The 56,958-nt window shown below is 65.1% G+C and carries 49 protein-coding genes, 3 tRNA genes and 1 pseudogene; 27 read left to right on the plus strand and 26 right to left on the minus strand.

Annotation, left to right across the window (positions count from 1 at the left end; all coding sequences use genetic code 11):
- The 4 genes and pseudogenes from AC5RUH_RS07330 to AC5RUH_RS07345 all read left to right on the plus strand — a co-directional run.
- Positions 1 to 888, plus strand: a pseudogene (locus AC5RUH_RS07330) (hypothetical protein); the annotation flags it as partial.
- A 142-nt stretch (positions 889 to 1,030) separates the two neighbouring features.
- Positions 1,031 to 2,014: a thioredoxin-disulfide reductase gene (trxB, locus tag AC5RUH_RS07335; RefSeq protein ID WP_494001192.1), complete on the plus strand. Its 984-nt coding sequence runs from the start codon at positions 1,031 to 1,033 to the stop codon at positions 2,012 to 2,014.
- A 23-nt stretch (positions 2,015 to 2,037) separates the two neighbouring features.
- The gene (gene trxA, locus AC5RUH_RS07340) at positions 2,038 to 2,364 is read left to right on the plus strand and encodes a thioredoxin (RefSeq protein ID WP_493978232.1); all 327 of its coding nucleotides are present in this window, start codon (positions 2,038 to 2,040) and stop codon (positions 2,362 to 2,364) included.
- A 4-nt stretch (positions 2,365 to 2,368) separates the two neighbouring features.
- Positions 2,369 to 3,556: an N-acetylmuramoyl-L-alanine amidase gene (locus AC5RUH_RS07345; protein WP_494128262.1), complete on the plus strand. Its 1,188-nt coding sequence runs from the start codon at positions 2,369 to 2,371 to the stop codon at positions 3,554 to 3,556.
- A gap of 2,964 nt (positions 3,557 to 6,520) precedes the next feature.
- Here AC5RUH_RS07345 and AC5RUH_RS07350 read toward each other — a convergent pair.
- The 8 genes from AC5RUH_RS07350 to rpmH form a co-directional block, all read right to left on the minus strand.
- Positions 6,521 to 7,798 carry a ParB/RepB/Spo0J family partition protein gene (locus AC5RUH_RS07350; RefSeq protein WP_494013443.1) on the minus strand — a complete coding sequence of 426 codons (1,278 nt, stop codon included), beginning with the start codon at positions 7,796 to 7,798 and terminating at the stop codon, positions 6,521 to 6,523.
- An 84-nt stretch (positions 7,799 to 7,882) separates the two neighbouring features.
- Entirely contained in the window at positions 7,883 to 8,884 is a 1,002-nt protein-coding gene (locus AC5RUH_RS07355) for a ParA family protein (RefSeq protein WP_494013769.1), read from the minus strand.
- Positions 8,885 to 9,068: 184 nt separating this feature from the next.
- Positions 9,069 to 9,710 carry a 16S rRNA (guanine(527)-N(7))-methyltransferase RsmG gene (gene rsmG, locus AC5RUH_RS07360; RefSeq protein ID WP_494013442.1) on the minus strand — a complete coding sequence of 214 codons (642 nt, stop codon included), beginning with the start codon at positions 9,708 to 9,710 and terminating at the stop codon, positions 9,069 to 9,071.
- A gap of 34 nt (positions 9,711 to 9,744) precedes the next feature.
- On the minus strand, positions 9,745 to 10,311 hold the full coding sequence (locus AC5RUH_RS07365) for a Jag family protein (RefSeq protein WP_494013441.1): 567 nt from the start codon (positions 10,309 to 10,311) through the stop codon (positions 9,745 to 9,747).
- Positions 10,308 to 11,273 carry a membrane protein insertase YidC gene (gene yidC, locus AC5RUH_RS07370; RefSeq protein ID WP_494001197.1) on the minus strand — a complete coding sequence of 322 codons (966 nt, stop codon included), beginning with the start codon at positions 11,271 to 11,273 and terminating at the stop codon, positions 10,308 to 10,310. Before yidC ends, AC5RUH_RS07365 begins: the two co-directional genes overlap by 4 nt.
- Complete coding sequence (yidD, locus tag AC5RUH_RS07375) at positions 11,273 to 11,671, minus strand: membrane protein insertion efficiency factor YidD (protein ID WP_494013440.1); 399 nt, start codon at positions 11,669 to 11,671, stop codon at positions 11,273 to 11,275. The genes yidC and yidD overlap by 1 nt, the downstream gene beginning before the upstream one ends.
- Positions 11,668 to 12,072 carry a ribonuclease P protein component gene (gene rnpA, locus AC5RUH_RS07380; protein ID WP_494001199.1) on the minus strand — a complete coding sequence of 135 codons (405 nt, stop codon included), beginning with the start codon at positions 12,070 to 12,072 and terminating at the stop codon, positions 11,668 to 11,670. The genes yidD and rnpA overlap by 4 nt, the downstream gene beginning before the upstream one ends.
- Before the next feature lie 71 nt (positions 12,073 to 12,143).
- Complete coding sequence (rpmH, locus tag AC5RUH_RS07385) at positions 12,144 to 12,281, minus strand: 50S ribosomal protein L34 (protein ID WP_127513203.1); 138 nt, start codon at positions 12,279 to 12,281, stop codon at positions 12,144 to 12,146.
- A gap of 401 nt (positions 12,282 to 12,682) precedes the next feature.
- Between rpmH and dnaA the strand changes: the two genes are divergently transcribed.
- From dnaA to AC5RUH_RS07445, 12 genes are all read left to right on the plus strand, one after another.
- Positions 12,683 to 14,125, plus strand: coding sequence for a chromosomal replication initiator protein DnaA (gene dnaA / locus AC5RUH_RS07390; RefSeq protein WP_494001200.1), 1,443 nt, complete (start codon positions 12,683 to 12,685; stop codon positions 14,123 to 14,125).
- A gap of 537 nt (positions 14,126 to 14,662) precedes the next feature.
- Positions 14,663 to 15,787, plus strand: a complete 1,125-nt coding sequence (gene dnaN / locus AC5RUH_RS07395) for a DNA polymerase III subunit beta (RefSeq protein WP_494001329.1) — start codon at positions 14,663 to 14,665, stop codon at positions 15,785 to 15,787.
- Between the two features lie 30 nt (positions 15,788 to 15,817).
- Positions 15,818 to 16,744 carry a phosphogluconate dehydrogenase (NAD(+)-dependent, decarboxylating) gene (gene gnd, locus AC5RUH_RS07400; protein ID WP_494013439.1) on the plus strand — a complete coding sequence of 309 codons (927 nt, stop codon included), beginning with the start codon at positions 15,818 to 15,820 and terminating at the stop codon, positions 16,742 to 16,744.
- 10 nt (positions 16,745 to 16,754) lie between these two features.
- Entirely contained in the window at positions 16,755 to 17,951 is a 1,197-nt protein-coding gene (recF, locus tag AC5RUH_RS07405) for a DNA replication/repair protein RecF (protein WP_494076891.1), read from the plus strand.
- Entirely contained in the window at positions 17,932 to 18,570 is a 639-nt protein-coding gene (locus AC5RUH_RS07410) for a DciA family protein (RefSeq protein WP_494076890.1), read from the plus strand. The genes recF and AC5RUH_RS07410 overlap by 20 nt, the downstream gene beginning before the upstream one ends.
- Before the next feature lie 315 nt (positions 18,571 to 18,885).
- Positions 18,886 to 20,910 (plus strand): DNA topoisomerase (ATP-hydrolyzing) subunit B, encoded by a 2,025-nt coding sequence (gene gyrB, locus AC5RUH_RS07415; protein ID WP_494013768.1) that lies wholly within the window; start codon positions 18,886 to 18,888, stop codon positions 20,908 to 20,910.
- A 74-nt stretch (positions 20,911 to 20,984) separates the two neighbouring features.
- Positions 20,985 to 23,660, plus strand: a complete 2,676-nt coding sequence (gene gyrA / locus AC5RUH_RS07420) for a DNA gyrase subunit A (protein ID WP_494074741.1) — start codon at positions 20,985 to 20,987, stop codon at positions 23,658 to 23,660.
- Complete coding sequence (locus tag AC5RUH_RS07425; protein WP_493978245.1) at positions 23,657 to 24,220, plus strand: DUF3566 domain-containing protein; 564 nt, start codon at positions 23,657 to 23,659, stop codon at positions 24,218 to 24,220. The genes gyrA and AC5RUH_RS07425 overlap by 4 nt, the downstream gene beginning before the upstream one ends.
- A gap of 60 nt (positions 24,221 to 24,280) precedes the next feature.
- Positions 24,281 to 24,354, plus strand: a tRNA-Ile gene (locus tag AC5RUH_RS07430).
- A 35-nt stretch (positions 24,355 to 24,389) separates the two neighbouring features.
- On the plus strand, positions 24,390 to 24,506 hold the full coding sequence (locus tag AC5RUH_RS07435; protein WP_493978246.1) for a DLW-39 family protein: 117 nt from the start codon (positions 24,390 to 24,392) through the stop codon (positions 24,504 to 24,506).
- A gap of 37 nt (positions 24,507 to 24,543) precedes the next feature.
- Positions 24,544 to 24,616: transfer RNA gene (locus AC5RUH_RS07440), tRNA-Ala, on the plus strand.
- 133 nt (positions 24,617 to 24,749) lie between these two features.
- Positions 24,750 to 25,655 carry a DMT family transporter gene (locus AC5RUH_RS07445; protein ID WP_494074742.1) on the plus strand — a complete coding sequence of 302 codons (906 nt, stop codon included), beginning with the start codon at positions 24,750 to 24,752 and terminating at the stop codon, positions 25,653 to 25,655.
- Positions 25,656 to 25,658: 3 nt separating this feature from the next.
- Here the strand turns inward: AC5RUH_RS07445 and AC5RUH_RS07450 are convergent, their stop codons facing one another.
- A complete protein-coding gene (locus tag AC5RUH_RS07450; protein ID WP_494001207.1) occupies positions 25,659 to 26,498 on the minus strand; it encodes a glycosyltransferase family 2 protein in 840 nt (279 codons plus the stop codon).
- Between the two features lie 124 nt (positions 26,499 to 26,622).
- The gene (locus AC5RUH_RS07455; RefSeq protein WP_494013429.1) at positions 26,623 to 27,636 is read right to left on the minus strand and encodes a hypothetical protein; all 1,014 of its coding nucleotides are present in this window, start codon (positions 27,634 to 27,636) and stop codon (positions 26,623 to 26,625) included.
- Between the two features lie 119 nt (positions 27,637 to 27,755).
- On the opposite strand from AC5RUH_RS07455, the gene AC5RUH_RS07460 reads away from it, so the two are divergent.
- The 3 genes from AC5RUH_RS07460 to AC5RUH_RS07470 all read left to right on the plus strand — a co-directional run bounded on the left by AC5RUH_RS07460 (position 27,756) and on the right by AC5RUH_RS07470 (position 31,137).
- The gene (locus AC5RUH_RS07460; protein WP_494001209.1) at positions 27,756 to 28,298 is read left to right on the plus strand and encodes a peptidylprolyl isomerase; all 543 of its coding nucleotides are present in this window, start codon (positions 27,756 to 27,758) and stop codon (positions 28,296 to 28,298) included.
- 240 nt (positions 28,299 to 28,538) lie between these two features.
- A complete protein-coding gene (locus tag AC5RUH_RS07465) occupies positions 28,539 to 29,216 on the plus strand; it encodes a rhomboid family intramembrane serine protease (RefSeq protein WP_494128263.1) in 678 nt (225 codons plus the stop codon).
- Positions 29,217 to 29,961: 745 nt separating this feature from the next.
- On the plus strand, positions 29,962 to 31,137 hold the full coding sequence (locus AC5RUH_RS07470; protein ID WP_494013426.1) for an NAD(P)-dependent malic enzyme: 1,176 nt from the start codon (positions 29,962 to 29,964) through the stop codon (positions 31,135 to 31,137).
- An 84-nt stretch (positions 31,138 to 31,221) separates the two neighbouring features.
- On the opposite strand, the gene AC5RUH_RS07475 is transcribed toward AC5RUH_RS07470, so the two are convergent.
- Positions 31,222 to 32,214 (minus strand): magnesium and cobalt transport protein CorA, encoded by a 993-nt coding sequence (locus AC5RUH_RS07475; protein WP_494001212.1) that lies wholly within the window; start codon positions 32,212 to 32,214, stop codon positions 31,222 to 31,224.
- Positions 32,215 to 32,220: 6 nt separating this feature from the next.
- Positions 32,221 to 32,472 carry a cell division protein CrgA gene (locus AC5RUH_RS07480; RefSeq protein ID WP_494001213.1) on the minus strand — a complete coding sequence of 84 codons (252 nt, stop codon included), beginning with the start codon at positions 32,470 to 32,472 and terminating at the stop codon, positions 32,221 to 32,223.
- A gap of 271 nt (positions 32,473 to 32,743) precedes the next feature.
- On the opposite strand from AC5RUH_RS07480, the gene AC5RUH_RS07485 reads away from it, so the two are divergent.
- Positions 32,744 to 33,388 carry an anthranilate synthase component II gene (locus tag AC5RUH_RS07485; RefSeq protein ID WP_494074744.1) on the plus strand — a complete coding sequence of 215 codons (645 nt, stop codon included), beginning with the start codon at positions 32,744 to 32,746 and terminating at the stop codon, positions 33,386 to 33,388.
- Between the two features lie 58 nt (positions 33,389 to 33,446).
- Here AC5RUH_RS07485 and pknB read toward each other — a convergent pair whose 3' ends face one another.
- The 7 genes from pknB to AC5RUH_RS07520 are packed head-to-tail and all read right to left on the minus strand — an operon-like array spanning position 33,447 to position 42,791.
- A complete protein-coding gene (gene pknB, locus AC5RUH_RS07490; protein ID WP_494024917.1) occupies positions 33,447 to 35,369 on the minus strand; it encodes a Stk1 family PASTA domain-containing Ser/Thr kinase in 1,923 nt (640 codons plus the stop codon).
- 37 nt (positions 35,370 to 35,406) lie between these two features.
- A complete protein-coding gene (locus AC5RUH_RS07495) occupies positions 35,407 to 37,182 on the minus strand; it encodes a protein kinase domain-containing protein (protein WP_494128264.1) in 1,776 nt (591 codons plus the stop codon).
- Positions 37,179 to 38,627: a peptidoglycan D,D-transpeptidase FtsI family protein gene (locus AC5RUH_RS07500; protein ID WP_494001217.1), complete on the minus strand. Its 1,449-nt coding sequence runs from the start codon at positions 38,625 to 38,627 to the stop codon at positions 37,179 to 37,181. Before AC5RUH_RS07500 ends, AC5RUH_RS07495 begins: the two co-directional genes overlap by 4 nt.
- The gene (locus AC5RUH_RS07505) at positions 38,624 to 40,042 is read right to left on the minus strand and encodes an FtsW/RodA/SpoVE family cell cycle protein (protein WP_494001218.1); all 1,419 of its coding nucleotides are present in this window, start codon (positions 40,040 to 40,042) and stop codon (positions 38,624 to 38,626) included. Before AC5RUH_RS07505 ends, AC5RUH_RS07500 begins: the two co-directional genes overlap by 4 nt.
- A 3-nt stretch (positions 40,043 to 40,045) precedes the next feature.
- Positions 40,046 to 41,575 (minus strand): PP2C family protein-serine/threonine phosphatase, encoded by a 1,530-nt coding sequence (locus AC5RUH_RS07510; protein WP_494074747.1) that lies wholly within the window; start codon positions 41,573 to 41,575, stop codon positions 40,046 to 40,048.
- A gap of 2 nt (positions 41,576 to 41,577) precedes the next feature.
- On the minus strand, positions 41,578 to 42,054 hold the full coding sequence (locus tag AC5RUH_RS07515) for an FHA domain-containing protein FhaB/FipA (RefSeq protein ID WP_493978260.1): 477 nt from the start codon (positions 42,052 to 42,054) through the stop codon (positions 41,578 to 41,580).
- Positions 42,054 to 42,791, minus strand: coding sequence for an FHA domain-containing protein (locus AC5RUH_RS07520; RefSeq protein ID WP_494013421.1), 738 nt, complete (start codon positions 42,789 to 42,791; stop codon positions 42,054 to 42,056). Before AC5RUH_RS07520 ends, AC5RUH_RS07515 begins: the two co-directional genes overlap by 1 nt.
- Positions 42,792 to 43,155: 364 nt before the next feature.
- On the opposite strand from AC5RUH_RS07520, the gene AC5RUH_RS07525 reads away from it, so the two are divergent.
- Positions 43,156 to 43,238: transfer RNA gene (locus tag AC5RUH_RS07525), tRNA-Leu, on the plus strand.
- A gap of 190 nt (positions 43,239 to 43,428) precedes the next feature.
- Here the strand turns inward: AC5RUH_RS07525 and AC5RUH_RS07530 are convergent.
- A complete protein-coding gene (locus tag AC5RUH_RS07530; RefSeq protein WP_494001331.1) occupies positions 43,429 to 43,779 on the minus strand; it encodes a DUF5997 family protein in 351 nt (116 codons plus the stop codon).
- 60 nt (positions 43,780 to 43,839) lie between these two features.
- Between AC5RUH_RS07530 and AC5RUH_RS07535 the strand changes: the two genes are divergently transcribed.
- From AC5RUH_RS07535 to AC5RUH_RS07545, 3 genes are read left to right on the plus strand one after another with little or no spacing between them, the layout of a single operon-like run.
- The gene (locus AC5RUH_RS07535) at positions 43,840 to 44,649 is read left to right on the plus strand and encodes a LysR family substrate-binding domain-containing protein (protein WP_494001221.1); all 810 of its coding nucleotides are present in this window, start codon (positions 43,840 to 43,842) and stop codon (positions 44,647 to 44,649) included.
- 50 nt (positions 44,650 to 44,699) lie between these two features.
- Positions 44,700 to 45,479 (plus strand): inositol monophosphatase family protein, encoded by a 780-nt coding sequence (locus AC5RUH_RS07540; RefSeq protein WP_494074748.1) that lies wholly within the window; start codon positions 44,700 to 44,702, stop codon positions 45,477 to 45,479.
- A gap of 41 nt (positions 45,480 to 45,520) precedes the next feature.
- Complete coding sequence (locus AC5RUH_RS07545; protein WP_494074749.1) at positions 45,521 to 46,318, plus strand: enoyl-CoA hydratase/isomerase family protein; 798 nt, start codon at positions 45,521 to 45,523, stop codon at positions 46,316 to 46,318.
- A 23-nt stretch (positions 46,319 to 46,341) separates the two neighbouring features.
- Here AC5RUH_RS07545 and AC5RUH_RS07550 read toward each other — a convergent pair whose 3' ends face one another.
- Together AC5RUH_RS07550 and AC5RUH_RS07555 are read right to left on the minus strand one after the other, a co-directional pair.
- Positions 46,342 to 46,764, minus strand: a complete 423-nt coding sequence (locus tag AC5RUH_RS07550; RefSeq protein ID WP_494024913.1) for a hypothetical protein — start codon at positions 46,762 to 46,764, stop codon at positions 46,342 to 46,344.
- 66 nt (positions 46,765 to 46,830) lie between these two features.
- Positions 46,831 to 48,519, minus strand: coding sequence for a nuclease-related domain-containing DEAD/DEAH box helicase (locus AC5RUH_RS07555; protein ID WP_494024912.1), 1,689 nt, complete (start codon positions 48,517 to 48,519; stop codon positions 46,831 to 46,833).
- A 224-nt stretch (positions 48,520 to 48,743) separates the two neighbouring features.
- On the opposite strand from AC5RUH_RS07555, the gene AC5RUH_RS07560 reads away from it, so the two are divergent.
- Entirely contained in the window at positions 48,744 to 49,340 is a 597-nt protein-coding gene (locus tag AC5RUH_RS07560) for an SRPBCC family protein (RefSeq protein ID WP_494001226.1), read from the plus strand.
- A 27-nt stretch (positions 49,341 to 49,367) separates the two neighbouring features.
- On the opposite strand, the gene pstS is transcribed toward AC5RUH_RS07560, so the two are convergent.
- Both pstS and AC5RUH_RS07570 read right to left on the minus strand, forming a co-directional pair.
- A complete protein-coding gene (gene pstS / locus AC5RUH_RS07565) occupies positions 49,368 to 50,483 on the minus strand; it encodes a phosphate ABC transporter substrate-binding protein PstS (protein ID WP_494024911.1) in 1,116 nt (371 codons plus the stop codon).
- Between the two features lie 42 nt (positions 50,484 to 50,525).
- Entirely contained in the window at positions 50,526 to 52,031 is a 1,506-nt protein-coding gene (locus AC5RUH_RS07570; RefSeq protein WP_494024910.1) for an FAD-dependent oxidoreductase, read from the minus strand.
- Positions 52,032 to 52,155: 124 nt separating this feature from the next.
- Here AC5RUH_RS07570 and AC5RUH_RS07575 point away from each other — a divergent pair, with 124 nt between their 5' ends.
- Positions 52,156 to 52,722 (plus strand): cysteine hydrolase family protein, encoded by a 567-nt coding sequence (locus AC5RUH_RS07575; RefSeq protein ID WP_494023956.1) that lies wholly within the window; start codon positions 52,156 to 52,158, stop codon positions 52,720 to 52,722.
- A gap of 13 nt (positions 52,723 to 52,735) precedes the next feature.
- Here AC5RUH_RS07575 and AC5RUH_RS07580 read toward each other — a convergent pair whose 3' ends face one another.
- Complete coding sequence (locus tag AC5RUH_RS07580) at positions 52,736 to 53,326, minus strand: TetR/AcrR family transcriptional regulator (RefSeq protein ID WP_494001230.1); 591 nt, start codon at positions 53,324 to 53,326, stop codon at positions 52,736 to 52,738.
- Positions 53,327 to 53,680: 354 nt separating this feature from the next.
- Between AC5RUH_RS07580 and AC5RUH_RS07585 the strand changes: the two genes are divergently transcribed.
- Complete coding sequence (locus tag AC5RUH_RS07585) at positions 53,681 to 55,297, plus strand: MFS transporter (RefSeq protein WP_494024909.1); 1,617 nt, start codon at positions 53,681 to 53,683, stop codon at positions 55,295 to 55,297.
- Positions 55,298 to 55,388: 91 nt separating this feature from the next.
- On the opposite strand, the gene AC5RUH_RS07590 is transcribed toward AC5RUH_RS07585, so the two are convergent.
- Positions 55,389 to 56,864, minus strand: coding sequence for an MDR family MFS transporter (locus AC5RUH_RS07590; protein WP_494024908.1), 1,476 nt, complete (start codon positions 56,862 to 56,864; stop codon positions 55,389 to 55,391).
- Positions 56,865 to 56,958 lie beyond the last annotated feature (94 nt).

Below are 56,958 nucleotides of genomic sequence, written 5' to 3' on the forward strand. Positions count from 1 at the left end.
GCGAGCCCCGCCACGGCGCCGGTGTCGCAGGCTCCGGCGGCCGGCCGGCCGGCTGCGGCTCCGGCTCCGGCAGACAAGCCCAAAGTCAGCTTGTGGCCCGGGGACGATGACACGACCGGTGTGCGGTCGGCCGGCATGTTCCCGTCCGCCGCACGCAGCAGCAGCGAACCCGCGGTCGATGACTACGAGTACGACGAATACGACGACGAGGAACGCAACAGCCCGAGGTCTTCCAGGTTGCTGGTGGGCGGGCTGCTCGCCGTCTTGCTGGTGATCGCGATCGTGGTGGCGGTGAGCCAGCTGAATCTGTTCCGCGGCGGCCCCGTCGCCGGCGGCTCACAGGGCGGAAACGAAACCGCGGCCGCGTCCGGCCCCGCAGAGACCGGTGCGGCAGAAGAAACGTCGGCTCCGGCCGATGAAGTCGTCGTGCCGGTCATCGCCGGTCTCACCCGCCAGGTTCCGGACTTGCCGGAACTCGACGTGGAGAACGACGGCAAACTGCCCGAAGCCATCGACGGCAACCCCGCCACTTACTGGGCAAGTTACCAGTACGCGTCGGACCAGTTCGGCGGCTACGCCGGAAACATGGCGCTGGTTGTCGAGCTGGAAGAGTCCTCAAGCATCAGCTCGGTAGTGTTGACCCAACTGAGCGGCACCGGAGGGAACTTCTCCGTGCTCCTGAACGATGAACCGACGCTGGACGGCGCCGACCAGGTCGCGCAGGGAAGCTTCACGGCACAGAAGACCACTATTCCGGTGCCTGAACAGGACGGCGCGGCGCCCAAAGCGCAGTACGTCCTGATCAACTTCACGCAGTTGCCGAGGCTGTCCAACCCCATGGGCGGCATGCCCTTCGGCATCCGCATGGCCGAGATCGAAGTCTCCTAGCCCGTCCAGGAGCGGCTGCTCAATAACCTCCCCGGAATAAGCCGGGGGCACCGGCCGTTGAGACAAGTGCCGGGCTAACCGCTCCTTTGGGGTGGCCGGCCCTTAGGGTTACATCAACATCAGAGGAAGAGGTTCGCAGGCAGTGAGCACAGATACCACACCGTCCGTCCGCGACGTCATCATCGTTGGGTCCGGTCCGGCCGGCTACACGGCAGCTGTTTACACCGCGCGTGCCAATCTCAAGCCACTGCTCATCGCCAGCTCCGTAGAGGCAGGCGGCGAGCTGATGAACACCACCGACGTGGAAAACTACCCCGGGTTCCCTGACGGCATCCTGGGTCCCGAGCTGATGGAGAACTTCCAGAAGCAGGCCGAGCGCTTCGGCACCGAGATCCTGTTTGAAGACGTCACGAGCCTTGAACTGGAAGGTCCGGTCAAGAAGGTCACCATCGGCTCCGGCGAAACCTTCCTGGCCCGGTCCGTGATTATCTCCACCGGTTCCGCTTACCGGGAACTGGGGCTGCCCGACGAAAAGCGCCTGGCCGGCCACGGCGTCAGCTGGTGCGCAACCTGTGACGGTTTCTTCTTCAAGGGCCAGAACATCGCCGTCATCGGCGGCGGCGACTCCGCGATGGAAGAGGCCCTCTTCCTGACCAAGTTCGCGGAGTCTGTCACGGTGGTCCACCGGCGGGACACCCTGCGTGCCTCTAAGATCATGCAGGACCGTGCCCTGGCCCACGAGAAGATCAAGTTCGTGTGGAACTCGGAAGTCGTCGGGCTTGAAGGCGACACCAAGGTCAGCGCGCTGAAGCTCAAGAACACGGTCGACGGTTCCGAGTCGGTGCTGCCGGTAACCGGCGTGTTTGTCGCCATCGGCAACGATCCCCGGGTCTCCCTGGTCAAGGACCAGCTGGAACTGACGCCCGAGGGCACGATCGCCGTCGAGGGCCGGTCGTCCCGCACCTCCCTGCCGGGCGTCTTCGCTGCCGGCGACGTTATTGACCCCACCTACCGCCAGGCCATCACCGCCTCGGGCAGCGGCTGTGCGGCTGCCATCGATGTGGAACACTATCTCGCTGAGCGCGCAGACACCTTGGCCGACGTCGCCGAACCCGCAACAGTCTGAACCGGTTGTAAAAGGAGAAAAGCATGAGCAACGCAAAAGATGTCACTGACGCTACTTTCGACGCGGATGTCCTGCAGTCCGCCAAGCCCGTGATCGTCGATTTCTGGGCGGAGTGGTGCGGTCCCTGCCGCATGCTGTCGCCGATTCTCGATGACATCGCTGCTGAGCATTCCGACAAGGTAGAGGTCGTCAAGCTCAACGTGGACGACAACCCGGCCACCGCAGCCCAGTACGGTATCACCTCCATCCCAGCCGTCTATGTCTTCAAGGACGGCGCGGTGGCCGCGACATCCATCGGCGCCAAGCCGAAGCAGGTCATTGAGCAGGAATTCGCAGAATTCCTTAACTAGCCAGATGGAAAACGACGCTGCAGACCAGAGCCTGCGCCGTTCAGACAATAGTCGACGCGTAGTAGCCCTTCGTGAAGGGCTACTACGCGCTGGCATTTCCATGGCCTATTTAGCGCCGGATCAAGTAAACAACCCCACCGTCTTTGATGACCATGTAGATGCGGCCGTACGCACCTTCCAGCAGGCCCGGGGGTTGATGGTTGACGGCGTGGTCGGTCAGGAGACCGAACGAGCCCTGGCGGAGGCACAGTTCAAGCTCGGGGACCGTCCGCTGATATTCACGCTGTACGCGTCGCCTCTTCGTGGCGACGACGTCACCGAGCTCCAGCGCCAATTGTCGTTCCTCGGCTTCTACTACGGTCACATCGATGGCGAGTATGGGGAGCGGACCTACCACGCGGTCCGCGAGCTGCAGCTGAATCTGGGGCTCGAACCTTCCGGCGTCGCGGATCAACAGTTGACTGCCTCGATGGAGCGCATTAATAGGACGATCAGTCCGAGCCAGGCGTTCTCGCTCCGGGATTACGAACGGCTCAACCAAGCCTCTGCGGCACTGCGTGGCCGGACTATCACCCTCGCTCCCGGCGCCGGCGCAGCGCACTGGGCAGACAGCCCCGACGTTGCCTCCGGCAGTCGTCTGACCGAAAAACTCGTCGCCGGCGACGTCGCCAGCCGCGTAAAGAAGATCCTGACCGAGCTCGGTGCCAGCGTGGAAATCGTTGACAAGCCAACGGATGGCGGTGGTTTAGACCGGACTTTGCTTATCAAAAGGTCTTCTCCGAGCTTGAGCGTTGCCCTCCACTGTGACTGGTTGCCGCAAGAGGCAGCCAACGGCGTCAGCGCCTTTTTTTGGGGCCGTCCTGAATCAGGTGAAGTGCGTTCTCCCATTGGGCACCGCGCCGGCGAACTTATCCTGAAGGAGATCGTGGCCCGCACAGGGTCTACCAACCTGGGTATCCACGGTCGCAGCTGGGATATCCTGCGCCTGCCCAGCACCCCCTCGGTGCAGCTGGACCTCGGTTATTTGAGCAGCCCGTTCGACTCCCGCCGGCTCGCTGATCCTATTTACCGGCAGGTCTTGGCTGATTCTATTGTCATCGCCATCCAGCGGCTTTATCTGCTGGAAGAGGACGACGAGCCGACAGGCACCTTGGCTCTCGACGACGTTCTCCGCTTCAATCCAGGTACCTGACTCCCGCGCGGCTCAGTCTCTTGTTTCACCTGGAACAGCGGCGGCAGGTTTTCATTGTCGGGCGTTTCACGTGAAACGAAACGTACCGCTTACCGCTTCCTCGTCCCGGCTCCCCGCTGCACCCGGGGGGATCCAGAGGCATTTGCCTCCGACGGACCGGGAAGCACGAAAATGTGGGTACTTCCACAGCTACTGGATATCCGTCTGGCACTATCGTTCTTGTTGCACTCAGAAGTGGATAGTCGCCGTGGGCGATTCGCTGTCGTCCTTGCTCCTCCGTAGGTGCCTGGCTGCGAATACGCGGGTACTGGAAGCCTGTGACCGAAGTTCGCCTCTCCCCCGCTATCGGCCTGTCGACTGTAAGAACCGGTTGCCGTTTCCCCCAAGCCCGGACTGTCCTCCTCGGATTCCGCCTGTCCTGCGTCAAACAAAGCATCCTGAATGCCGCGCAGGACGGACCCGCGGCCCACGTGGTTCCACGTGAAACCTCCAGCAAGGGCCAATTCGGTGTCTAAAGCGGTCAGTGACGTCCCTGTCAACGCACGCCGCTCCCCGTCGTGCCTTTGCGGAAGCTGGGATCGCGACTGCACGCCTTTCCAAGGCTGGTGCTCTTAAGTGCTTCGACATGCGACAGGGATCGGCGTCCGAGGCCTCTCCAGTGCCGCCTCACATCTTCCTCCTCTCGCATGGAGGGCGAGAACGCTCGACCTCGCCCGTGGTGAAAGGACTCGCGCAACTATTATCATCCGAATTAGCGCGATAACGGCTCTGCATGTGAGGCAGCGTCCAGGCCATACGGTTCCATTGGGAGGATCCCGGGGCTAGCCCCTTCGTGCCGCCCCGCCGGGATAAGGCCCCATCACTCAAGGAAGACAAGCTGGAGTGCGATCGCTTCATCCACTGCGTGCGGTGTGCACGCTCAATCTCCTGTCCGTCCAACTATGCAGCACATCCACGCGACCGTAGTTCCGTCGCTGAGACGACCAGCGTCCACGCTCTAGCGCTCGGGACAGCCGAGCCCTGCGCCAGGTTCGAGTGCGCTGACCGTCTTTTGGCGAGCGTTCTTGGGTTTCATGCGGAACTCCGCCCCGCCGTCGGGCCTGGATCATTGATGCTTAGGGCCTCCCACATGGCCGAACCCAGCGCGGTTAGTTCCACGTGAAACATAGTTCGTTCCACGTGAAACATATGGGGTCGCTTTGCGGGCCAAACGATGCTGCGCACAAGAATCGATTGTCTGCTGGCCAGTCCGACCAGCGCTATTGCGCTGGCCGACGCCCTGCGCGCGCCTCGACATTTGGGATAGGGAAGCAACAGAACGGGTCATCGCTCCCGACCCTTTCGATAAGAGCAGTGGGAGAGCCATGTCTGCCCCTCCCACCTGGTTGCCCGTAGCTACGGTCACGGACTAGAGCCGATACCCTCCGGAATTTGCTTCCCGTCCAACGGCTGCTTGGCAAAGGAAAGATGCTGCTAGCGCGGCGGCTGCTGTCGTCGTGCACGTGAAATGCAGTGCTCGGAAGGGGCTCGTGGCCAAGTTTTGCTCCAGAGAGCAACTGGCGACGACCGACGCCTCGCTAGTCCACTTTCCGGTTCTGCTCTGCCGCTCCCGTGTTTCACGTGAAACACGCTTTTTCTCCTTTGGGTTTGGTGTTACGGTGCCAGCCCTCCCCTACAGTTAGACCTAAGTTCCCGCGACTACGCGGAGTATACATGCCCCCGAAAGGACTGGGCTGCGGTCCGGGCGACAGTTGGACAAACGGCGCGTATGGGATTTTTCCACTGCCCCCGCCACGTCGTACGCCGAGGATAAGATCCCAACTACTGCCCAGGTTTCACGTGAAACATTTCGCGCGCATAACCCAGCATCCACCGCCCTTGCTGCTGCTCTACTTCCATCAGCACATTCGGAAAGAGCATTTGCCCAATTGCCACCATTGAACACTCCTGCGAAACGGGGCTAAAGCGTCATCTCCAACACAGGAGGCCGCTGCTCACCGCCGGCAAAGTACGACATGAGGGTTCAGTGGGGGTGAGGCTCATATCAAGAACTTATGCCTCAAGCGCGGCGCACCAATCTCGGATGCTAGTTGTCCAGATGACACAATTGCCAGGTGCCTGAAGGGCGGGGCTGGGCGGGCCAGTCATGATCCAGCGCCTGCAGCGGAGTTTCACGTGAAACTAACCTCTCCCTTGCTCGGCTGAGCCTGCTCACCTTCTTGTTGCTCGGAGAAGTCGGATGTCGGCGTCGCCCTCCGGGGGAAGAGACAGAGCCTGGCCGGTGGGGCTTAGCCCCAAGAATGGCGACGTTGACGTGCGAGCCAGGACTACACCTGCTCGTCCCGAACACGCTTTCCGAGGACGAACCCGTGCGGCCTACCGATTCTGCAATCTCACCTATCGTCCCGTGCCGTAGCAGCCAGGATTTGATGTGCGTATCTCATACTCCTGGCGTTTGGGATGTCGCTTCCAGCCATCCCCAAACCTACTATGCGGCAGGTGCAAATGCGCGGGGCAGTGGCTACTACGCACCTGGCGCTTCCTTCACCTTTTGCAGGTCGAGAATGCCACGTGCCGTTGCTCCCGGGCGCCGGAGTTGCACGTGAAACACCTAGTAACAGACCCGGCTTGCTAGCGCCACGTCGACGAGCTAGCAGAACGCGCCAAACAGACGTCGAAGTCGGAAACAGACTTCACGCAAGAGCGCTGGTCCCGATCCCTAATGGGAAGAGTGGAACCGACACTCCCCTACCCCTTCCCACACTCCGCACTGGGTGCAGATGCAAAAAGTTCATGCGAGACCGGAACTCGACTGTGGGTTCTACAAGCTAGGACAATAGGCTTGCTTAAGCGATGTGCACCAAGCATGTCAGCGGACCCGAACCAACCCGGAGTTGCACCTCAGGGCAAAGCAATGGGCTCCGTCCTTGTGGAACGGAGCCCATTGTTCACGTGGAACGAAGGCTATGGCGTCGCCGGGTTCAGCACGTCCATGATGCGGTTCAAGTCATCAACACTGGCGAACTCGATGCTTACGCGGCCCTTCTTGGCACCCAAGGTGATCTTAACGCTGGTGTCCAGGCGGTCCGACAGGGAACTAGCCAGATAGTCTAACCGCTCGTGCCGAGCTCCCTCACGGGGCTTGCTTTCGCGTTTGGGCCGTCGCACGCCGTCGCTCAGGGAAACGATTTCCTCGGTCGCCCGAACGGAAAGGCCCTCGGCGACAATCTTTTGCGCCAGCTTCTCCATTTCTCCAGGATCGTTGAGTCCCAGGAGGGCGCGCGCATGGCCAGCGCTCAACACGCCGGCCGCGACCCGCCGCTGAACCAGCGGAGGGAGCTTCATCAACCGTAAAGTGTTGGAGACCTGCGGCCTTGACCGACCGATCCGATCCGCAAGCTCATCATGCGTGCAACCGAAATCATCAAGCAACTGCTGATAGGCCGCAGCCTCTTCCAGCGGATTCAGCTGGCTGCGGTGCAGGTTCTCCAGCAGGGCGTCCCGTAACAGGTCATCGTCGGAGGTTGACCTGATGATCGCCGGAATCGTTTCCAGGCCGGCAGCCTTGGTGGCCCGCCAGCGGCGTTCGCCCATGACCAACTCGTACTGTGCGCCGCCATCATCGGAAGGTCGCACAACGATCGGCTGGAGGACGCCGATCTCACGGATCGAATGCACCAGCTCCGCCATGTCTTCCTCATCGAAGACGGTGCGAGGCTGTTTGCGGTTTGGCTGGATCGCAGTAACGAGGACTTCGGCAAAAGTGGCACCGGGAACCTCGACTAGGTCGGCCCCCGACGTTTCACGTGGAACTGAAACTTCGGTAGGAGCCGAGGGAGCTCCGGCGCTACCCCTGCCAACCGGTTCGGCCGAGTCCTTGGCGGAAGCGTGCGATTCGCCGGCAGCGCCATTGCCATTCGCTCGGGAAGAATCGTCCTTCACAGACTTCTTTGCCGCCGGCTTCTTGCTGCCAGTAGTCGCAAGCTTTCGCGGGGCCCGCAACACTTCGGCTACCTGCGCGGCGCTCGATCCGGTTACGGTCTCGGAGTCAGTCGTCGTGAGGACGGCGGCGTCCCCTTCTTCCCTCCGACTGGAAGCGGGAAAGAAAACGTCTACGGGTCGCTGAGTCCGACGTTTGGCGGAGGCTTCCTGCCCCTCGGTGGACTCGGTCTCCGCTGGGGCCGGAGCACTGGGTATCAATGCGCCCAGGCCTCTTCCCAAGCCGCGACGTTTTTCACTCATCTGGACCCTCTTCCGTCATGCGCCGAGCTAGCATGCACATGCTCGCTTAAGGCGTAATTCTACCGTTGCAGTACGCCTTCACAGTTACTTGCCGCGCTCGGCGATTTCGGCTGCGGCCTCCTGATAGGAAAGGGCCCCGCTGGACGACGGATCATAGGTGATCACTGTCTGCTGGTAACTCGGAGCCTCCGAGATGCGGACCGAGCGCGGTACGACCGCACTTAAAACCTCGTTCGGGAAATGTTCCCGGACTTCTGCTGCAACCTGAGCTGCGAGGTTTGTTCGTCCGTCGTACATCGTCAGCAGGATCGTAGAAACAACCAATCCAGCGTTGAGGTGCTTCTGAATCATCTCGATGTTCTTGAGGAGCTGGCTCAGCCCCTCCAAGGCGTAGTACTCGCACTGGATGGGAATCAGTACCTCTTGGGCGGCGACGAAAGCGTTAACTGTTAGTAGGCCCAGGCTGGGCGGGCAGTCGATAAAGACGTAATCCAGCCGGGGCAGTCCTGCCGTCTCACGTTCCTGCGCGTAAACCTCGATGGCTCGGCGCAGGCGCTGTTCACGGGCCACCAACGACACCAATTCGATCTCGGCCCCGGCCAGGTGAATCGTGGCGGGTGCGACGACGAGGTGGGCTATATCGGGGCATTGTGCGATCACGTCCCCGAGCGGCATATCGTTGATCAGCACGTCGTAGATACTGTCGACGTCAGCGTGGTGCTCGACCCCGAGCGCTGTTGACGCGTTCCCCTGCGGGTCGATATCGATGACCAGGACGTTCAGGCCGGCCGTAGCAAGGGCAGCAGCGATATTGACCGTTGTCGTGGTCTTGCCGACCCCACCCTTTTGGTTGCTGACCGTCAACACCCTGGTCTGGGCGGGCCTGGGAAGCTCCTTGGCCTTCAGCCTCTCACGCCGGCGGTTTTCGCTCGCCAATTCCTGCGCGAGCGGTGTGCTTTCGTCAATCGAATCCATAACGTTTGAAACCGTAGCCTCTATCTTCATGTTGGAGTTGGCTATCTCAGCCTCGTTCCCAGGGGAAGTTTCACGTGAAACAGGACCGCTAGGGGGGACGAGCGCAACCATGTTCGGTTGTTCAGCCACTCCGCGGTGCGACGACTCTTCGGCTTTGGTCCCGGTGAAACCCGACACCGTGTTGTTGATCGCCACTTGGATTCCGCCCGCTTTCACTGTCCGCCACCGACCTCTCCTAGCCTATCGTTGCGCGGCCGGATTCACGGGGCGCTGCATGGGTGTGTGGGGGAACAGGTCAAGCATCAACACGGATGCGGACTACCGTCGTCGGCTCTTCCAAGAGATCGTCCCCGACGGTCAAGACCTCTGTTTCTCGGCCACCGAGCTTCCTGATGACCTTTTCGGCCTTCTGAACCTCGTCAGCTGCGCTGCGGCCCTTGATTGCCAGCATTTCGCCCGTGCCATGCAGCAGTGGAATTGAGAGGCGGGCGAGCTTGTCGAGTGCCGACACCGCTCGAGACGTCACGACGTCAGCTGTGACGTCGTCCCCCGCCAGCTCTGCCCGCGTCCGCAGCACCGCGACGTTGTCCAGCGCGAGATCCTCTATGACTTCGTTGAGCCAGGCAACCCTTCGTTCCAACGGCTCGATCAGGGTCAAACGCAAGTCCGGTCGCGCCAACGCGAACGTCAGTCCTGGCAGGCCGGCCCCGCTTCCGACATCCGCGACCGCGGCGTCGCGCCGTATCAGGTGTGCGACGACGGCGCAGTTGAGGACGTGCCGGTTCCACAATCTCGGGACTTCCCGGGGGCCCAGCAAACCCCGTTCGATGCCTGAGGTGGCCAAATGCGCAACGTATCGCTCCGCCAGGCCCAGGCGTTCACCGAAAACCGTGTGGGCAGCCCTGGACTCTGCCACAGTCATTTCAACTACCGACATACCTCTGCCTATCAGACCATTCCGCCGGACAAGATCAGGACTCCACCGACACCACGATGTGGCGGTTGGATCCTTCGCCCTCGGATTCGCTGATCAGGCCGAGCTCGGCAACCGCGTCATGGACGATCTTGCGCTCGTACGCGCTCATCGGCTCGAGCGCTACATCGCGGCCCGACTCCTTGGCTTCGGCGACGGCGTCTTCAGCGATCTTCTGTAGTTCTTCGCTGCGTCCTTCGCGGTAGCCAGTGATGTCCAAAACAAGGCGGGAACGGTTGCCGGTCGTCGTGAGAACCGACAACCGGGCCAGCTCCTGCAAGGCTTCGAGGACTTCGCCATCCGGTCCCACGAGCGCCTTGAGCGCGTCGTTGTCTTCCTCTTCGGAGACGATCGAGATGTAGGTGCGGCCGTTGCGGACCTCGATGTCGATGTCCCCATCGATATCGGCGATGTCGAGCAGCTCTTCCAGGTAGTCCGCAGCTACGTCTCCTTCTTCTTCCAGACGTTTGGCAGAATTCGAAACAGCTTCCTCCTGCTGTTCGTCCGCTGCAGCCTCTTCGTCGGGAAGTTCTTCAGTCACTTCGGATACGCTTTCGCTGCTCATTTTTTCTTCCTGTTCTTCCGCTGTGGCTGCTGGCGCTGGCCTTTCACCTCTGCCGGGGAATCGGCCGCCGGCGCCTCGGTCTTCCGCTCGCCCAGCAGCGGTACCATCGGCAGGCCCTTCTTTGCACGGCGTTCTGCCAGTTCGCGGGCAGCCTGCGAACCCGGAGTGGGCATGCGCCGGATCACGAAGAACTGCTGTGCCATGGTCCACACGTTGGTAGTTGTCCAGTAAATCAGCACACCGATGGGGAAGTTGATGCCGCCGATGCCGAACACGAGAGGCAGGATGTAGAGCATCATCTGCTGCTGCTTCATGAACGGTGACTGCATTGCTTCGGCGGACATGTTCTTCGCCATGATCTGCTTCTGCGTGATGAACTGCGAGGCAGTCATCGCCAAAATCATGATGATCGACAGGATGACCACGGCGACCTGCTGCTCGCCCCCGCCCCCGTGCAGGAGGGATGCGGAAAGCGGCGCACCGAAAATGGACGAGTCGTCGAACTGACGGATGAGTTCGGGCGACAAAGCGCCAATCCCCTCGCCGTTCTCGCTGGCGCGCGAAGCGTTGTTCAGCACGCTGAACAGCGCGAAGAAGAACGGCATCTGCACCAGCATCGGCAGGCAGGCCGAGAACGGGTTGGTGCCGTGCTTTTTGTACAGCGCCATCTGCTCCTGCGTCATGGCCTGACGCGACAGCTGGTCGGTCTTTCCCTTGTACTTCTGCTGCAGCTTCCGGAGGTCGGGCTGCAGTGCCTGCATCCCCCGCTGGGCCTTGATCTGCTTGACGAAGACCGGAATGAGGGCCGCGCGGATCACCAGCACCAGCCCGATGATTGAGAACGTCCACGTCCAGCCGTTGGCCGGGTCCATCCCAAGCCAGGAGAAGCCGGCGTGGAAGGCCCACAGGATCCCGGAGACGACCCACGTGAACGGGGTCAGGATGGTGTTTAAGAAGTCCATTACTGATTTGCTCCTCGGGCCGCGCCGCGGCCTTCATCGTCGGCCGGAATGAATGGGTGGTTAAGCTCCACGATCCGGGGGATTCTGGAAGGGTTCTCCTGCAGCCACAGGTTGAAGGATACAGACGCCGGAACATGATCCACGCCGCCGGGGTTCCATGGGTGGCATCGGAGCAGGCGGCGGGCGGCCAGCCAGCTGCCCTTGGCAGCGCCGTGGACCGTCACTGCTTCCAATGCGTACGCGGAACAGGACGGGAAGAAACGGCAAACCTGGCCGTACAGGGGCGAAACGAGTTTGCGGTACACGCGCAGCACGCCGATCAGCGCATACTGCAGGGGACTCGTGGTCCTCCTGGGCACGGCGGCATGGGCGGGAACCGGTACGGCACGGGCACTCATTCGGCTCTCCCCTTCTCTCCGTGCGCAGCTTCCGTCGTTGCGGTGCGCGTTAAGGTCAACTTGCCGAGGGCGGCCTTGAGAGCCTTCCGGTAATCCAGTTCCAAAGCGTTGAAGTCTGCGTCGGCAGCTGCCGGAAGGGCCCGCACAACCACGGTGATCCCTCGGGAATACCCATTCTCCCTTAAGCCGGCTGCTGCCAGTTCCCGCAGTCTCCTTTTAACGCGGTTGCGCATGACGGCGTTCCCGACGGCCTTCGAGACGATAAAGCCGAAAGATGCCGGTCGGGCCGGGTCTGCTGCCGCCGCATATAACACTAAGTTCCGGCGCCCTGAGCGGGCGCCGGAACGTACAGTTGTTGAGAAGTCCGCCGAGGTGCGCATCCGGTGCTGGCTGGGAAGCATGTGCTACCCAGCCCGCCGAAACACGCCGCTGCGGGAACTGAACCTCACAGCCGGGTCGACAAACTGGCTATTTAGGCCGACAGTTCGGTGCGGCCCTTGCTGCGGCGTGCGGCCAGAATGGCGCGGCCGGCGCGAGTGCGCATGCGAAGGCGGAAGCCGTGCTTCTTGGCACGACGGCGGTTATTCGGCTGAAAAGTCCGCTTGCTCACGGTGGTTACTCCAAGACGATCGACAGATGCGGTTGGACCCATTGCAACAAGGGGGAAGAACAGGTCGGCGCTCTATATGGGGTCTATTCCATTGCCAGGGCGTTGGACGCACAAGGACAACAAAGTAGACATGAAGGACTAGTCAACGTTAGGCGATGCCGGCGAGTACCGTCAAACCGGCCTTCTCCGCACCCGGGCGTTTCCGTGGATAACCCCTGTGGACAACTCCACGCCAAAGCCGCTTTGAGCGGCCGGAGCGCCTCTCGAAAGCGACGTCCACAGGGGCCTGCATCCCAACTGTCGTCCAGCAGATTCATGCTCTACTCTTGGCAGGAGCCCCTTATCCACCGTCTGTGAATAAGTCTGTGGATTTCGGGCTGGCTGTCGGCAAATGCCGAAGCATGCTGAGCATTTCTGAGGGGTACTACGTGGACACGGACCAGATAAATGACGTCGGAAGTTCCTGGCGCAAAGTGGTCCGGACGCTGGAACAGGACGATCGTGTCTCCCCCCGGCAGCGCGGCTTCATCGTGTTGGCGCAGGCCAAGGGCCTCATCGGCACAACCCTGCTGGTGGCCGTGCCCAACGAACTGACACGCGAAGTCTTCCAGTCGCAACAGCTCAAAGACCCTCTGCACGACGCCCTGTTCGAAGTCTTCAAGGACGACATCCTCTGCGCTTTCAGCGTCGACACGGATATGGCTCCGCAGGCGGAACCGGAACCTGAACAGGAGCCCCGCCCGGCCCCGGCGGTCGTGCGCAGCGAGTCACTTCCCCAGCCGGCGGCGCAAGCCGCTTCCCCTGAACTGGGCAGGCTCAACCCGAAATACATTTTTGACACCTTCGTCATCGGTTCATCCAACCGCTTTGCCCACGCGGCGGCCGTCGCGGTGGCCGAAGCGCCGGCCAAGGCGTACAACCCGCTATTCATCTATGGCGACTCGGGCCTGGGAAAAACCCACCTGCTGCACGCCATCGGGCACTATGCGCGCCATCTCTACAACAGCATCCGCGTCCGGTACGTGAATTCGGAAGAGTTCACGAACGATTTCATCAACTCCATCCGCGACGATGAGGGCGCCAGCTTCAAGCAGCTGTACCGCAACGTCGACATCCTGCTGATCGACGACATCCAGTTCCTGGCCAACAAGGACGCGACGCAGGAGGAGTTCTTCCATACCTTCAACGCCCTCCACAACCACAGCAAGCAAGTGGTCATCACTTCCGACCTGCCGCCGAAACAGCTCTCCGGCTTCGAGGAGCGCATGCGGTCCCGGTTCGAGTGGGGACTGCTGACCGATATCCAGCCGCCGGAGCTGGAGACCCGTATTGCGATTCTGCGCAAGAAGGCCATCAGCGAGGGGCTGTCCGTCCCCGACGAGGTCCTCGAGTACATCGCCTCGAAGATTTCCACCAACATCCGTGAGCTCGAGGGCGCGCTCATCCGCGTCACCGCGTTCGCCAGCCTGAACCAGCAGGCAGTGGACATGGGTCTCGCCGAGATAGTCCTGAAAGACCTGATCACCGACGAAGGGGCACAGGAGATCACATCGGCCACGATCCTTGGCCAGACCGCCGCGTACTTCAAGCTCAGCATGGAGGAGCTGACCAGCAAGTCCCGGACCAGGACGCTGGTAACTGCGCGCCAGATTGCCATGTACTTGTGCCGTGAACTGACCGACATGTCCCTGCCGAAGATCGGCCAGGAACTCGGCGGCCGCGACCACACGACCGTCATCCACGCCGACCGGAAGATCCGTGAGTTGATGGCCGAGCGTCGAGCCATCTACAACCAGGTCACGGAGCTGACCAACCGCATCAAGCAGCAACAGCGCGAAAGCTAGCTTCCCGGGCGGCTGCGGCCGAGGCTGCGGCTGCGGCGGCCCCCGCCCGGAACTACACCGGTGAAATTAACAGGTGTGGATAAGGTTGTGGATTCTTAAGTGGACAACCCGAGTCCTTAAGAGGAAAAGTGCCCTGTCCCCTGTGGACGCCCGAAATTACAAGGATCTGCATCCACAGGCTGCCAGTGCTTGCGACGACCGCCCTGCACATCTTGTGAACACCCAACTTCGGCTCAGGCGCAGGCCGTACCGAGGTTTTCCACAGTATCCACAGCAGTTATTAACACTACGAATCCCATTTATTGATGTTCTTCCAAATAACATTTGACCCTGTTCCGGTTCCCACGCATCGTGCCCAATCGGCCGAACAGGACCTCTGCGCACTCTCGGTGCGCAATGACGGTTGCTGCGGCTAAGCTTGCACAGAGAATCGTTGCCATCTGCTTCAACCTGGTGTTCGCAGTCCCATTCGCTGCACCCCGGCCAGACGCAGGCGGTCTTCCCCGGCATGTTCGTTGTGAAAGGTGGCTTACTTCAGTGAAGTTCAGAGTTGATCGGGATGTTCTGGCGGAAGCCGTGACATGGACAGCCCGTTCCCTGTCACCACGCCCGCCTGTCCCCGTTCTGTCGGGCCTGCTCATCCGGGCCGAAGGCGGCATGGTGAGCCTTGCCAGCTTCGACTACGAGATTTCCGCCCGTCTCCAGATCCCGGCGGACGTCACTGAAGAAGGCACCATCCTGGTCTCCGGACGCCTCTTGGCAGACATCTGCCGAAGCTTGCCGTCGGCGCCTGTCGACATCGAAACCGACGGTTCGAAGGTTGCCCTCACCTGCCGCAACAGCCGGTTCAACCTCGCCACCATGCCCGAGGGCGATTATCCGGAACTCCCTGCGCTGCCGGAAGTCAGCGGGGTCGTGGACGGCGAAGCATTCGCCCAGGCTGTCAGCCAGGTCATCATTGCGGCCAGCCGCGATGACACCCTGCCCATCCTGACCGGCGTCCGGATGGAAATCGAAGACGACCTGATTACTCTGCTCTCCACCGACCGCTACCGCCTGGCCCTCCGGGAGCTGTCCTGGCGTCCGGCCACACCGGGCATTTCCACGAGCGCGCTGGTCAAAGCCAAGACTTTGAGCGAAGTAGCCAAGACGTTGGGTGGTTCCGGCGACCTGAACATCGCGCTTTCGGACAATAGCGAACTGATCGGTTTCGAAAGCGGCGGACGCCGCACGACGTCGCTCCTGGTGGACGGTGACTATCCCAAGATCCGCTCACTGTTCCCGGACAACACCCCGATCCATGCGACAGTCGAAACGACCACACTGATCGAAGCCGTCCGCCGCGTGTCGCTCGTGGCCGAGCGCAACACCCCGGTCCGGTTGGCCTTCACCGACGGCCTCCTGACCTTGGACGCGGGAACCGGCGAAGACGCCCAAGCGTCGGAGGCGATCGAAGCGTCGCTCTCCGGGGATGAAATCACCGTCGCCTTCAACCCGCACTACCTGTCCGAAGGCTTGAGCGCCTTTGACAGCAAGTACGTCCGGTTTTCCTTTACCACGCCGCCGAAGCCTGCGGTCATATCCGCCCAGGACGACCTTGAGGGCGACGACAAGGAAGACTACCGGTACCTGCTCATGCCGGTGAGGTTGCCCAACCAGTAATACCCGCCGACCCATGGACGAGAGGAAAGAGTGACTCGGATGCACATCGGACTGATCGGCTTGGGCCGGATGGGTTTCAACATGCGGCAGCGTCTTCGGGACGGCGGCATCGAGGTAACCGGCTATGACCGGAACCCGGAGGTCAGTGACACCGGGACCGTTGACGAAATGATCCGGGCCTTGCCGGTTCCGCGCACCGTGTGGGTCATGGTGCCCGCCGGCGAGGTCACCGACACGGTCATCACAGAGCTGGCCGGCAAGCTCTCCGCCGGAGACGTGGTGATCGACGGCGGCAACTCGAAGTTCACCGAAGACCAAAAGCACGAAGCCCTCCTGGCCAAAGGCGGGATAGGTTTCATTGATGTCGGCGTGTCCGGCGGCGTCTGGGGCCTGGCGAACGGTTATGGCCTGATGGCCGGCGGAAGCGCCGACCTTATCCAGGCAGCGATGCCGGTCTTCGACGCGTTGCGGCCGGAGGGCCCCCGGGAGGAAAGCTTCGCCCACGTGGGCGACGTCGGCGCCGGCCACTACGCCAAAATGGTGCACAACGGGATCGAATACGGGCTGATGCAGGCGTACGCCGAAGGGTACGAACTGCTGGAAGCCAAGGACATTATCAAGGATGTTCCGGGGACTTTCCGGGCCTGGCAAAAGGGGACGGTGGTCCGCTCCTGGCTGCTGGACCTGATGGTGAAGGCCCTCGACGAGGACCCGGGATTGAGCCAGGTCAGCGGTTACGTCGAGGATTCCGGTGAAGGCCGGTGGACTGTCGAGGAGGCGATCGGACACGGTGTCCCGGCCCCGGCCATCACCGCCGCGCTGTTCGCACGGTTCGCGTCGCGCCAAGACGACGCGCCCGCCATGAAGATGGTGGCCGCCCTCCGTAACCAGTTTGGCGGCCACGCAGTCAGAAAGCCTGCACAAGACCAGGCCGGCCGCCGCAACGAGTCGAAGTAGCTGTAACGCATTGTTTGTTGAATACCTGTCCCTGACCGATTTCCGCACCTACCCGCAGCTCGACATCGCCCTGAAGCCCGGCATTACGGTGTTTGTCGGAGCCAACGGGGTCGGCAAGACCAACATCGTCGAGGCCATCGGCTACCTCGCGTCGCTCTCGTCGCACCGGGTCAGCAATGACGCACCCCTCATCCGCTTCGACCAACCGCGTTCGTTGGTGCGGGCACGGGTGGACCGGGGCGGGCGCAGCACCTCGCTGGAACTGGAAATCACCCCGGGCAAGGCCAACCGGGCCCGGATTAACCGCGCCAACCCTGTGCGCGCGCGGGAAATCCTCGGGCACCTGCGCACGGTGCTCTTCGCCCCCGAAGACCTCGCGCTGGTCAAAGGCGACCCGTCCAACCGGCGCCGCTTCCTCGATGAGCTGCTGGCCAGTTTGGTCCCGCACCATGCGGCCACCCGCAGCGATTTTGAACGCGTCCTCAAACAGCGCAATGCCCTGCTCAAATCGGCGCGCGCCAGCGGACGGTTTACCGCCGCCCATGAAGCTACCTTGGAGGTGTGGGACCAGCACATGGCACAGGCAGGGGCCGCCCTGCTGAAGGCCCGGCTGGAACTGGTGGACCTGCTGCAGCCGCACCTGGACGCGGCGTACGCCGCCCTTACCGATGGCTCCAAACATGCGGCCGCCGTCTACCGCTCCACCATCCACAGCCAGCTGTCGGATGACGGCGAGGTGGAGAACGACGGCGGGGCGGGCCTTCCCCCGCTGGCAAGCCTGGGAACGGCCGAACTGGCGGAACTCTACCTTGCCGCCTTCAAACAGCAGCGCAAGCGGGAAACGGAGCGGGGCATCTCGCTGGTGGGGCCGCATCGCGATGAGTTGGAGCTGCTGCTGGGACAGGCACCGGCCAAGGGCTACGCCTCGCACGGCGAAACCTGGTCTCTGGCGTTGGCCCTCCGGCTGGCCTCGTACTACGTCTTCTGCGACGACGACGCTACGCCCGGCGCGACTCCCGTCCTGATCCTGGACGATGTCTTCGCCGAACTGGACAACCAGCGCCGGTCAAAACTCGCGGGCATCGTGGCCGGCGCGGAGCAGGTGATCGTCACAGCCGCGGTGGCCGAAGACATCCCCGACGCGTTGGCGGGGGAACAGTTCATGGTAGTGCCGGGAGGCGTGGCCAATGGCCAGGAAACCGCCTGACCGGGCCCGGCCGCAGGAGCCGGCAGCGCCTGCGGGACGGCGGCCGGGCCTGCCCGATCCGGCGGTGCCTCCCCCGCCCGCGGGACCGGCGGGAGCGGAGCCGTCCCGTGACGAAGGAGCTGTCGAAGACCTGGACGCCGCGAAAGCCGTCCTGAACCGGGTGCGCCTTGCAGCGGCGGCCCGCGGCGACGTGCGCACGAGGGCCAACAGCCGCCGCCGCGCATCCCGGGGGGCGCGGCCGTCCGCCGGCCCGCAGGATTTCGGCCGCGACCCCCAGGGCTTGGGGCGCGTGTTCGACCGGTTCGTCGCAGAACGCGGCTGGAACTCCCCGGTGGCCGTCGGCTCGGTCATTTCGCGGTGGGATGAATTGGTCGGCGCGGACATCGCTGCCCACTGCCGTCCGGAGAGCTTCGAGGAAACCACGGTGCAGGTCCGCTGCGACTCAACGGCTTGGGCCACGCAGCTGCGATTGCTCAGCAGCGCCCTGCTGAAGCGGTTCGACGAAAAGCTAGGCCCCGGCGTCGTGACTAAAATCCAGGTGCTGGCGCCGGCAGCGCCCAATTGGCGCAAGGGCAAGAGGTCCGTGAGCGGCCGCGGACCGCGGGACACCTACGGCTGATTTCGCCCCTCGCGGGAGGCCGGTCGGAAGCAGCCGGCACCGGCTCGCTTAGACGGCGTGTAGGACGCTGGAGACGTCCGCGGACATACACGGTCCCATCGGGCACCCGGCGGCGGCGTCAAAACCCGGTTTCCGTGCCGCATAGAGCCATGTTCGTGCAGGATTCACCGCCCTGACACGGTAGAATTGACTAGGCGGCGCCCGTCCTCTATCCGGAAGGGCGCCGACACACGAGTCCCCCGGACGGAACACAAGGAGTCAACGGCAACTGTGGCAGAGGACAATGAGCTGGAAAACACCGGCGCAGAACCCCAAATGACAGAGGGCAACGACGGCAAGCACTACGACGCCAGCGACATCACCGTCCTTGAAGGCCTGGAAGCCGTCCGCAAGCGCCCGGGCATGTACATCGGTTCCACCGGTCCGCGCGGGCTGCACCACCTCGTGTACGAGGTGGTGGACAACTCCGTCGACGAAGCGCTGGCCGGCTACTGCGACACCATCAACGTCACGCTGCTGGCCGACGGCGGCGTCCGGGTGGTGGACAACGGCCGCGGCATTCCCGTGGACATGCACCCAACCGAGGGCAAACCGACCGTACAGGTCGTGATGACCATCCTGCACGCAGGCGGCAAGTTTGGCGGCGGTGGTTACGCGGTCTCCGGCGGCCTGCACGGCGTAGGCATCTCGGTGGTCAACGCGCTGTCCGCGCGGGTGGAGACCGAGATCCGCCGGCAGGGCTACGTGTGGCACCAGTCGTTCGCCAACGGTGGCCTCCCGGTGGGCGACCTGCGCCGCGGCGAGGAGACCACCGAGACCGGGACCTCGCAGACCTTCTGGGCGGACCCCGAGATTTTCGAATCCACGGAATTCGACTTCGAGACGCTGCGCGCCCGCTTCCAGCAGATGGCCTTCTTGAACAAGGGCCTCAAAATTGTCCTGACCGATGAGCGCCGTCCGGAAGTCCACGCACCGGACGCCGAGGACGTGGACCTGGACACGACGCCCGGCACCGAGGTCGAGACCACCGCGGAACACCGCCAGGTGGTCTACAAGTACGACAACGGCCTGCTGGACTACGTCACGCACCTGAACTCCTCCAAGAAGGTGGAGGTCATCCACCCCGAGGTCATCGCGTTCGAGACCGAGGACACGGAGCGCAAGCTCTCGGTGGAAGTCGCGATGCAGTGGACCACCTCCTACTCGGAGAGCGTCCACACCTACGCGAACACCATCAACACGCACGAAGGCGGCACGCACGAAGAAGGCTTCCGCGCCGCGATGACCTCGTTGATCAACCGCTACGCGCGCGAGAAAAACCTGATCAAGGAGAAGGAAGAAAACCTCACCGGCGACGACATCCGCGAGGGCCTCACTGCCGTCATCTCCATGAAGCTGGGCGAGCCCCAGTTCGAGGGCCAGACCAAGACCAAGCTGGGCAACTCCGAGGCCAAGGGCTTTGTGCAGCGTGTGGTCACGGACGAACTCGGTGACTGGCTGGAGCGCAATCCCGGACCCGCCCGCGACGTGATCCGCAAGTCGATCCAAGCCTCGCAGGCCCGGCTGGCCGCCCGGAAAGCGCGCGAATCCACCCGGCGCAAGGGGTTGCTCGAATCCGGCGGCATGCCGGGCAAGCTCAAGGACTGCTCGTCCCGCGACCCATCCAAGTCGGAAATCTACATCGTGGAGGGCGACTCCGCGGGCGGTTCGGCCGTCCGCGGCCGGAACCCGGAGACCCAGGCCATCCTGCCGCTGCGGGGCAAGATCCTGAACGTGGAGCGGGCCCGGCTGGACCGCGCGCTGGGTAACGCCGAGGTCCAGGCCATGATCACCGCGTTCGGCGCCGGCATCGGCGAGGACTTCGACGTGGAGAAGGCCCGGTACCACAAGATCGTGCTGATGGCCGACGCCGATGTGGACGGCCAGCACATCACCACGCTGCTCCTGACCCTGCTGTTCCGCTACATGCGCCCGCTGATCGAGAACGGTTACGTCTACCTGGCGCAGCCGCCGCTCTACCGGATCAAATGGTCCAACCACCCCCACGATTATGTCTTCAGCGACCGTGAGCGGGACGAGACCGTCCGCCGCGGCCTGGCGAACAACCAGCGGCTGCCCAAGGAAAACGGCATCCAGCGGTACAAGGGCCTCGGTGAAATGGACTACACGGAGCTGTGGGACACCACCATGGACCCCGACCACCGGACACTGCTGCAGGTGACGATGGAGGATGCCGCCGCCGCGGACCAGACCTTCTCGATCCTGATGGGCGAAGACGTCGAATCCCGGCGCACCTTCATCCAGCAGAACGCCAAGGATGTCCGCTTCCTCGACATTTAGCCCCGCCGCAGCCGGCCGGCCGCCGGCCGCTGACCGGGCCGCACCAAGGTTTTGACGCAAAGGAAACTTAAACGATGAGCGACGAAGAGACGCCCGACCTGCCCGCAGGCACCGGCGATGAGCCGATCGAGGGCGAAATCCTGACCGACCGGGTGGAGCAGGTCGACCTCCAGACCGAAATGCAGCGGTCCTACCTGGACTATGCCATGGCGGTCATCGTCGGGCGCGCCCTGCCGGACGTCCGCGACGGCCTCAAGCCGGTGCACCGGCGGGTGCTGTACGCGATGTTCGACGGCGGTTACCGCCCCGAGCGATCCTTCAACAAGTGCGCCCGCGTGGTGGGCGAGGTCATGGGCCAGTACCACCCGCACGGCGACATGGCCATCTACGATGCCCTGGTCCGCCTGATCCAGGACTGGACCATGCGCTACCCGCTGGCGCTGGGGCAGGGCAACTTCGGCTCGCCCGGCAACGACGGCGCGGCCGCCCCCCGGTACACGGAAACCAAGATGGCGCCGCTGGCGCTGGAAATGGTCCGCGACATCGACGAGGACACCGTCGATTTCCAGGACAACTACGACGGCAAGAACCAGGAACCGACCGTCCTGCCGGCCCGCTTCCCGAACCTGCTGGTCAACGGTTCCTCTGGCATCGCCGTCGGCATGGCCACCAACATCCCGCCGCACAACCTGCGCGAAGTGGCCGACGGGGTCCAGTGGTACCTGGACAATCCCACCGCCAGCCGTGAAGAACTCCTCGAAGCGCTGATCCAGCGGATCAAGGGGCCCGACTTCCCCACCGGCGCTCAGATCCTGGGCCACAAGGGCATCGAGGACGCCTACCGCACCGGCCGCGGCTCCATCACCATGCGCGCCGTGGTCAACGTGGAGGAAATCCAGGGCCGGACCTGCCTGGTGGTCACGGAACTTCCATACCAGGCGAACCCGGACAACCTGGCCATGAAGATCGCCGAGCTGGCCAAGGAAGGCAGGGTGGCCGGCATCGCCGACCTGCGCGACGAGACCTCCGGCCGCACGGGACAGCGCCTGGTCATCGTGCTCAAGCGCGACGCCGTGGCCAAGGTGGTGCTGAACAACCTCTACAAGCACACCTCGCTGCAGGAGAACTTCGCGGCCAACATGCTCGCGATCGTCGACGGCGTGCCCCGCACCCTGACCCTCGACGCCTTTATCCGCCACTGGGTCACCCACCAGCTGGAAGTCATCGTCCGGCGCACCCGCTTCAGGCTGCGCAAGGCCGAGGAAGAAGCGCATATCCTGCGTGGCCTGCTCAAGGCCCTGGATGCGCTCGATGAAGTCATCGCCCTGATCCGCGCCTCGTCCACCACGGAAGAAGCCCGCGACGGCCTGATGCAGTTGCTGGACATCGACACGGACCAGGCCTCGGCCATCCTGAACATGCAGTTGCGCCGGCTGGCCGCCTTGGAACGGCAGAAGATCCAGGACCGCCACGCCGAGCTTGAGCGGATGATCCAGGAGTTCAACCGCATCCTCGCGTCCGAAGAAGCCCAGCGCAGCATCGTCAGCGAGGAACTCGCCGAGATCACCGGCAAGTACGGTGACGACCGCCGGACCCAGATCATGATGGGCTACGGCGGGGACATGAGCATGGAAGACCTCATCCCCGAAGAGGAGATGGTGGTGACCATCACCCGCGGCGGATACGTCAAGCGCACCCGCAGCGACAACTACCGGTCCCAGCAGCGAGGCGGCAAGGGAGTACGCGGCGCCCAGCTCCGCGGCGACGACGTGGTCGAGCACTTCTTCGTCACCACGACGCACCACTGGCTGCTGTTCTTCACCAACCTGGGCCGGGTGTACCGGGCCAAGACGTACGAGCTGGCCGAAGGCGGCCGCGACGCCAAGGGCCAGCACGTGGCGAACCTGCTGGCCTTCCAGCCGGACGAGCACATTGCCCAGGTCATGGACCTGAAGGACTACCAGCAGGCCCCCTACCTGGTGTTGGCCACCAAACGCGGCCTGATCAAGAAGACCCGGCTGGAGGACTACGACACGAACCGTTCCGCCGGCGTCATCGCGATCAACCTGCGCGACGGCGACGAGCTCGTTTCGGCGCGGCTGGTCGCTGAGACCGACGACATGATGCTGGTCTCCCGGCGCGGCCAGTCCCTGCGCTTCACCGCGACGGACGAGGCACTGCGGCCGATGGGACGCGCCACGTCCGGTGTGACCGGCATGAAGTTCCGTGAGGACGACGAACTGCTGGTCGCCGGCGTGCTGCGCGAGGACTCCTACGTCTTCATCGTGACCGCCGGCGGTTACGCCAAGCGGACCAAGGCCGACGAATACCGGGTCCAGGGGCGCGGCGGCCTGGGCATCAAGGTGGGCAAGTACCAGGAAGAACGCGGGCACCTGGTCGGCGCACTCATTGTGCAGGAGGAAGACGAGGTGCTGGTGGTGATGGAAAGCGGCAAGGTGGTCCGCTCCTCCGTCGCCGGTGTCCCCGTCAGGGGCCGCGACACCATGGGCGTCATCTTCGCCAAGCCGGACAAGAAGGACCGCATCATCGCCGTCGCCAGGAACTCCGAACGAGGCCTGGCCGCGGACGAGGAAGACACCGACACGCCGGACACGCCCCAGGGTCCCGAAACCGGTGGCACAACCGGCGCCGAATCTGCGCAGCAGGCAACCGATGAAGTACCGTTGGACGCAGACATGACGCAGTCCGCAGCCGAAACGACGGCGCCGGAAATCGGAGGTAACGAGTGAGTACACCTAAAACGCCACGGCCGGGCACGCGCCCGCAGCCGGCCAACGCGCCCCGGGCTACCACTCGCAGCGGCGGCACGCCTGCACGCCCGGCCCAGCGCCCGGCGAACAGCGGACAGCGTCCGGCCAACGGCGCCCAGCGCCCGGCCGGCCAGCCCGCCCGTCCAGGACTCGTGCGCCCGGCTCCGAAGGCCAAGGTCCGCCGTGCCCGCCTGCTGGTCAGCAAGGTCGACCCGTGGTCGGTGCTGAAGATGGCCTTCCTGCTCTCCGTCGCCCTCGGCATCGTCACCGTGGTGGCCTCCATCGTCCTGTGGACGACGCTGGACATCACGGGCATCTTTGACCGGGTCAACGGGCTGCTGACGGAAGTCGCGGGTACCGAGGGCGGCGGATTCGACCTGCGGTCCTACGCCTCGCTGGGACAGGTAGCGTCCTTCGCCACCATCATCGCCGTCGTGAACGTGGTCCTGCTGACCGCACTGGCCATGCTGTCCGCGGTGCTTTACAACATCTCGGCGACGCTGGTCGGCGGCATCGGGGTCACGCTGACGGACGACTGAGCGGATTTGAAGTTCCGGCCCGGCGTACTGTAAAGTCGTATCTCGGCCCGCAAGGGCAGGGGGCGTATAGCTCAGGCGGTTAGAGCGCTTCGCTGATAACGAAGAGGTCCCAGGTTCAAGTCCTGGTACGCCCACGGATGACTGATCCCACCGATGTCGGGAGGACACCGTGAAGAAGTTGCTGCTGATGGCAGCCGCGGCCGCGGGTGTCTTCGTGTACAAGAAGTGGCAGGAATCCGAAGCGGAGAAATCCGCTTGGAGCCGCGCGACCGACAAGGTCGAGTGACTCAAAGCATCGGCCGGTTCGACCGGCCGGACCCTCCGGGGGCATGGCGCAATTGGTAGCGCACCTGCTTTGCAAGCAGGGGGTTAGGGGTTCGAGTCCCCTTGCCTCCACCGGAAACGCGAGGCCCCGATCTACGGATCGGGGCCTCGCTGCGTTCGCGCCCCACTGCTGCTCCCCCGCTGCGTTCGCCCCCCGCGGCCGCGGCGGGATGGGGTTGGCAGGGTTCACCCCTAGGCTGAAGGTGTGATCATTTTCCTGGCCACACTGGCTGTGCTCGGCATCTCCGCGTCCGGTCCCATCATGGCTGCCACTGCCGCCCCCGCCCTGGCCATCGCATTCTGGCGGAACATCATCGGCGCCGTCGTGATGGGAGTACCCGCGGCGATCGGCCGGCGCCAGGAGTTCCGGAAGCTGACGACGTCGGACATCGGCTTCAGCGCGGTGGCGGCCGTCGCATTGGCGCTCCACTTTGCCTGTTTCATCACCGCGTTGCAGCTGACCTCGGTGGCGGCGGCGACTGCTTTGGTCTGCCTGCAGTCGGCCTGGATCGTCCTGTTCAACCGGCTGCGCGGCATCAAGGCGTCCCGGCTGATCTTGTGCGGTGTCGGGCTCGCGTTCGCCGGCGTACTGGTGATCTCCGGGTTCGACCTGCGGCTCTCCAGAGAGGCACTGCTGGGCGACCTGCTCGGCCTGGTCGGCGGGGCCATGGCCGGGGTGTATACGATGGCCGGCGGCCGGGTACGGCGCCGGCTGTCCACGGGACCGTACACCACCATCTGTTACGGATTGTGCGCACTCATCCTGCTGGCTATGGCGTTGGCTTTCGGACAGCCGCTCGCCGGGTTCCCGCCCCAAGCCTGGGCCGGGATCCTGGCCGTGACCGTGGTGGCCCAGTTGCTGGGCCACTCGGTGCTGAACCACCTGCTGGCTGTCCTGAGTCCGCTGGTGGTTTCAATGATCATCCTGCTGGAAATCCCCGGAGCCGCCGCCCTGGCGGCCCTGTTCCTCGGCGAGACCCTTCCGTGGGGCACCTACGCGGGCCTGGCACTGATCCTGGCGGGCCTGGCCGCCGTCGTGCTTTCCCAGAACAGGTCGAAGGTGCAGGGACGCAACCCGGTGCCGGAAGCCAGCGGACCCGGGAGGGACTAACGGCTACAGCCCGCCGCGCGTCACGCGGACCTGCGTGCGGGCCTGGTGGACCCGGCGCAGCAGCTTTGCGGGGTAGTAGACGCTCATGAAGATCAGCATCGGCACCCGCGCCATGCGGCGGTCGATCTTGTGGACGTTGTAGGTGCGCTCGAAGCGCGTGACGTAGTACCGGTAGTCCTTGGGCGAATCTTCCAGCCTCCGGGCCGACATGCCGCTGATCATTTCCGGCACGTATTGGATCCTGAGCGCGTGGTCGGCCAGATGAACGGAGATATCGATGTCCTCGTGCATCTCGTCCGCCTCATCACGGCAAACCTCGTTGCGGATAATGTCCCAGGCTCCGCGGCGGATGGCCATGTTGGATCCGAAGAGGAAGTGGTACTGCTTCTTGGCCAGTTTCAGGACGAAGCGGCGCAGGCGGTCGTCGGCCTGGAGGCCGAAGCGCCGCAGCGGCATGTCGTAGTACAGCACCGGACCGGTGCACGCCATCACTTCCGGGTCGGCGAAAGCCGCTTGCACGCGCTCAACCCAGTCGGGCTCCAGGACGGAATCAGCGTCGATCCTGCCCAGGACTTCTCCGGTGGCATGGTCCAGGCCGAAGTTGCGCGTGGGGATCAGGCCTTGCTCCGCATCCTGCTCGAGCAGGATCAGGGGAACATCGGGGTATTCGGCCTGCATGGCCCGGACCAGGTCGGCTGTCCCGTCGGTCGATTTGTTGTCCACGACGATGATTTCCCAGGGTGCCACGGACTGGCACACCGCGGCGTAGACGCATTGGCGGATAACCGACTCTTCATTGAAGGCCGGGATGACGATCGACACGCTGGGCGCAGCACTTCTCACGGCATGAAATCTACCAGCAGGCTTGCCGGGAGTCCGGGAAGCGGGTCGTGAAGGGGATGGGACGGGAGAGAACAATGGGAGCTCCCCTTCGGGGAGCTCCCATTACGGCGTGTGCTGAAGGAAACTACTTCTTGGTGTCCTTCTCGGCGGCAGCGTCGGCAGCTTCCGCAGCCTTCTGGCCGGCCGCCCGCGCGGAGCGGGTGGGGCCGTTGCCGGTCGTCTTGGCCGTGGCTGCCGCGGCCTCGGAACCCTTATCGGAGACAGAGGTACCCGCTGCGGCATCCGAGGTGGCCGGGGCTGCAGCGTGTTTGGCTGTTGCGGTTTCGGCAGCCCCGGCGGTACCTGTCGAGGTGGAAGTTGTGGAAGTCGAGGCGGAGCTCGAGCTCGACGGACTGGTGGTGGTGGAAACCTGACCCGGTGCCGGAGTCGCACTCGTCGGCTGGACCGGCGTCTTCCACGGATCTTCGACCGGCCGGGCAGCCCGCCATGCGGCCACTCCCGCCGTTGCCGCGGCCGCGAGGATGCCCACGATCAGCCAACCCTTGCCGCCCCCGGACTTCTGCTGGTTTTTCAGCTCCTTGGCAGCCTTCCTGGCATGCCCGGCGGCTGCCTTTTGGGCTTTCTTGAGGGCGCGCTTGGATCCGCCCGCCTTGACGACGGCGGCCTGCACCGAAACGGGCAGCGCGGTCTTGTCCAGCGTCTTCGCGACCTGGTCTGCGGTAGCGGCGAGCCGTGCTGAGACGGTCGGGATGTACTCGTCGACTACTTTGTCCCGGGCATGTGTGATGGCGGGGGCCGCCCGGTCCAAGGTCTCCTGGATGCGCGGAGCAGCCTCATCCACAACGTGGGAAATCTTCGGGGCCAGGCTGTCCAATCCCTCCTGGATCCTCGGCGTCACAGTTACTACGGAGTGGGAAAGATCCTTGGCGGCCTTCTGCAGCCCCCCCTGGATGCGCGGTGAAGCGGTCTCAATGCTCTTTTCGATCCGCGGGACGGCCCAGTTCCGCGCGGCTGCCATCTTGGGAGAGGCCCAGTCCTTGGCTGTTCCCACGAGGACAAAAACATTGCCTTCTGCGTCGTGAGCTATTCGTTTGGTCTTCTTCACTACTACCTCCCGGAAATGGTGACGGTCGTTCATCAGCCTACTTCCTGCACTTGCAGACGGCTATGCCGGCGATGAAACGCGCGGGATTTTCACTCATCGCGGAACCGGCCGCCGGCGGGAACCCAGGGGAATCGCCGTGGAAGAATGGTGCCATGACTGCTATTGCTACAGCTAAGGCCACTATCCACACCAACCACGGCGACATCGTGGTGAACCTGTTCGGCAACCACGCCCCGAAAACCGTGAAGAATTTCATCGGGCTGGCCACCGGCGAGATCACCTGGAAGCACCCGCAGACCGGCGAAGAGACGAACGCTCCGCTCTACGACGGCGTCATCTTCCACCGCATCATTAAGGACTTCATGCTCCAGGGCGGCGATCCGCTGGGCCAGGGCATCGGCGGCCCGGGCTACCAGTTCGACGACGAAATCAACCCCGACCTGAACTTTAACGAGCCCTACAAGCTGGCCATGGCCAACGCCGGCATCCAGGGGGGCCGCGGCACCAACGGCTCGCAGTTCTTCATCACTACCGTTCCCACCACCTGGCTGCAGGGCAAGCACACGATCTTCGGCGACGTCACGGACGAAGCTTCGCGCGCCGTCGTCGATTCCCTCAACGCGGTGGCTACCGACCAGCGGGACAAGCCGCTGGAAGACGTGGTCATCAAGAACATCACGGTCGAGCAGCTCTAAGTTGCCTAATGTCCCCGCCCGGAACCCGGGCGGGGACCTTTTCCCAGCAGGAGCGCCTCCATGTCCTACGGAATGCCGGCCGAACCGCCGCAGACCGATGTCCCCGTCTGCCCGCGGCATCCGGACCGCGTCTCCTACGTGCGCTGCCAGCGTTGCGGACGCCCGGCCTGTCCGGAATGCCAGCGCACGGCGTCGGTTGGCGTTCAGTGCGTCGACTGCGTCAACGAAGCGGCGCGCAGCATGCCGACTGTCCGTACCGTCTATGGCGGGGTGGCCGCGGTCGGCCGTCCCGTGGTCACGCTGACACTGATCGGCATCTGCGCCCTTGCCTATCTGCTGCAGTGGGTCGTTCCCGGCTTCACCGAAAGGTTCCTGTACGCGCCGGTCTACACCCTTCCAAATCCGTTCTACGCGCCGGAACCGTGGCGGATGATCACCTCGGCTTTTCTGCATTCGCCGAATTTCCTCCTGCACATTGCCTTCAACCTCTACGCCTTGTGGATCCTGGGCCGGCACCTGGAGCCCCTGTTGGGGCGGCTGAGGTTCCTTGCGCTGTACCTGCTTTCCGGCTTCGGCGGCTCGGTCGGCGTACTCCTGCTCTCCGCTCCCAACATTCCCGTGGTCGGCGCCTCGGGGGCCATTTTCGGCCTCTTCGGCGCACTGTTCATCGTGCAGCGGCAACGCGGCGGCGAGGTCAGATCGCTGTTGGTGCTGATCGGCATCAACGCGGTGCTCGGATTCGTGGTCTCCGGCATTGCCTGGCAGGCGCACTTGGGCGGACTGCTGGTTGGTGCCTTGTCCGCTGTGGTGCTGGCCTACGCGCCGAAGGGAAAGAATCGAAGCGTTGTCCAGTTCACCGGGCTGGCTGCCATACTCCTGGTGCTGGTGGCGGTCACTGCCCTGACGGCGATGACGTAACCCCGGCCGGCTTCCGCCAAGGCGGGCAGGAAAAGTGTCCTGGAGGACGCGGTTCCTGCCCGCCTTTCCTGTGTGGTCCCGTTTGCCGGACCGACAATCTCCGGGCAGTCCCGCCCGGGGGCTGGCTGTAGGCGCACGCTGTGCCCGACGGGCCCCTCTCACTCCCTCCGGCGCGCGTGCCGTGCAACTGCGCGTTTTCCCCAACCTGCTTTCCCCATCCTGTGGGCTGGCTGTGGAAAGTTCCGCCGCGCTCCCTGAGGTGAAAGGATGTTATCCACAGGAGTTATGCACAGTGAGGATAAGTTACACACATGTAATTCCACAGCTGTGGATAACGTGATGGCAGGGGACAGAAGAGGTGGACGGAAGTAATCCCCAAAGTTATGCACGTCTGTGGATAAGTTCGGTCTACAACTGTGAAAACGTGGACAACTAAGCCTGCAGCCCCTGCAATTAGCCGAGCACTACAGTGGAAAAGGCGAAACATTCGTCCGGCCGAAGACATATGCAGACCCTGCAAACCGGCCTTCAGGTAGCCTTGAAATCCGGTCCCCTCGCTCGACCAGCCACGGGGCCCACGCGGCCGTCCCGGACCCAGGCGATAGTCGGATCGAATGCGCCGCGCCCCATGCCTTGTGAACGGCCGGCTGCGGCCTCTCGGAGGATCTGCTTCCTACCGGCCTGTCGCAGGCCGGGCCATCCAAGCTCCCTCCCGTGAAGGGAAGGAACAACAGAAGGAATCTACGTGACTACCGAAACCGGCAACTCCACACGAATCGACCTCACCCGCGAGGAGATCTTCAGCGCCCATGAGGGCGGCAAGCTGCAGATTGGCCTCACCGCACCGTTGGACACCAAGCGCGATCTCTCCATCGCCTACACGCCGGGTGTGGCCCAAGTCAGCCGCGCCATCAACGCCGACCCGGAAATGGCCGGGAAGTACACGTGGGCCTCCCGGCTGGTGGCAGTGGTCTCCGACGGCACCGCGGTGCTGGGGTTGGGCAACATCGGGGCGGCTGCGTCACTGCCGGTGATGGAGGGGAAGGCTGCCCTCTTCAAGCAGTTTGCCGGACTGGACTCCATCCCGCTGGTACTCGAGACCACCGACGTTGACGAGATCATTGAGACCCTGGTGCGGCTGCGGTCGAGCTTCGGCGCCGTCAACCTTGAAGACATTTCGGCGCCACGCTGCTTCGAGCTCGAAGCCCGCCTCATTGAGGCCCTGGACATGCCGGTCATGCACGACGACCAGCACGGCACCGCCGTGGTAGCCCTTGCGGCGCTGACCAATGCCGCCCAGGTGGTCAACCGCGAGCTGGCGTCGCTCAAGGTGGTTATTTCGGGCGCGGGTGCGGCGGGCATCGCCGTCGCCGAAATCCTCCTGGCCGCCGGCGTTGCCGACGTGATCCTGCTGGATTCGCGCGGCATCATCCACGGCGACCGCGGCGATTTGACCGAGGTCAAGGCCTCCTATGCTGCCCGCACAAACCCGCGCGGAGTCACCGGCGGCAGCGCGCAGGCGCTCGACGGGGCAGACGTGCTGATCGGGGTCTCCTCCGGCACGATCCCGGAAGAGACCCTGGAGAAGATGTCCGACGACGCCATCATCTTCGCGCTGTCCAACCCGGATCCGGAAGTACACCCGGAGACCGCCGCGAAGTTCGCGAAGGTTGTGGCCACCGGCCGCAGCGATTTCCCCAACCAGATCAACAACGTCCTGGCTTTCCCGGGCATCTTCCGCGGCGCACTGGACGCGGGTGCCCGCCGCATCACCCCGGCCATGAAGGTTGCCGCGGCCGAGGCAATCGCGGGAATCGTTGGGGAAGACCTCGCGGCCGATTACATCATCCCCAGCCCGCTGGACCCCCGGGTGGCCCCGGCCGTTACCGCTGCCGTGATGGCCGCCGCAGACGCCGGCTGAGCCTACCCTGGCAGCCGCCCTGCCGGGGCCCGTCCCCGTATCCCGGGAGCGGGCTTCCGGCGCACCTGCCCGGTCAGGCGGGCTTTAGAGCCATCGGTTGCGCCTGAAGAACCAGTAAAGCCCGAGGGCCGTCAGGAACATCAGAACCAGCGACATCGGGTAGCCGAACGCCCAGTCCAGTTCCGGCATCACCGTGAAGTTCATCCCGTAGACGGCGGCCACCAAAGTCGGGGCGAAGAGTATGGCCGCCCATGACGAGATGCGCTTGACCTGTTCGTTCTGGGCAACACTGGTTTCGGTGAGTTTCTGGGCCTGCAGGGTGGAGCTGAGGCTCAGGGCGTTCTGCAGGACGGCACGGAAGGCGTCGACGCGCTCGTTCAGCCGGATGACATGGTCCTCGACGTCGCGCAGGCCGCGGGCCACCTCAAGGTCCAGGTCAGGGTTTTTGGTGCCTCGTTCGAGGACGGCGATCATCCCCTCCAGCGGGTGCAGGGCACGCTGGAACTCGATGACTTCGCGCAGCAGCTCGTAGATCCGTCGGGAAACGTCGGGATCGCCGCCGAAGAGCTGGTCTTCGATCTCGTCGATGTCGTTCTCCAGGCCGAGCACCACGGGTTCGTACTCGTCGACGACCTGGTCCAGGACCGCGTAGAGCGCCGCCTGCGGTCCCGTCGCCAGCAGGTCGGGCACGGACTCCATACGCTGCCGCACGTGGGCCAGATCCGGCGACTCCGCGTGCCTGACGGTGATCAGGAAGTCCCGCCCCATGAAGACGTGCAGTTCGCCGAACTCCACCTTCTCCGTTTCGTCGATGTAGCGCGCGGGCCGGAGGACGGTGAACAGCGTGCGGCCGTACTGTTCCAGCTTGGCCCGCTGATGGCCGCGCAAGGCGTCCTCCACGGCCAGGTGGTGAAGATCGAACTCCGCTGCCACGGCGGCCAGCTCCGGCTCGCTCGGCCGGTAGAGCCCTATCCACGCCATGCCCGAGTACCGGTGCAGCTCGCTGAACGTCTGCTCCAGGGTTTCGGGCGTGGCGGCACGGACGCCGTCGACGTAGATGCCGTTATCAACCAGCATGACTGCCTACGAGCGCCACCTGGTCGTCATCAGGAAGCCCGCGATGGCGATGCCGAACCCGATCATGATGTTCCAGGACCCTGCTGCCGGCAGCGGCCACGCTCCCTGCGTGATGTAGAAAACGATGATCCACAGCAGGCCGATGATCATGAGGCCGAACATGACCGGTTTGAACCACACGGGGTTGGGCTTATTGCCTTTGGCGGTCAATTCCTCGGGACGCCGTTCGGTCCTCTTGCGGCGCTTCGACTCGGGCACAGATCCTCCGGGGCATCAAGGGGTGGTTGGCACTGGCAGGCCGGGGCCGCGATCTTCACGCGAGTCCGCCGCCGCCGCCGACCGTCTAGCTGTTTAGTCTAGCCAATGTATGTGACGTTCGCCGCCGCGCATTTGCCGGGATCACCGCGGGGGACCGATCATAGTGTGAGTGCTGCTGTTGCCGCCTTGGCTCCCGTTCCCCCGACGGAGTGCCGGCCGGCTCCCGCAGTCCCCCGTCCCGGAACAACTCCACGATTGGCACGACTGTCACATGAGCAAGACTCCGCGCATCCTCGTCATCGACAACTATGACAGCTTCGTCTACACCCTGGTCGGCTACCTTCAGGAACTCGGCGCGGAAACGACTGTGGTGCGCAACGATGACGTCACCCTCGAGGAAGCGGTTGAACTGGCCGGAGTCCGCGACGGGGTCTTGGTCTCCCCCGGCCCGGGAACGCCTGCCGAGGCGGGCATCTGCGTCGAGCTGATCCGTTGGTGCGGCCGGGAAGCAAAGCCGATGTTCGGCGTGTGCCTGGGCCACCAGGCGTTGGCCGAGGCCTATGGCGCCACCGTCACCCATGCCCCCGAATTGATGCACGGGAAGACCTCGCACGTGACCCACGGCGACCAGAACGCCTTCCTGGGCGTTCCGAACCCGTTCACGGCCACCCGCTACCACTCGCTGGCGGCCGTGCGCAGCACCATCCCTGCCGAACTCGAAATCACCGCGGAGACCGACAGCGGAGTCGTGATGGGGCTGGCCCATCGGAGCGCGCCGCTGTGGGGCGTGCAGTTCCATCCCGAATCGGTGCTGACCGAAGGCGGCTACCTGATGCTCGGTAACTGGCTGGAGTCGCTCGGCGCGGAGGGAACGGCCGAACGCGCCGCCACGCTCAGCCCGCTCATTACCCACTGAACCGCTCCGGGGCGGGACTGCGCGACCGGTCGCGGGGACCAGGCTGCCACGGATGCTGTCAGTCGTCGCTGTTCCCGTTGCCCCGGCCGTTCCCGTTGCCGCGGCCGTTCCCGTTGCCGGAGTTGTTGCCTCTGTCGGAGCCCTCATCCGGGTCGGGCGCAGGCGTTTCGGAGGGCTCGGGGGGCGGCGGTGCAACCGCAACGGTCAGGACTATCTCAGTCCCCTGTTCGACGTCCGTTCCCGCTTTAACGCTCTGGCCGACGACGGTGCCGGGTGCGACCACCTCGTTGTCGACCTCTTGTACCCGGTAGGGCAGGGCAACGGCCGCGTCTTCCAGCATCGTGCCGGCTTCTTCAACAGTTTTGTTCATCAGGGCCGGAACGCGCACCATGCCGTTCGAGATGACCAGGTCCACCGTGGAACCGGTCTTGACCTTCTCGCCGGGGGCGGGCTTGGTGGTCACCACATTCCCGCGCGGCATGGAGGCACTGTTCGCCGGGACGTTTTCCCCCGGTTCCAGGCCCAGATTCCGGAGCTTGTCCCGGACCTCCGCCTCGGTGCGGCCGGCCAGGTCCTTGGGAATGGTAGCAAATTCGCTACCCTCGGAGATGTAGACCACGACCTGGCTGCCCGGTTCCAGCTGTTCTCCGACGTCCGGATCGGTTCGGGTTGCCATGCCCGCCTCGACGTCGTCGCTGAACTCCTGTTCAACCCGTGGCTTGAGATCCGCTGCCCAGATGGCGTTGGTGGCGGCGTTCTGGTCCATCCCCGCCACAGCCGGAACGGCAACCGTATCCGGGACGGCGTTCTGCACCAGCATGTTGTAGACGTAGTAGCCTCCGCCCACCAGGACCAGCAGCAAGGCAATGATCAGCGTGACGATCCATGCCCGGCGCTTGGCCCGGCGCTCGGGTTCGATGTCGTCTTCACTGCCCACGGCCAAGGCGGTGGGAAGCTGCCCGCGGTCGTAGGAGGCCGTTTCCGGCCCGGCGTCGTCATCAGGCGAGTAGGCGGTGTGGGACAGGTCAGGAGTTTCCCCGGCCACGGCGTGGGCCGGCTGGGTGATTAGTTCGGTGGCGGGAGCCAGTGCGGGAAACGCTTCCGTCGCCGGCCCGGCCGCCTGGTGCGGCGTCCCGCCCAGCGCCGCACGCAGCGCGTCCGCGAAGGCAGCGGCCGTCTGGAACCGGTCCGCCTTGTCTTTTTGCAGCGCATGTTCCAGTACGGAATCCAAGGCAGGCGTAACGTCCGGGTTGAAGCGGCTCGCCGGTTCGGGGAGTTCGCGGACGTGCTGGTAGGCCACGGACACCGGGCTGTCACCGATGAAGGGCGGACGACCGGCAAGCATTTCGTAGAGCAGGCAGGCGGCCGAGTACAAGTCGCTGCGCGCGTCCACGGCTTCACCCCGGGCCTGCTCCGGGGAAAGGTACTGTGCGGTCCCCAGAACCGCCTGGGTCTGCGTCATCGTGGCGGCCGAATCGGCCAGCGCACGCGCGATGCCGAAGTCCATCACCTTCACGTTGCCCTCGGGCGTGACCATGACGTTGGCCGGCTTGATGTCGCGGTGCACAATGCCCGAGCGGTGGCTGTATTCGAGCGCGGCCAGGACGCCGAGGGCATAGCGGACCGAGTCCTCGATGCCCAGCTCGCGGCCCTTGATGAATTCACGCAGCGTCCGGCCCCGGACGTACTCCATCACGATGAACGGGACCTTGACGTCGTGCTCCGCCGCGCCGGGAAGATCCATGTCCCCCGTGTCGTACACGGCAACGATTGCCGGGTGGTTCAGCCCGGCCACCGCCTGGGCTTCGCGCCGAAACCGGGACTGGAGCATCGGGTCGCGGGCCAGGTCGGTCCGCAGCTGCTTGACCGCCACCGAGCGGCCCAGGCGGATGTCACGGCCCAGCAGCACATCGGCCATCCCGCCGCGTCCGATGAGTTCCCCCACCTCGTAGCGGCCAGCCAGGATGTGCGGCGAGTCCACTGGTTGTCGTCCTTCCATCAGGCCGACCAGGATTCGGTCACGGCTTACCGCCGCGCGTGTCGGGAGCGGAGGTCGGCAGGCCCTTGGCATCCGGCGAGCCCGTCTCTGTCGGGGCCGGAGTTTCTTCTTCTTCTTCCGGCCCACTGGAGACAACGTAGCTGACGGTCGACCCGACCGGAACGTCACCGCCGTCGGGAGACAGGCTGAGCACGGTGCCAGGCTCTTCATCGCTCGGCTGCTCGCCCGACTTCTGCGGTACCAGGTTCAGTCCGATCAGGGCCTCGCGAACCCGCTGCTCGGACTGCCCGGCCAGACCGTTGGGAATGGTGACGGTTCCGGGGCCGGTGGAGTAGGTGACGGTGATTGCTTCGCCAACGACGACGGCGCCGGTCGGCGCGATGTCGATGACGGTATTCTCGGCTTCGCCGCTCTCCACCGGGTTGGGAACCACCTGGTAGCCCATGTTTTCGAGCTCGGCCCGGACCTCGCTGAAGGGTCGGCCCAGGAACGCATTCGCCGCCAGCTGGTTCGTCTCCGGCGTTGCCGTTTCGCGCGGTTCCTCGGTCTCTTCTTCCGTTGGCGTTGCGGAGGTGGTCTTCGGCGCCGCCCGTGTCGTCGAGCTCGATGCCGACGACGAGGACTCCGCAACGCCGGTGGGGGTCAGCATGGGCAGCAGGATCGCGCCGGCCACGGCGAACAGAATCAACAGGATCAAACCGACCAGCGGCCAGGTCCAGGGACTGCGTTTCTTCTGCTGGCGGCGCGGTGTTTCTTCAGGCTCATCGCTGTCCAGATCCTGATCGGTCCAGTCCCGTTCGGCGCCGAGGCCCGCTGCTGCTGCTGCACCGCCGACGGCGGGCAGCTGGGAGGTCCCGGCGCTGACGGCGCGCGTCGGAGCGGTTCCGGGGGCGGGCACCGGAGCAGTCATCAAACCGGTGCTGTCGTCCCCACCGAACAGCAACATTCCCGGGACAGCTGCCTCGGCGGCACGGATATTGCCGGCACGGATGGCGTCGGCCGCCTCGGCGAGCTTTTCCGCGTTGGCCGGCCGGTCGGCCGGGTCCTTGGCCAGCATGGACATCAGCAGAGCGCGGACCGGCCGGGGCAGGGATTCGGGCAGTGGCGGGGGAGTGTCGTTGACCTGGGCCAGGGCAATGGCTATCTGCGATTCACCGGAGAACGGCCGGGAACCGGAGAGGCACTCGTAGCCGATGACGCCGAGCGAATAGATGTCGCTTTGTCCGGTAGCAGTCTGTCCCGTCGCCTGCTCGGGCGCCAGATACTGGGCGGTGCCCATGACCTGCCCGGTCGCGGTCAGCGGAACCTGATCGGCCAGCCGCGCAATGCCGAAGTCGGTGATCTTGACCCGGCCCTCCGGCGTGATCAGCAGGTTTCCGGGCTTGACGTCGCGATGCACCAGGCCCTGGGCATGGGCGACGGCCAGCGCCTTGGCCGTCTGGGTGATGATGGACAGCGTCCGGTCGGGCGAGAGCACGCGCTCGCGCTCGATGATCGCCGAGAGCGGATGCCCGGGCACGAGTTCCATCACGAGGTAGGCGGATCCGGCCTCTTCGCCGTAATCAAAGACATTGGCAATACCGGTGTGGTTCAGCAGCGCGGTGTGCCGGGCCTCTGCGCGGAAGCGGTTGAGGAAGCCCGGGTCGCCCGTGTACTCCTCTTTGAGGACCTTGATGGCGACGATGCGGCCCAGGACCTGGTCCTGCGCCTTCCAGACCTCACCCATGCCGCCGATGGCGATACGTTCAGTGAGCTGGTACCTGCCGCCTAAGGTGATACCCGAGCTAGGTCTCACTTATTTAACACCGCCTCTAGGAGTTGCCGAGCACTTGGACTTGAGAGTGAAGAACCGGTCGTTACATCGACGTCCTCGAAGACGACGGATACGACGGCCTGGGGGTCATCCGCCGGTGCGAATCCGGTGAACCACGAGTTGTTTCCTGCTTCGCCGGCCAGCAGTTCTGCCGTACCGGTCTTGCCGGCCACCTCGACGCCCGGAATGGCGGCTCCGCCGCCGATGCCCCTGCTGACCACATTGACCATCCAGTCCTGAATCAGCCGGGCGTTGTCTGCGGAAAGGGAACGTTGCAGTTCCTGGGGTTTGGGGCTGTCCATGACGCGCAGGTCGGGCGCGCGCACGGTGCGCACGAGGTTCGGCTTCATCAAGACGCCGTCGTTGGCGATCGCACCGGTCATCATGGCCACCTGCAGGGGGGTCACGCGGACGTCGTACTGGCCGATGGCCGACTGGGCGAGCAGGTCATCGCTCATGCCGGTCGGGAACTGGCTCGCGGTGACGTGGGTGGGGATCTGGTAGGACTCGCCGAATCCGAACTTGGCGGCCTGTTCCGCAATGGCGTCTTCCCCCAGGTCCATGGCGATCTGCGCGAAGGGCGTGTTGCAGGATTGCTCCAGGGCAAAGGAGAAGCCGACGGTGGTCCGCGCCGCACAGCCGCCGTTAACGTAGTTCGGCAACTCGACGTTGGTGCCCGGAAGCGGCAGCGTCGGGGGATTGTCGAGCTTGCTGTCGGCGTCGTACTGGCCGGATTCCAGGGCGGCAGCCGTCACCGCGAGCTTGAACACGGAGCCCGGAGCCAACAGGCTCTCGGTGGCGGGGTTGGTGAACGGAGACAGGCCCGGCACCTTCTCCAATTCGGCCATGTTCTGCGTGACCTCTTCGGTGTTGTGCCCCGCCAGGTCATTCGGATCGAAGCTGGGCTTGGAGACCATCGCGAGGATGTTGCCGGTGTCCGGTTCCATCACCACGATCGAGCCCTTCACGCCGTCGGGAATCAGGTCCCAGGCCAACTGCTGCAGCTCGGCGTCCAGGGTCAGCTCCACGGAGGCGCCCTCGACCTGGCCGCCGGAGAACATCTGCACGATCTGTTCGTAGAAGAACTCGTCGCCGGAACCGGAGAGCTGATCGTTCATCGCAGACTCCATCTGGGTGGAGCCGTATACCAACGAGTAGAAACCGGTGATCGGCGCGTAGAGCGCGGGCTCGTTGTAGACGCGCTGGTAGGCGAACTCGTCGTCCGAGGGAACCGACTCGGCGATCGGCTCGCCGCCCACCAGGATGGCGCCCCGGTTCTTGTCGAAGTCTTTGTAGATGGTCCGGCTGTTCCACGGGTTGGCGTTGAGGTTTTCGGCCTCGAAGAATTGCACGACCGTGAGCGATCCAAACAGCAGCGCGAACATCGCGATGGCGACGATCCAGGTATTGCGGATGGCCTGGTTCATGGTTGGATCACCTCCGTGGATCCGGTGTTCCGTGCTTGGGTCTGGTTGCGTCGCGCCGGCCGGTCACCCGGCGGCCGCCGGCCGGCGGCCGGGCCAGTCAGGGCCGGACGGCGCGCGGCGTCGGAAATCAGCAGCAGCAGGGCGACGATCAGCCAGTTGGCCAGGAGGGAAGACCCTCCGGCGGCCAGGAAGGGTGTGGTCAGGCCGGTCAGCGGAATCAGGCGGGTGACGCCCCCGATCACCACGAAGCACTGCAGCGCCAGGGTGAAGGAGAGTCCCGTGGCCAGGAGCTTGCCGAAGGCGTCCCGGCTGCCCAGCGCCGCCCGGATGCCGCGGCTGACCAAGAGGATGTAGAGCATCACGATGGCGCTGAGTCCGATGAGCCCCAGCTCCTCGCCGAGTGCGGCGATGATCATGTCGCTGTTCGCGTAGGTCACCAGGTCCGGCCGGCCCTGCCCGAGTCCGGTGCCGGTCAGAGCGCCGCTGGCCAGGCCGAACAGCCCTTGGACGATCTGGTGGCTGCCGCCGATCCGGTTGTAAACCTCGGGGTCGAACGCGTTGATCCAGCCGTCTATACGTGCGGTGACGTGCGGGAACAGCTGGAAAGCCACCACGCCGCCCACGGCGATCATGAGCAGGCCGATCAGGACCCAGCTGACGCGGCTGGTGGCCACATAGATCATGGCCATGAACAGGCCAAAGAACAGTATCGAGGAACCCAAATCGCGCTGGAAGACCAGGACCCCGATGCTGACCAGCCAGGCCACCACCATGGGGCCCATGTCCTGCCAGCGGGGCAGCTGCAGCGGGCCGATCTTCTTGCCCGCGAGCAGGATGAGGTCGCGGTTCGTCGATAAATACCCGGCGAAGAATATAGCCAGGGTGATCTTCGCGATTTCGCCCGGCTGGAAGGTGGCGAACCCCAGGCTCACCCAAATCCGGGCGCCGTTGATTTCCATCCCGATGAACGGCAGCAGCGGAAGGATGAGCAGGATGGCGCTGGTGATCAACGATATGTAGGTAAAGCGGCGCAGGACGCGGTGGTCGGGCAGCAGCCAGATGACGGCGACCACGGCGGCGATGGCCACGCCGGTCCACAGGAGCTGGCGCCCCGCGGCGGAGTCGTTGTTGGCGATGTCCAGCCGGTGGATCATCGCCAGCCCCACCCCGTTCAGGGCGGTGACGATCGGAAGTATTACCGGGTCGGCATATTTGGCGCGAAGGCGCAGGACCACGTGTACGACGAGGACCAGCACCACCAAGGTGCCGCCCTGGGTGAAGAAGTCGCTGTCGAAGGCCCGGTCCTGGTCGAGCCCGACCAGCATGTTGGCTCCGATGCCGACGATCAAGGCCAGCAGGAGCAGGAGCAGTTCGGTGTTGCGCCGGGAACGCGGCACTGTCTGGATGTTACTCATGGCTTATCCACCTACACATTCCGGCGGCACGGTGGGCTGGGGGCTGGCAGCAGGCGCCGGCGTCGCCCCCGGCGAGGTGCTGGGCCGGTCCGTCGGAACGGTACTGGGGCTGGGTTCGGGTTCCGGACAGTTCAGCTGGCTGCTGATCCGCAACTGTTCCACGATCTCCTCGGCATGCCCGAGGTCGCGGGCGGAAATGCTGGAATCCAGCCGCTGCTGTTGGTACGCGGGCAGGCTTTCCAGCGGGATGTTGTAGACCGTGTCCACGTGGGAAAGCGCGATCGGCCCGAAGTTCTGGGAGACGCCGTTAAAGATGGCCACCCGTCCGTCCGCCGAACCCACGAAATACTGGGTCTGTGTCCACAGGTAGCCGAACCACATGACCGCCACCAGCAGCAACGACATGACGGTCAGGAACGCCGGGATCAGCCAGGGCTTGCGGGCCGGGGCCGAGGTCTCGTTCTCGGGTGTTTCCGGTTCGTCCGGGGCCTTGTGGGTCAGCAATGCCGCCGCCCGGCGCTTGTTGGAGTGGGCCGTGACGATGGGAATCTGTCCGGTCTCGGTGGCCAATGCCGCGGCGCCCACCAGCACATGCGGGCGGGTCTCGAGCTCGCGGCGGATGGCATCGGCGCGGATCGCCTCGTGCGGCTGAAGCTGTTCGTCGTCGGCGCCCGCGGCCACCTGTGCCCCGAGGGAGGCTCCGTCGGCGGGCATCGCCGCGACAGGGGAGGCGGCGCCGTCGTGCTTCAAGGCCGATGCCTTCGGTCGTTCCGGGGCGAGGCCGAGGGAGGCGGTGTCAGCCGCCTCCGGCGCCGCTTCGGCGACTTCGATCATCACGATGGTCACGTTGTCCGGGGAACCGCCGTCAAGCGTCAGCTCCACCAGCTGATCGACGGCGTCCTGCAGGGTGGGCGCGTTGCGCACCACGGATTCCACCACACTGTCCGGCACGACGGCGTTGAGTCCATCGGAGCAGAGCAGCCATTTCTCCCCCGGCTCGGCCTGATGGCTGGCCAGGTCGAGTTCGGGACTGGCATCGACGTCGCCCAAGACGCGCATCAGCACGTTGCGGTGCGGGTGGATTTCGGCTTCCGCCGGAAGGAGCCGGCCTTCGTCGATGAGCCGTTGGACGAAAGTGTGGTCCACGCTGATCTGCTCGAAGATGCCGTTTTTCAGCCGATAGGCACGGGAATCGCCGATGTGGGCGAATTCGAGCTTGTCGTCATGCAGCAGCAAGGCGGTGACGGTGGTGCCCATGCCCGCCAGCTTGGGACTGGTCTGCACCAGCTCCGAAAGGATGGAATTGGCGGTCTGGATCTCGTCGGCCAGCACGTTGGCAGGGTCCTGATGGCCCGAGCGGTCCAGATGGACCAGGTCCAGCACCGTGGACGCCGAGGCCACGTCACCGCCGGCATGGCCGCCCATGCCGTCGGCCACCACGGCAAGATAACGCCCGGCGTAGGCGGAGTCGTCGTTTTTAGACCGTGCCTTACCCACGTCAGACCGCGCCGCATAGCGCAGAACCAGAGCCACCGTCAGGGCCTCAACTCAATGACCGTCTTGCCGATCCGGATGGGAACGCCGGGATCAACGGGCAGCGCCCGCGTCAGCTGGTTCTCGGCCAGGTAGGTGCCGTTGGTGGAGCCGAGGTCCTCGATGAACCAGCGGCTGCCCTGCGGAAAGAGGCGGGCGTGCCGGCCGGAGGCGTAATCGTCCTCCAGCACCAGCGTTGCTTCCTGGGCCCGGCCCAACAGGATGGGGCTCGCGGCCAGTTCCAGCGAGTGGCCGGCCAGCGGCCCTTCCGTGACCACCAGGCGGCGCGGAGCCACCCGGGGGGCCGGAGCGTCCGCCAGGTCGGGATTCTTCCGGACTTCGCGCGCAGTGGGGGATCCGGTGCGGCTGCGCTTGCCGATCTGCAGGTCCCGCCGCAGTGCGGAGACGATGCTGATGATCATGATCCAGAGCAGGATCAGGAAACCGAACCGCAACGCGGTGACGACAAGCTCGCCCATTAGGCCCCGCCGCCCCGTGTCGGCAGCAGGCGGAAGGTAATGCGGGTGCGGCCCATCGTGATGACGGAGCCGTCGGTGAGGTCAATCCGGCCGTCGATCTTCTGGCCATTGACATAGCTGCCGTTGGTGGAACCGAGATCCACGGCCACGGCCGACCCGCCGTCGGTGCGGATCTCCAGATGGCGCCGCGAGACCCCGGTGTCGTCCACCATGATGTCGGCCTCGGAGGAGCGTCCGAGCACGATGGACGGCGCGTTGAGCGAGTAGCGCTGCCCGTTGATTTCCAACACGGGCGTCAGCAGGGTGGGCTGGCGCGACGGCGCCGCGGGGGCACTGCGCTGCAGGGGCTGCGGCTGGTGGCCCTCGGACTTCACGACCGTGGCCTCGACTTCGAAGTCGCCGCCCTTGAGTGCGTCGTCCTTGGTGAAGGAAACGCGCACCGGGCCCTGCAGGGTGTACTTCTGGCTGTTGACGTGGCGGATGACCACGTCGCACAGTTCTTCGGCCAGGGTGGCGCCCCATTGTTCAGCCATCGCGTAGTCGGAATCGCCCAGCCTGACGTCGAAGACGTTGGGAGCCAACGTGCGGCCCTGGGCCAAGGTGATGGAACCGTTGTCCAGTTCGCGGCGCAGGCGGCTTGCGATCTCCACCGGCTGCACCTGGCCCTTGCCGCCGACAGAGAAGGCGCCGCGGACCATCTTCTCGATGCCGCGCTCCATACTGTCCAGAATGCCCATCGGGCCGCCTCCTCCCAGAGTTGTGGTCAGGTCTGCCCCCCGCTGCGACAGCGGACAGGGCACACCTGTCTGGCGATTCTTCCCTTCGATACTACTTGGGCGTGTCCCAAAAGGCCCCATTCGGCAACGATCGCCGCGGGCGCGGCGGCGCCGGGGCGTGGTGAAGCTCACCATCGCGGAATCACGACGGCGGGGCGTGCGGCCCGCGGCGCAGGCCCTCCGATCCCCGTCGTTGCGCGGTATCCAAGGGGGCCGGCGCCCCGATTGGGAATTTGGGACTGTTTCACGCTACTATTGATCTCGCTGTTCTTGAGGAAAGCGAACCGGGAAACCGGTTGGCACGCCGAGAGGGCAGGAACAATGCGCGCGAGTGGCGGAACGGCAGACGCGCTGGCTTCAGGTGCCAGTGTCCGAAAGGGCGTGGGGGTTCAAATCCCCCCTCGCGCACGCAGAGCAAGAGCCCCGGTCTTCGGACCGGGGCTCTTGGCGTTAACGGATACCGGGCCCTCGCTGACCGCTTGGTTAGCGGGGGAGGGGGCCCGCCTCGCTGACCGCTTGGTCAGCGGGGGAGGGGCCCGCCTCGCTCACCGCTTGATCAGCGAGGAGGGGGGCCCGCGGCGCGCTCGGCGGCTGCTGATCAGCCCTGCTTGCCGGCGGCCTTCACGCGCTGCTCCTCGGCACGCACGGCGGCGAACGAGGCACGTTCCGCCACCAGCCATTCCGGCGGATCCTGCAGTAAAGCGGTGATTTCGGCCGTCGTCAGCGGCTCCGTGATGCCGCCGCGTGCCAGACCGGAGATGGAGACGTTGAGTTTACGGGCCACCTCCGGCCGCGGATGCGGACCGTTGCGGCGCAGCTCCGCCAGCCATTCCGGCGGATCGGATTGCAGCTGGTTGAATTCCTCCCGCGAGATCAGGCTGTCCTGGAACTCCTGCGGGGCCGCGGGCAAGTAGATGCCCAGTTTCTTGGCGGCCGTGGCCGGTTTCATGGATTGTGCCGATTTCGCGCTCATAAGCCCAGCCTAGCCGCCCTGCGCTACGGTGATGAAGTGCAGGATGCAGACCAGGAGCCGACGACCACGGCCCAATTGGCCGGACTGAAGGTCGGCTATGTCCCGGGCGTGACACCGGGGAAGTGGACCCGCCGGTGGGCGGAGCGGCTGCCCGACGTCCCGCTGACCGCTTTCCAGTGCGGCGAGGAGGAGCAGACGGCCATCCTGCGCGACGGCCGTGCCGACCTGAGCTTCGTCCGGCTGCCCGTGGACCGCGAGGGGCTGAGCGTGATCCCGCTGTATGCGGAACTGCCCGTGGTGGTCGCGCCGAAGGAACACGATGTTGCCCTCTACGACGAGGAAGTCCCGTATCGGGAGATCGCGCACGAGAACTTCCTGGACCCCGGGGAAATGGGCGGCGCCAAGACAGGCATCGAGGTAGTGGCGTCCGGGGCGGGACTGATGATCCTGCCGATGTCCGTGGCCCGGCTCTACAACCGCAAGGACGTGGTGTACCGCACGGTCACCGATCACCCCGAGACGCAGATCGGCCTCGCGTGGCTCACCGACCGGACCGAGGCCGCAATCGAGGAGTTCATCGGAATTGTCCGCGGCCGCACGGCGCGCAGTTCGCGCCAGCCCTCGGTGCAGGAACAACAGGGCAAGGGCAAGACCCGCAAGAACACGGGGAAGAACGACGGCGGAGGCTCCGGCGCGGGGAAGGGCACCGCTGCGGGAAAGGGCTCCGCACCGGGCCGGACGCCGGCATCGGGCAAGGGCGCGAACAAGCCGTCCGGCCAGGGCAAGGGCAGGCCGGGTGGCGGCCGCACCCCGAAGGGCCGCGGGCCGCGGCGGGGCCGCCGGTAGCAACTGCCCCTGCATGCCGCGTTCGCCCCGCCGTTGGCTAGGCTTCAGATATGACCGTGAGCAGCCCTGACCATCTGGACGACACCGAACTCGCGGCCTGGCTGGTGCGCGCCGCCGGAACGCTGGCCAACGGCATGCGGTCGGGGGTGACCACGTTCGAGGAGAAGACCAGCATCTCCGACGTCGTCACCGCCGCCGACCACGCCGCGGAGAAACTGGTAGTCGATACGCTGCGCGAACTGCGGCCGGAGGACGCGATCCTGGGCGAGGAAGGCTCCAGCCACGAGGGAACCTCGGGCCGTACCTGGGTCATCGACCCGGTGGACGGCACCTACAACTTCTTCACCGGCGGGCACTACTGGTGCTCCGCGCTGGCGCTGACGGATGGAGCGGGAAGCCGGCTGGCGGCGGTCTACCACCCCGCCGAGGACGTCCTGTGGATCGGCGGACGCGACCTGCCCACCACCCGGAACGGCTTGCGCGTGGGCGAAATCGCCAGCGCTCCCTTGGCAGCCAGCTGCGCGGCGGCGTACCTGCACCACACGTATTTGCGCGACGACGCAGCGGGCGAGCCGTACCTGCGCGCCCTCCTCGGTTCGGCCACCTACCGTACCTGGGGGTCGGCGTCGTGTGAGCTGGCTGCAACATCCGCCGGGATTTTCGGCGTCTGGTACCAACAGGGGCTGCCGGACTGGGACTGGCTTCCGGGCAAGACCCTGGTCGAAGCGGCCGGAGGTTCCACCGCCGTCCTGGAGGTCGACGGCTACCGCTGGTCGGTGGCCGGGGGACACCGGCAGGTGGCCGACGTGGTCGCCCTGCTGGGGGGATGACCACGTCCGATTCTGGGGGCCCGGCGTGGCATAGTGGGGCTGTGGAAAAGACTTACGAAACGATTCAGCTTGAATGCCTCGGCGAATTGGCCACCGTCGTCATCAACCGTCCCGAGTCGCTCAACTCCCTGAACACCCAGGTCGTGGCAGACCTGGCACAGTTCGTCACGGACATCCGTTCGCCGGAAGGCCGGGAAGTTCGGAGCATCCTGATCACGGGTGCCGGCGGGAAGGCCTTCGCGGCCGGCGCCGACATCCGGGAACTGGCCTCCATGGGGCCGGCCGAAGCGGAAGCACACAGCGCCGCCATGCAGGACCTGACCCGGTTGCTGGAGACCCTGGACCTTCCGGTGATCGCCTGCGTCAACGGGTTTGCCCTGGGCGGAGGCTTGGAATTGGCGTTGGCCTGCGACTTCATCTACGCGACGGCCAACGCGAAGTTCGGCCTGCCGGAAGTCGGCCTGGGCCTCATTCCGGGCTTCGGCGGGACGGTCCGGCTGCCGCAGCGGGTCGGCCCCGGAATGGCCAGGGAACTGATTTTCACGGGCCGCAGCATCGGCGCCGAGGAAGCCCTGCGGATCGGGCTGGCCAACGCCGTCTTCGCCAGCAAGGACGACATGCTCGACGCCGCCGCCGCCACCTGCCGGGAGATCTCCGCAAAGTCCCCCGCCGCCGTCGCAAACGCGAAACGAACGGTCGATGCGGCGCTGGGCCGTCCCACCGCCGACGGGCTGCAGGTGGAGCGCCGGGCCTTCGGGCAGGCCTTCACCACTGAAGACTCGCGCATCGGCCGGGATGCCTTCCTGGCCAAGGAGGCGCCCGCCTTCACCGGGCACTGAAGGCGGGCGCGGGCAGGGATTGATCAGCGACGGCGGTGCCACGCCGGATCGTACTGGGTGGCCAGCCGAGCCAGTGTCAGTCCCGCCAGCAGCAGGCCGACGTCACGCAGCGCCACGTCGTAGAACCCCGACAGCGTCAGCAGGTTGACGATGATGCCCGCCAGCCAGAGGGAAACAATGTAGGCGCCGTACCGCGGCTTGAACCAGACCACGATGCCGGCGGCTATTTCCACCACGCCGACGATCAGCATGGCGGTGTGCGCGCTGAAGGGCAGCAGGTTAACGACCCAAGGGGCCAGATACTGTTCCCAGTCAGTGAGCAGATTGAAGAACTTGTCCAGCCCCATCAAAATCGGCAGGACGGAAAAGCCCAGCCTGAGCATCCAAAAAGCACCGTAGGCGGGCTCGGTCCGGACCCGTTGCAGCGCAGGAGTGGTGGTTGCCATGGGAATCTCCGGTAAATTCTAAAAACCGAATAAGTAGTTTTAGAATGCTCCGCTGCGGCGGGAAAGTCAATGGTCTTGCTGCTGCTGGTCAGGATCCCAGGATTCGGTCTGGGTCAGCCTCTTGACCAGGGCGGGGCCGCCCACCCTTGTGATGGCCGATCTTTCGCCCACGATGACCAGCAGGCTGCGCGCGCGGGAGAAGCCTGTATAGAGCATCTCGCGCGCCCGCTCGGGATCGCCGAAGCCGTTGACCGCCAGGACCACCACCGAGCGTTCGAGTCCCTTGAAGCCGAGCACGTCGCCGTAGAACACGTCGTCGTCGTCAAAAAAGGCGTCCCAGTATCCGCGCCAGCCCAGTGCGTCCACCGCTTGCTGATGGGCCGGATGCTTGCGCTTTGTGGTCAGCAGCGCCACCTGCTGCGGGGCCCAGCCTTCACGCTCGACCAGCTGCGCCACCGCATCGCCGGCCCGCTGGATGACGTTCCCGGCCGTCGCCTCCACCAGCCGGATGCGCGGGCCGGAGAGGCCCCGCGGAATCGCCAGCTCGGTGGACAGCGCGCCGCAGAGCGCCGCGATCTGCTTCGTATTCCGCAGGTTTTCATTCAGCACCAAGGGGGGCACTTCAATCGGCGGCCAGCCGTCGCGGCCGAAAAGGCGCTGGTCTTCGTCCATAAACACATACAGGCCGCCGACAGCAGGTTCCTTCAGGCACTCCAAGACGGCCTCCCACCACAGCGTGCCAAAGTCCTGGCCCTCGTCCACGACGATCGCGTCGAAGAGTTCGCGGACCGGCTGGTTCTTGGCCAGCCGTTTGAGTGTCCGGGGGAGGTAGTGCTCGTAGTACTGGTTGGTGAGCAACCGGGGGTCCAGCGGATGGTGCGCGGCCCAGCGGACCGGCAGGTCATAGAACATGCCCACGTGTGCCGGGCGTTCGGCCGGCTTCCACCCGGCCGTCTCGGTCTCGAAGTACCGGGCCAGGCCGCGGCTGGAGCACAGCAGCGCCACCCGCTTTCCGTCGCGCGCCAACCGCCGGGCCTGTTCCAATGCGAGCCAGGTCTTGCCCGTGCCCGCGCCGCCGATGACGCGTGCCCGCGGCTGGTCCTTCAGGACATCAAGGATCGCCGATTGGTCCCGCGTCATCTGCTCGGCGCGGCCTTCGTGCTCGGCCGCCGCCGAGAGCGCCCCGTCGCCCGGCCGGGGGCGCGTCAACCATGCCACGATGCGGTCGGCGATATCCGGCGCGGTTTCGCCGTCCCCGTCGCCGCAGAAGTTGATGGCTTCCCTGACCGTGTCGTCCGGGTACTTGAGGTCCTCGCTGCCGATCACCATGGAACGCCTGAGGCCGGGGATGTCCCAATGCCGCGGAAGCCGCGTGTCCGGAAAGGCCAGCAGGTGGGCGAAGCGGACCCTGCGGCTGAGCCCCAACTGGGAGCCGAGGTAGCGCTGGAGCATGTGCCGGGCGTCCTGAGCGTGGACCAATGGATCCTTGATGCGGTGCTGCCGGCCGTTGGCGGACTGGTACCACTGGCCCGCGTCGTAGCTGATCTGCCCGCCTCTAACCTCGATGGCGGCGATGCCGACGCCGGGCCAGACAACGAGCAGATCGATCCGACGGGCGGCACCGTTTTCGACGATGTCGACCGAATGCAGCAGGGCGGCGGACGGCGGCAGGGTACGCTTCAGCGCCTCCCAGACCTGCCGTTCGGCAGGCTGGTCCCGGCCGAACTCGGGCTGTTCCGGAAAACAGCGCGGCATACCGCCCCCTCAACTTCAACGCAGTGGTTTACCACACAGACTACCAATGCAGGACATCGTCCCTTCTCGTCCCGGAACGCGGGCCCGGTTGCAGCCAACCCTCCCGCGCGCGCGGGCGTGGCCGTTCATTGCCGCGCCCCGGGCCGTTCTGTAGCGTTAACTGCAGGTGGCAACTCATGAAGGCGGTGCCTGCGGCGCCGTTCCGCGGCGGAATGAGGATGATCATGGCAACCATCGAAGAAACAGTCGAGATCTCGCTGCCCGCCGCAAAGGTTTATGACGAGTGGCTGCGCTTCGAGTACTTTCCCTCCTTCATGCACGGCGTGAAATCGGTGATCCGGACGTCCGACACCACGCACCATTGGGTCACGAAAGTCGGCGGCGTGCAGCGCGAATTCGATACGGCCGTGACCGAGGACGAGCCCGGAGAGCGGATCGTGTGGAGGAGCGAAGGCGGAATCAGGCACAGCGGCACCGTGACGTTCGGGAGCATCGATGCCGACACCACGTCGATGCACGTGCACCTCGATTGGGAGCCGCATTCCCTGCTGGAAAAGGCCGGTTCGGGACTGGGATCGGACCACCGGGAGGTGCGCAACGAGTTGTGGCGCTTCAAGACCTTCGTCGAGTCCGGAGGATCGGAAACGCACGAGCCGGGCAACCAGCAGTTCTACGGCGGAACCTTCGCCGGCGGATTTCCTCCGGCAGCCTCGGCCCAGCCGGACATCCCCCAGAACGAGGATGACAACGCCTACAACCGGGAGCCGGACGTCCGGGAGCCCGAGGACCGGGAGAACCGGAGGCGGGGTCCCGGCAGCTAATCTGCCACTCGGGGCCTGCGGCCGCTGTCAGGAACGGGCGCTGATCCGCTCCACGGAAGCCACGGCACGCTTCGACAGCTCCTCGGACAGCGGCGCGCTCTTGGCCGAGTCCGCCGCGTCGTTCTGGCCCTCGGGGCTCAGGACATACTGAGCGAACGCCTTGACCAGGTCCACCTTCTCCTGGTCCTCGTACGTGGTGCAGTAGATGTGGTAGGAGACCAGCATCAGCGGATAGGCGCCGGCGGCGGTAGTCGTCCGGTCCACTTCCAGGGCCAGGTCGTATTCCGGCCGCCCCTCGACGGGTGTGGCTTCGTCCAACGCCTTCGCTGCCGCTTCTGCGCTCACCGGGACATAGTCCTGGCCAACCTTGAGGTTAACCTTGCCCAGGGGATCCCCGACGGCGGAATCGTCCGCATAGGTAACGGCGCCCGCCGTGCCGGCGACCATGCTCACAACGCCCGTTGTACCCTGTGCGTTTTCCCCGGCGAATTCTCCGGGCCAGGTGTCGCTGGGCTCCGGCGTCCAGACCTCTGGGACCACGGCGTGCAGGTACTCGGTGAAGGTCTCGGTGGTGCCGGAGTCCTCGGAACGGTTGACGGGAGTGACCGCAAGATCGGGCAGCTCCACGCCCGGGTTGTGCTCCGCGATGGCGGGGTCGTCCCAAGACCGGATTTCGCCCTGGAAGATCCTGGCAATGGTTTCGGCGTCCAGGTTCAGTTCGGTGATGCCCGGAAGGTTGAACGCCACGGTGATGGGGGAGATGTAGGACGGGACGTTGAAGGCGCCCTCGGGGCCGCACACCTTGCGCGACTGGTCAACTTCTTCGTCGTCCAGGTAGGCATCCGAGCCGGCGAACTCGACGGCGCCGGCCAGGAAGGCGGTGCGTCCTGCGCCGGAGCCGTCCGGCGAATACTGGACCTGCGCGTCGGAATGGAGCAGGCCGAAGCCGGCCACCCACGCGTCCATCGCCGCGTTCTGGGATGATGCTCCGGCCCCTGTCAGCGTGCCCGACAGGGAGGAGCCCTGCCGTGCGGCGGCTTCCTGGGCCGGACCCAGCGGGTAGTCGGAGCCGCAGGCGGCCAGGGACAAGGACATCAAGGCGGCGGTACCAAGGGCGGCCGCGCGGCGTTTCAACTGAGGCATCCGCACTAGACTACCGGTGCGGCGGCGTCAGTCCCAAGGGGGCTACCGTGCCTCGAGGTCCTTGACGGCGGGGCCTTCCAGCACCTTGCCGTCCGCGCTGAAGCGGGACCCGTGCAGGGGGCAGTCCCAGCTGCCCTCCGCGTCGTTCCAGGACAGCACGCCGCCCAGATGCGTGCAGACCGCGCTGACCCGGTATGTGGCGGAGTCCACGGTACAAATGCCCACCGGCCGCGAATTTTCCCGCACCACAGTGCCCTGACCCTCCGGCGGTGCCGCATGCGTGGTCCTGGTCAATCCGCCCAGCCAGCCGGACAGCAATTCCAACCCGACGGACAAATTGGTGCCGGCGGTGCTGGCGGCGTCCCGTCCGGAGATGCGTGACTTATAGAGGTCCTTGGCCCAATGATTGTCGCCGCCCAGGATGGAGGCCGACAGCGCCAGTGCCGCCGCCACCCCGTTGGTCATGCCCCACTTGTTGAATCCGGTGGCCACCATGATGCGCTTTTCCCCGGGCAGGATCGGACCCACGTACGGCACCGCACCGGCGGGTTCATAGTCCTGCGCAGACCAGGCATGCGTGGGCTCGGCACCCGGAAAGTGCTGTTGGGTCCAACGGAGCAGGTCATCGACCAGACCCCGGGTATGGCCGTGGCGGCCGACAACGTGGCCGTTGCCGCCGACCAGCAAGACCTCCCGGTCGCCGTGGCGCGCGGTCCGCAGCGAGCGGGTCGGCCCGTCGATGGACAAATACATCCCCGACGGGATGCGCCCGGGCACCGTCAAGGCGGCGGCGTAGGAACGCATTGGCTTGAGCACGCTGAAGTGTCCGCCGCGGTTGAGCATGGGCGTGCCGGTCGCCAGCACGAGGATGCCGGTCTTAATGTCGCCCAGCCCCGTGCGCACGGTAAGGTTTCGCGGCCCCGCCCCGGCACCGCCGTCGTCCGCGCGGCCGATGCCCGTGACCCGCATGCCCTCGAAGACCAGGCCTCCACGGCTGCGCAGTTCTGCAACGAGCGCCGCCAGGAGGTGCATCGGATGGATCTGGGCCTGGTCGGCCAACCGCAGCATCCCGGCGACCTCGAACGGCAGCTCGCCGGCACCGGAGACTTTTTCGACCGGCAGGCCGGCGGATTCGCTGGCGCGCTGCTCCGCCGCCAGGTCCTCGGCGCCCTCGGGGGTGGTGGCGTAGGTGAAGGCGTCCCGCCGGTCGTATCCCACCCGGTGTTCGTCGCAGTACCGCAGGATCCACGCCTGGGCTTCCCGCTGGGCGGCCACATAGGCCGCGGCGGTGCCGGAATCGTGATGGTTCGCGATGCGCGAAAGCTGGCTGCCCTGCAGCAGGGATACCTTGGCGGTCGTGTTGCCGGTAGTGGCGGCGCCGACCGACCGCGCCTCCGCCACGGCAACCCGGTGCCCGGCCCGCGCCAGCAGGACAGCAGTGGTGAGGCCGGTAAGCCCTGCTCCGGCGACGACCGAGTCGAACCCGGTTTGGCCGGAGTACGTGTCCACGGGAATCTGTTGGGCGGTATCGAGCCAGAGTGAGTGCATGACGCTGTCCTTTCGGCCGGATGGTAGTACACACCACACCCTGTCCCTGCTGGCGCGTCAAGACCCAAACTGCGGGTGCACCTGACAGGATGGAAGCGAGGACGACCGGCGGAAGGCGGAGGGCATGAAAACTGCGGTGCTGATGATCGACTTGCAGAACGCGTACTTCGAGGACCCTGCCTTGGCCAAGCGGCAGGAAGCCGTGGTGGAGTCAGCCAATCTGTTGATCAGGACCGCGACGGCGGCGCAGGTGCCGGTGCTGCTTGTTTACACGCAGCACCTCAGGGACCGTTCAACCTGGACCCTCAGCATGCTCGACGATGACCAGGGATTCCTGTTCGAGGGGACCGAGCAGGCCGAATTCCTGCCCGGGCTGCAAACAGAGGGCCTCGAGCGCATCGTCAAGACACGCGACAGCGCGTTTTTTGGTACGGGCCTGGCCGAGCGGCTGCGGGACGCCGGGGTGGAACGGCTGGTCCTGGCAGGCGTGGCGACCCACAACTGCGTGGCGCAGACGGCGGCCGATGCGTTCGCCCACAACTTCCGCGTGGTCTTCGCCAAGGACATGATTGCCTCGACCAATGAGGACTATGCCGGTTCCATGCTGCAGATCCTCAGCGATGAGTACCGCCAGCCCGTGCTGGGCCGCGGGGCGCTGGCCGAATTGCTGGCGGGCGCGCGCCAAGGGTGATCCAGCTGGAGGCTTACCCCTCCGAGAGCAGATGGCACCAGGAATCCGTCAGGGTTTCCAGGCACATCTCCCGATCCATGATCCAGCCCGTGCGGATCCACCGCTGCGAGAGGTATTCCAGCTGACCGAAGGCGAGGACGCAGCGGACCTGGCGGCTGGCCGGGTCGAACCGCCCCGACCGATCCAGCCCGGATGTCATGTCCGCCGCAACATCGCGGAACCAGTCCTCCATGACCTTTGCAACCTCGGGCTCGACCGGGGCCGCCTGATAGACGGCATGCAGATAGGGGCGGGTTGCTTCCCATTGGTCGAATTTCCGGCTGATCCAGGCGCGGATCAAGTCGCGGGTACCCAGTTCCACCACGGTGGATAGGGCCGGGTCGTCCACGCTGGTGAGAATGGAGTCCACCGTCTTCACCACGTCGCCCATCAGCTGCGCCTTCGACGCGAAGTGCAGGTAGAAGGTCGTCCTCGTGGTGCCTGCACGGGCGGCAATGTCGTCGATCGTGGTGGCCGCGTAGCCCTTGGACTCAAAGAGGTCCAGGCCGGTGTCCAAGAGAAGTTGCCTGGTCTGCTGTTTCTGAGCCTCGCGGAGTGTTGCCATGCCACACAGGATAGCCGGTGTCCGCGGCTCCTCCGGACCAGCCGAGCTGCCCTCCGGATTTCCCCGCCCCGGCTGTAACACTTCAGCCCGGCGGCTCTTGGAGCGGAAGCCCCCTCGAATGACACGTCGAATGTTCACTTGACACCGTGTATTTTGAATCACTACTGTTAGCCCCATCACGATGGGCCTGTCGCCTGCGTCACAGGGTGCCGTAGACAGCACAGAGCGTTGCGGCAGGGTCTCGTCTACTACCGGTTCCAGCGAGTGCGGACGAATGCGGCCGCCATGCCCGGACCGGTTCCGCCGAGCACCACCCGTTCACCACACCGCTCACACCATGACAAGGAAGTTCATATGAGCCAGGACCAGGGGACCCACACGTCATCGCCGCAGTCCGATCCGCCGCCCCAGACGCCGCACGTGCAGGTCACACCCGCGCGCACCAGGGGCACATTGGTCGCTGCATCATTGGCGGTCATGGTGGCGCAGATCGCCAACGCTCTGCCAGGCGCGCTCAATGGCGAATTCCAGGTCACCTTTAACACGTTCGGTTCCCAGCTGACCTGGATCACCGCCGCGTTCATGATTCCGGTGGTGGTTTTCGAGCTGACCTTCGGTGTGCTCGGTGACAAGTACGGCCACCGCAAGCTCGTCGTGGGCGGCGCCGTGCTGGTCATGATCGGCTCGCTGGTCTGCGCCATATCCCCGACGGTCCAGGCCATGTGGATTGGCTCCGCCCTTAACGGCCTGGGTGCGGGTGCGATTTTCCCCGCATCGTTGGCCCTGGTTGCTTCGGTGGCGCGCTCCATGCAGGAGCGCGTGCGAGGCATCGCCATCTGGGCAGGCTTCCTTTCGGCGGGTTCGGCCCTGTCGCCCTTGCTCGGCGGCGTATTTGCCGGCTTCGGCTGGTGGCGCGGGGCCTATGCGGTGGTGGTATTGACGGCCCTCGCCGCACTGCTGCTGACCGCCCTGCGCTCCGCCGAGGCCAAGGTGGCCCGTGAGCGCCGGATGGATATCTGGGGCCAAATCACCTTCGCACTGGGCCTGATCCTGGTTCTCTTCGGGCTGGTACAGGGTCCCGAAGACGGCTGGACCAGCGCCCACGTGGTAGCCGCCCTCGCCTCCGGTGTGGTGCTGTTGGCGATCTTTGTGGCCATCGAACTGCGAGTCGAGTCCCCGCTGCTGGAGCTGAGGCTGTTTCTGAACCGCCAGTTCGCCATCGCGTCGATCGTGGCCGTGGTCGGCATGTTCGCCTTCCTGGGTGCCTGCTTCTCCACAAGCATGTGGCTGGGGCCGGTTCAGCACCAGAACCCGCTGTACCTCGGCCTGCTGTTCCTGCTGCTGCAGGGGCCCGCCTTCGTGCTGATCCCCGTGCTGTCCCGGCTGCAGGCCCGCGTCTCATCCCGCTGGCTGATGACGTTCGGATTCCTGGCCATGGCTGCCGGCGCATTGATCAACTCCACTGCCGATGTCACCAGCCGCGACGTGACCGCTTTCATCCTGCCGTCCCTGCTGGTCGGACTTGGTTTCGCCTTCACGCTGAGCCCGATGACCGCTATTGCCGTTAACTCGGTGCCTCGGGAGATGACCGGCATGGCCAGCGCCACCACCAACCTCCTGCGCGACCTCGGGTTTGCGCTCGGACCGGTGCTGGTGGGCGCCATTGCCCTCTCCACCGCCGGCGGAAAACTCATGACCTCCCTGCAGACCTCCGGTTTGGCTCCGGACCAGTTGGGTCCGGCGATGGGCATTGCGGAAGCGGGCGGTCCGATCGCGCTCAACAGCATCCCCGAGGGCGTTCCCGGATCGGGCGGCAGCCAGTTCGCCCTCGAGGCCCTGGGCAGCGGATTCACGCAGGCCTTCCTGGTGGTTGCCATCGCGGCCCTGGCCGCGGCATTGCTCAGCTTCTTTGGGTTGCACGGCGTCAAGGAAACCGAACCGGAAGCAGCGGCACCGCGCACGGCCGCGTAGCATCCCGCAGCGCCGCGACCGAGACAGAGGAAGCCGGCCATCCCTTGGGGTGGCCGGCTTCCTCTGAGCGTGCGGGCGGGGCAACCGGGCCTTAGTGGCCGGTGTTCTCCTGCAGGCGCCGAACGAACGGTGCGCACCCGACGGCCACGAGGCCGAGGATGCCGCCGACCGTGAAGGCGACCCGGACGCCGTCAACCAGGGCGACGTTCGCCGCGATGCCGCCGGCGGCTGCCGCCGCCGTGCCGATGGTCATGGCGGCAACGAGAACCGCGGTACCCGCGGCGCCGGCCAACTGCTGCAGGGTATTCATGATCGCGCTGCCATGGCCGTACTGCTCACGCGGCAGGGCGCCCAGGGCCACGGTCATCAGCGGAGTCATCAGCATGGCCATGCCGACGCAGAACACAGTATGGAAGACGACGATCGTCGGCACCGGGGTATCAATATGGACGCTTCCCAACAGCCACTGCCCGCCGGCCAGCAGGAAGGCGCCGGGAATGACGATGGGCCTGGGGCCCACCTTGTCGTAAAGGCGGCCGACGAGCGGGGACACGATCCCTTGGATCAGGCCGCCGGGCAGGAGGGCCAGGCCGATGGTCAACGTGCTCAGGCCCATGCCGTTGTGCATGAAGATCGGCATCACCATGACCGTGCCCAGCATGGTGGCCATGGCGATCATCACGATGATGACCGAGATGCGGAAGTTGTGCACCTTGAACGGACGAAGGTCCAGCAGGTCCGACTCCGTCTTGCGCAGGGCACGCTGGCGCTGAATAAAAAGGACCAGCGCGACCGCGCCGACGACCAGTGCCACGCCCGGGGCCCAGGAACCTGCCATCAGGTCGGCGATCGAGGACAGCGCATAGACGATGCCGCCGAAGGCGAAGGCGGAGAGGATGACCGAGAGGACATCCAGCGGAGCCTTGCGCGTCTCCTTGCCGGTCTTGATGGCAATGACGCCGAAGAGGAAGACGATGATGGCCACCGGCACCATCAGGCCGAAGACCCAGCGCCACGTCAAGGAGTTGATGACGGCGCCGGAGAGGGTGGGGCCGATGGCCGGAGCCACGGAGATGACCACGGAGTTGAGGCCCATGACAGTGCCGCGGTGCCGGACCGGCACGGAGGTGAGCGTGGTGGTCATCAGCAGCGGCAGAATGATGGCCGTGCCGGCCGCTTGGATGATGCGCGCGATGAGCAGCACCGCGAACGTCGGGGCGATGGTCGCCAGCGCCGTGCCGAGGATGAAGAGCAGCATCGCACTGACGAAGAGGCTCTTCGTGGTGAACCGCTGAAGCATGAAGCCGGTGGTCGGAATGACGACGGCCATCGTGAGCATGAAGCCCGTGGTCAACCACTGCGCCGTGGTGGCCTGGACGCCCAGGTCCGCCATCAGGTCGGGCAGTGCGACCGTCAGCACGGTCTCGTTGAGGATCATGATCAGCGCTGACAGCACCAAGGCGGTGATCACGGCGGCGATGCGCTTGGGCGAGATCCTCTCGGGCTCCACGGCCTCTGCCGCCTCCACCTCTCCGGGCGGAATTTTCTCCTCTAGGACGTCTTTCATGGCCACCTTTTCTGTTTGTGGGGTGCGGCAGACAGGTGCGCCGCTAATACTTACAAAAGTATAAGTATACCGAAAAAGAAAAGCCCGACTGGCC

Source organism: Arthrobacter sp. Y3223166 (assembly GCF_059090935.1).

Bases quoted from the DNA above. Each gene is read 5' to 3' on its own strand.
- dnaA (WP_494001200.1), top strand. From the start codon at position 12,683: ATGCTGAGCATTTCTGAGGGGTACTACGTGGACACGGACCAGATAAAT.
- AC5RUH_RS07575 (WP_494023956.1), top strand. From the start codon at position 52,156: ATGAAAACTGCGGTGCTGATGATCGACTTGCAGAACGCGTACTTCGAG.
- AC5RUH_RS07485 (WP_494074744.1), top strand. From the start codon at position 32,744: ATGAGCAAGACTCCGCGCATCCTCGTCATCGACAACTATGACAGCTTC.
- pstS (WP_494024911.1), bottom strand. From the start codon at position 50,483: ATGCCTCAGTTGAAACGCCGCGCGGCCGCCCTTGGTACCGCCGCCTTG.
- AC5RUH_RS07570 (WP_494024910.1), bottom strand. From the start codon at position 52,031: ATGCACTCACTCTGGCTCGATACCGCCCAACAGATTCCCGTGGACACG.
- AC5RUH_RS07590 (WP_494024908.1), bottom strand. From the start codon at position 56,864: ATGAAAGACGTCCTAGAGGAGAAAATTCCGCCCGGAGAGGTGGAGGCG.
- AC5RUH_RS07585 (WP_494024909.1), top strand. From the start codon at position 53,681: ATGAGCCAGGACCAGGGGACCCACACGTCATCGCCGCAGTCCGATCCG.
- rnpA (WP_494001199.1), bottom strand. From the start codon at position 12,072: ATGCTTCCCAGCCAGCACCGGATGCGCACCTCGGCGGACTTCTCAACA.
- trxA (WP_493978232.1), top strand. From the start codon at position 2,038: ATGAGCAACGCAAAAGATGTCACTGACGCTACTTTCGACGCGGATGTC.
- yidD (WP_494013440.1), bottom strand. From the start codon at position 11,671: ATGAGTGCCCGTGCCGTACCGGTTCCCGCCCATGCCGCCGTGCCCAGG.
- AC5RUH_RS07515 (WP_493978260.1), bottom strand. From the start codon at position 42,054: ATGGGCGAGCTTGTCGTCACCGCGTTGCGGTTCGGTTTCCTGATCCTG.
- AC5RUH_RS07475 (WP_494001212.1), bottom strand. From the start codon at position 32,214: ATGCTGGTTGATAACGGCATCTACGTCGACGGCGTCCGTGCCGCCACG.
- AC5RUH_RS07500 (WP_494001217.1), bottom strand. From the start codon at position 38,627: ATGAACCAGGCCATCCGCAATACCTGGATCGTCGCCATCGCGATGTTC.
- yidC (WP_494001197.1), bottom strand. From the start codon at position 11,273: ATGGACTTCTTAAACACCATCCTGACCCCGTTCACGTGGGTCGTCTCC.
- AC5RUH_RS07350 (WP_494013443.1), bottom strand. From the start codon at position 7,798: ATGAGTGAAAAACGTCGCGGCTTGGGAAGAGGCCTGGGCGCATTGATA.
- AC5RUH_RS07345 (WP_494128262.1), top strand. From the start codon at position 2,369: ATGGAAAACGACGCTGCAGACCAGAGCCTGCGCCGTTCAGACAATAGT.
- gyrA (WP_494074741.1), top strand. From the start codon at position 20,985: ATGAGCGACGAAGAGACGCCCGACCTGCCCGCAGGCACCGGCGATGAG.
- AC5RUH_RS07560 (WP_494001226.1), top strand. From the start codon at position 48,744: ATGGCAACCATCGAAGAAACAGTCGAGATCTCGCTGCCCGCCGCAAAG.
- AC5RUH_RS07365 (WP_494013441.1), bottom strand. From the start codon at position 10,311: ATGAGCAGCGAAAGCGTATCCGAAGTGACTGAAGAACTTCCCGACGAA.
- AC5RUH_RS07460 (WP_494001209.1), top strand. From the start codon at position 27,756: ATGACTGCTATTGCTACAGCTAAGGCCACTATCCACACCAACCACGGC.
- AC5RUH_RS07580 (WP_494001230.1), bottom strand. From the start codon at position 53,326: ATGGCAACACTCCGCGAGGCTCAGAAACAGCAGACCAGGCAACTTCTC.
- AC5RUH_RS07555 (WP_494024912.1), bottom strand. From the start codon at position 48,519: ATGCCGCGCTGTTTTCCGGAACAGCCCGAGTTCGGCCGGGACCAGCCT.
- AC5RUH_RS07520 (WP_494013421.1), bottom strand. From the start codon at position 42,791: ATGGGCATTCTGGACAGTATGGAGCGCGGCATCGAGAAGATGGTCCGC.
- AC5RUH_RS07465 (WP_494128263.1), top strand. From the start codon at position 28,539: ATGCCGACTGTCCGTACCGTCTATGGCGGGGTGGCCGCGGTCGGCCGT.
- AC5RUH_RS07530 (WP_494001331.1), bottom strand. From the start codon at position 43,779: ATGAAACCGGCCACGGCCGCCAAGAAACTGGGCATCTACTTGCCCGCG.
- AC5RUH_RS07455 (WP_494013429.1), bottom strand. From the start codon at position 27,636: ATGAACGACCGTCACCATTTCCGGGAGGTAGTAGTGAAGAAGACCAAA.
- AC5RUH_RS07410 (WP_494076890.1), top strand. From the start codon at position 17,932: ATGGCCAGGAAACCGCCTGACCGGGCCCGGCCGCAGGAGCCGGCAGCG.
- AC5RUH_RS07355 (WP_494013769.1), bottom strand. From the start codon at position 8,884: ATGGTTGCGCTCGTCCCCCCTAGCGGTCCTGTTTCACGTGAAACTTCC.
- AC5RUH_RS07550 (WP_494024913.1), bottom strand. From the start codon at position 46,764: ATGGCAACCACCACTCCTGCGCTGCAACGGGTCCGGACCGAGCCCGCC.
- gyrB (WP_494013768.1), top strand. From the start codon at position 18,886: ATGACAGAGGGCAACGACGGCAAGCACTACGACGCCAGCGACATCACC.
- rsmG (WP_494013442.1), bottom strand. From the start codon at position 9,710: ATGTCGGTAGTTGAAATGACTGTGGCAGAGTCCAGGGCTGCCCACACG.
- AC5RUH_RS07505 (WP_494001218.1), bottom strand. From the start codon at position 40,042: ATGAGTAACATCCAGACAGTGCCGCGTTCCCGGCGCAACACCGAACTG.
- AC5RUH_RS07540 (WP_494074748.1), top strand. From the start codon at position 44,700: ATGACCGTGAGCAGCCCTGACCATCTGGACGACACCGAACTCGCGGCC.